The sequence below is a fragment of the Paenalcaligenes sp. Me52 genome (genome assembly GCF_050487965.1).
Classification (GTDB): domain Bacteria; phylum Pseudomonadota; class Gammaproteobacteria; order Burkholderiales; family Burkholderiaceae_B; genus Paenalcaligenes.
Map to the genome: position 1 here is coordinate 115344 of NZ_JBKQFO010000002.1, position 57671 is coordinate 173014.

At 50.3% G+C, this 57671-nt stretch carries 49 protein-coding genes (2 of these 49 cut by a window edge); 20 read left to right on the forward strand and 29 right to left on the reverse strand.

Translation table 11 applies throughout. The annotated features are described in order from the left end of the window. The 3 genes from gltS (ACLO87_RS11740) to ispB all read right to left on the reverse strand — a co-directional run. On the reverse strand, positions 1 to 820 hold the 5' portion of the coding sequence (gltS, locus tag ACLO87_RS11740) for a sodium/glutamate symporter (protein WP_430223800.1). 407 nt of this gene lie to the left of the window's left edge; 820 of the gene's 1227 nt are visible here — the first part of the coding sequence; it begins with the start codon at positions 818 to 820; its stop codon lies beyond the left edge, outside the window. A 71-nt stretch (positions 821 to 891) separates the two neighbouring features. After that, on the reverse strand, positions 892 to 1404 hold the full coding sequence (gene mobB, locus ACLO87_RS11745; RefSeq protein WP_430223801.1) for a molybdopterin-guanine dinucleotide biosynthesis protein B: 513 nt from the start codon (positions 1402 to 1404) through the stop codon (positions 892 to 894). 3 nt (positions 1405 to 1407) lie between these two features. Then, positions 1408 to 2373 carry an octaprenyl diphosphate synthase gene (gene ispB, locus ACLO87_RS11750; RefSeq protein WP_135864634.1) on the reverse strand — a complete coding sequence of 322 codons (966 nt, stop codon included), beginning with the start codon at positions 2371 to 2373 and terminating at the stop codon, positions 1408 to 1410. 264 nt (positions 2374 to 2637) lie between these two features. Between ispB and ACLO87_RS11755 the strand changes: the two genes are divergently transcribed. From ACLO87_RS11755 to ACLO87_RS11765, 3 genes are read left to right on the forward strand one after another with little or no spacing between them, the layout of a single operon-like run. Next, positions 2638 to 3504, forward strand: a complete 867-nt coding sequence (locus ACLO87_RS11755; RefSeq protein WP_430223802.1) for an ATP-binding protein — start codon at positions 2638 to 2640, stop codon at positions 3502 to 3504. Further along, positions 3497 to 4528 (forward strand): Nudix family hydrolase, encoded by a 1032-nt coding sequence (locus tag ACLO87_RS11760; protein ID WP_430223803.1) that lies wholly within the window; start codon positions 3497 to 3499, stop codon positions 4526 to 4528. The genes ACLO87_RS11755 and ACLO87_RS11760 overlap by 8 nt, the downstream gene beginning before the upstream one ends. Continuing rightward, positions 4525 to 5250 carry a spermine/spermidine synthase domain-containing protein gene (locus ACLO87_RS11765; RefSeq protein WP_430223804.1) on the forward strand — a complete coding sequence of 242 codons (726 nt, stop codon included), beginning with the start codon at positions 4525 to 4527 and terminating at the stop codon, positions 5248 to 5250. Before ACLO87_RS11760 ends, ACLO87_RS11765 begins: the two co-directional genes overlap by 4 nt. Here ACLO87_RS11765 and ACLO87_RS11770 read toward each other — a convergent pair. From ACLO87_RS11770 to ACLO87_RS11800, 7 genes are all read right to left on the reverse strand, one after another. After that, a complete protein-coding gene (locus ACLO87_RS11770) occupies positions 5247 to 6755 on the reverse strand; it encodes an efflux transporter outer membrane subunit (protein WP_430223805.1) in 1509 nt (502 codons plus the stop codon). The two genes, ACLO87_RS11765 and ACLO87_RS11770, sit on opposite strands and share 4 nt — an antisense overlap. A gap of 16 nt (positions 6756 to 6771) precedes the next feature. Further along, positions 6772 to 9873 (reverse strand): efflux RND transporter permease subunit, encoded by a 3102-nt coding sequence (locus ACLO87_RS11775; RefSeq protein ID WP_430223806.1) that lies wholly within the window; start codon positions 9871 to 9873, stop codon positions 6772 to 6774. Then, positions 9870 to 13004 (reverse strand): multidrug efflux RND transporter permease subunit, encoded by a 3135-nt coding sequence (locus tag ACLO87_RS11780; RefSeq protein ID WP_430223807.1) that lies wholly within the window; start codon positions 13002 to 13004, stop codon positions 9870 to 9872. Before ACLO87_RS11780 ends, ACLO87_RS11775 begins: the two co-directional genes overlap by 4 nt. Beyond that, the gene (locus ACLO87_RS11785; protein WP_430223808.1) at positions 13001 to 14251 is read right to left on the reverse strand and encodes an efflux RND transporter periplasmic adaptor subunit; all 1251 of its coding nucleotides are present in this window, start codon (positions 14249 to 14251) and stop codon (positions 13001 to 13003) included. Before ACLO87_RS11785 ends, ACLO87_RS11780 begins: the two co-directional genes overlap by 4 nt. Positions 14252 to 14425: 174 nt before the next feature. After that, complete coding sequence (gene zapD / locus ACLO87_RS11790) at positions 14426 to 15181, reverse strand: cell division protein ZapD (protein WP_135865176.1); 756 nt, start codon at positions 15179 to 15181, stop codon at positions 14426 to 14428. Positions 15182 to 15226: 45 nt separating this feature from the next. Next, positions 15227 to 15826: a dephospho-CoA kinase gene (coaE, locus tag ACLO87_RS11795; RefSeq protein WP_430223809.1), complete on the reverse strand. Its 600-nt coding sequence runs from the start codon at positions 15824 to 15826 to the stop codon at positions 15227 to 15229. Positions 15827 to 15839: 13 nt separating this feature from the next. Continuing rightward, positions 15840 to 16604 (reverse strand): prepilin peptidase, encoded by a 765-nt coding sequence (locus ACLO87_RS11800; protein ID WP_430223810.1) that lies wholly within the window; start codon positions 16602 to 16604, stop codon positions 15840 to 15842. A 17-nt stretch (positions 16605 to 16621) separates the two neighbouring features. Between ACLO87_RS11800 and ACLO87_RS11805 the strand changes: the two genes are divergently transcribed. Further along, entirely contained in the window at positions 16622 to 17329 is a 708-nt protein-coding gene (locus tag ACLO87_RS11805) for a hypothetical protein (RefSeq protein WP_135865169.1), read from the forward strand. On the opposite strand, the gene ACLO87_RS11810 is transcribed toward ACLO87_RS11805, so the two are convergent. The 3 genes from ACLO87_RS11810 to amaB all read right to left on the reverse strand — a co-directional run bounded on the left by ACLO87_RS11810 (position 17280) and on the right by amaB (position 20052). Beyond that, complete coding sequence (locus ACLO87_RS11810; RefSeq protein ID WP_135865167.1) at positions 17280 to 17627, reverse strand: LuxR C-terminal-related transcriptional regulator; 348 nt, start codon at positions 17625 to 17627, stop codon at positions 17280 to 17282. The genes ACLO87_RS11805 and ACLO87_RS11810 overlap by 50 nt on opposite strands. A gap of 177 nt (positions 17628 to 17804) precedes the next feature. Beyond that, on the reverse strand, positions 17805 to 18218 hold the full coding sequence (locus ACLO87_RS11815) for a YidB family protein (protein ID WP_135866983.1): 414 nt from the start codon (positions 18216 to 18218) through the stop codon (positions 17805 to 17807). A gap of 334 nt (positions 18219 to 18552) precedes the next feature. Then, the gene (gene amaB, locus ACLO87_RS11820) at positions 18553 to 20052 is read right to left on the reverse strand and encodes an L-piperidine-6-carboxylate dehydrogenase (protein WP_135866981.1); all 1500 of its coding nucleotides are present in this window, start codon (positions 20050 to 20052) and stop codon (positions 18553 to 18555) included. Between the two features lie 196 nt (positions 20053 to 20248). Between amaB and ACLO87_RS11825 the strand changes: the two genes are divergently transcribed. The 9 genes from ACLO87_RS11825 (at position 20249) to ACLO87_RS11865 (ending at position 29054) form a co-directional block, all read left to right on the forward strand. After that, positions 20249 to 21430: an NAD(P)/FAD-dependent oxidoreductase gene (locus tag ACLO87_RS11825; RefSeq protein WP_430223811.1), complete on the forward strand. Its 1182-nt coding sequence runs from the start codon at positions 20249 to 20251 to the stop codon at positions 21428 to 21430. A 62-nt stretch (positions 21431 to 21492) separates the two neighbouring features. Further along, a complete protein-coding gene (locus ACLO87_RS11830; protein ID WP_135865945.1) occupies positions 21493 to 22614 on the forward strand; it encodes a branched-chain amino acid ABC transporter substrate-binding protein in 1122 nt (373 codons plus the stop codon). Between the two features lie 60 nt (positions 22615 to 22674). Next, a complete protein-coding gene (locus tag ACLO87_RS11835; RefSeq protein ID WP_135865947.1) occupies positions 22675 to 23592 on the forward strand; it encodes an ABC transporter permease subunit in 918 nt (305 codons plus the stop codon). Between the two features lie 315 nt (positions 23593 to 23907). Beyond that, the gene (livM, locus tag ACLO87_RS11840) at positions 23908 to 25089 is read left to right on the forward strand and encodes a high-affinity branched-chain amino acid ABC transporter permease LivM (RefSeq protein WP_430224065.1); all 1182 of its coding nucleotides are present in this window, start codon (positions 23908 to 23910) and stop codon (positions 25087 to 25089) included. Beyond that, positions 25082 to 25909, forward strand: a complete 828-nt coding sequence (locus ACLO87_RS11845) for an ABC transporter ATP-binding protein (protein WP_135865951.1) — start codon at positions 25082 to 25084, stop codon at positions 25907 to 25909. The genes livM and ACLO87_RS11845 overlap by 8 nt, the downstream gene beginning before the upstream one ends. Beyond that, a complete protein-coding gene (locus tag ACLO87_RS11850) occupies positions 25906 to 26631 on the forward strand; it encodes an ABC transporter ATP-binding protein (protein ID WP_135865953.1) in 726 nt (241 codons plus the stop codon). The genes ACLO87_RS11845 and ACLO87_RS11850 overlap by 4 nt, the downstream gene beginning before the upstream one ends. 39 nt (positions 26632 to 26670) lie before the next feature. Then, entirely contained in the window at positions 26671 to 27261 is a 591-nt protein-coding gene (locus ACLO87_RS11855; RefSeq protein ID WP_430223812.1) for a helix-turn-helix domain-containing protein, read from the forward strand. Between the two features lie 44 nt (positions 27262 to 27305). Beyond that, positions 27306 to 28208 (forward strand): delta(1)-pyrroline-2-carboxylate reductase family protein, encoded by a 903-nt coding sequence (locus ACLO87_RS11860; RefSeq protein ID WP_430223813.1) that lies wholly within the window; start codon positions 27306 to 27308, stop codon positions 28206 to 28208. A 108-nt stretch (positions 28209 to 28316) separates the two neighbouring features. Next, on the forward strand, positions 28317 to 29054 hold the full coding sequence (locus tag ACLO87_RS11865) for a flagellar brake protein (protein WP_430223814.1): 738 nt from the start codon (positions 28317 to 28319) through the stop codon (positions 29052 to 29054). Here the strand turns inward: ACLO87_RS11865 and ACLO87_RS11870 are convergent. The 4 genes from ACLO87_RS11870 to ACLO87_RS11885 form a co-directional block, all read right to left on the reverse strand. Beyond that, positions 29026 to 29475 (reverse strand): DUF1850 domain-containing protein, encoded by a 450-nt coding sequence (locus ACLO87_RS11870; RefSeq protein ID WP_430223815.1) that lies wholly within the window; start codon positions 29473 to 29475, stop codon positions 29026 to 29028. The two genes, ACLO87_RS11865 and ACLO87_RS11870, sit on opposite strands and share 29 nt — an antisense overlap. Next, a complete protein-coding gene (locus tag ACLO87_RS11875; protein ID WP_430223816.1) occupies positions 29475 to 31487 on the reverse strand; it encodes a TRAP transporter permease in 2013 nt (670 codons plus the stop codon). The genes ACLO87_RS11870 and ACLO87_RS11875 overlap by 1 nt, the downstream gene beginning before the upstream one ends. Positions 31488 to 31587: 100 nt before the next feature. Beyond that, positions 31588 to 32547: a TAXI family TRAP transporter solute-binding subunit gene (locus ACLO87_RS11880; RefSeq protein WP_135862686.1), complete on the reverse strand. Its 960-nt coding sequence runs from the start codon at positions 32545 to 32547 to the stop codon at positions 31588 to 31590. A gap of 212 nt (positions 32548 to 32759) precedes the next feature. Continuing rightward, positions 32760 to 33287, reverse strand: a complete 528-nt coding sequence (locus ACLO87_RS11885; protein WP_135862689.1) for a hypothetical protein — start codon at positions 33285 to 33287, stop codon at positions 32760 to 32762. Positions 33288 to 33713: 426 nt separating this feature from the next. Here ACLO87_RS11885 and ACLO87_RS11890 point away from each other — a divergent pair, with 426 nt between their 5' ends. Continuing rightward, the gene (locus ACLO87_RS11890) at positions 33714 to 34160 is read left to right on the forward strand and encodes a GNAT family N-acetyltransferase (protein WP_135862691.1); all 447 of its coding nucleotides are present in this window, start codon (positions 33714 to 33716) and stop codon (positions 34158 to 34160) included. Between the two features lies 1 nt (position 34161). Here ACLO87_RS11890 and ACLO87_RS11895 read toward each other — a convergent pair whose 3' ends face one another. The 6 genes from ACLO87_RS11895 to ACLO87_RS11920 all read right to left on the reverse strand — a co-directional run bounded on the left by ACLO87_RS11895 (position 34162) and on the right by ACLO87_RS11920 (position 42565). After that, positions 34162 to 36288, reverse strand: coding sequence for a PAS domain-containing protein (locus ACLO87_RS11895; protein WP_430223817.1), 2127 nt, complete (start codon positions 36286 to 36288; stop codon positions 34162 to 34164). A 148-nt stretch (positions 36289 to 36436) separates the two neighbouring features. After that, positions 36437 to 37147: a DNA polymerase III subunit epsilon gene (gene dnaQ / locus ACLO87_RS11900; RefSeq protein ID WP_430223818.1), complete on the reverse strand. Its 711-nt coding sequence runs from the start codon at positions 37145 to 37147 to the stop codon at positions 36437 to 36439. A 52-nt stretch (positions 37148 to 37199) separates the two neighbouring features. Continuing rightward, on the reverse strand, positions 37200 to 40235 hold the full coding sequence (locus ACLO87_RS11905) for an efflux RND transporter permease subunit (RefSeq protein WP_135862696.1): 3036 nt from the start codon (positions 40233 to 40235) through the stop codon (positions 37200 to 37202). Between the two features lie 21 nt (positions 40236 to 40256). After that, positions 40257 to 41348, reverse strand: coding sequence for an efflux RND transporter periplasmic adaptor subunit (locus ACLO87_RS11910; RefSeq protein WP_135862698.1), 1092 nt, complete (start codon positions 41346 to 41348; stop codon positions 40257 to 40259). Then, on the reverse strand, positions 41349 to 41804 hold the full coding sequence (gene rnhA / locus ACLO87_RS11915) for a ribonuclease HI (RefSeq protein WP_135862700.1): 456 nt from the start codon (positions 41802 to 41804) through the stop codon (positions 41349 to 41351). A gap of 11 nt (positions 41805 to 41815) precedes the next feature. Then, positions 41816 to 42565 (reverse strand): class I SAM-dependent methyltransferase, encoded by a 750-nt coding sequence (locus ACLO87_RS11920; RefSeq protein ID WP_430223819.1) that lies wholly within the window; start codon positions 42563 to 42565, stop codon positions 41816 to 41818. Between the two features lie 20 nt (positions 42566 to 42585). Here ACLO87_RS11920 and gloB point away from each other — a divergent pair, with 20 nt between their 5' ends. The 3 genes from gloB to fabI are packed head-to-tail and all read left to right on the forward strand — an operon-like array spanning position 42586 to position 45600. After that, positions 42586 to 43401: a hydroxyacylglutathione hydrolase gene (gene gloB / locus ACLO87_RS11925; protein ID WP_135862704.1), complete on the forward strand. Its 816-nt coding sequence runs from the start codon at positions 42586 to 42588 to the stop codon at positions 43399 to 43401. 8 nt (positions 43402 to 43409) lie between these two features. Then, positions 43410 to 44759, forward strand: a complete 1350-nt coding sequence (locus ACLO87_RS11930) for a transglycosylase SLT domain-containing protein (RefSeq protein WP_135862706.1) — start codon at positions 43410 to 43412, stop codon at positions 44757 to 44759. Positions 44760 to 44814: 55 nt separating this feature from the next. Beyond that, positions 44815 to 45600: an enoyl-ACP reductase FabI gene (gene fabI, locus ACLO87_RS11935; RefSeq protein WP_135862707.1), complete on the forward strand. Its 786-nt coding sequence runs from the start codon at positions 44815 to 44817 to the stop codon at positions 45598 to 45600. Positions 45601 to 46074: 474 nt separating this feature from the next. Here fabI and ACLO87_RS11940 read toward each other — a convergent pair whose 3' ends face one another. After that, positions 46075 to 46743, reverse strand: coding sequence for a glutathione S-transferase (locus ACLO87_RS11940; RefSeq protein WP_430223820.1), 669 nt, complete (start codon positions 46741 to 46743; stop codon positions 46075 to 46077). 162 nt (positions 46744 to 46905) lie between these two features. Continuing rightward, on the reverse strand, positions 46906 to 47925 hold the full coding sequence (gene trhO / locus ACLO87_RS11945) for an oxygen-dependent tRNA uridine(34) hydroxylase TrhO (protein ID WP_430223821.1): 1020 nt from the start codon (positions 47923 to 47925) through the stop codon (positions 46906 to 46908). A gap of 156 nt (positions 47926 to 48081) precedes the next feature. Here trhO and ACLO87_RS11950 point away from each other — a divergent pair, with 156 nt between their 5' ends. Further along, positions 48082 to 49170, forward strand: a complete 1089-nt coding sequence (locus ACLO87_RS11950) for a metal-dependent hydrolase (RefSeq protein WP_430223822.1) — start codon at positions 48082 to 48084, stop codon at positions 49168 to 49170. A 75-nt stretch (positions 49171 to 49245) separates the two neighbouring features. On the opposite strand, the gene ACLO87_RS11955 is transcribed toward ACLO87_RS11950, so the two are convergent. Next, positions 49246 to 50082, reverse strand: coding sequence for a bifunctional allantoicase/(S)-ureidoglycine aminohydrolase (locus ACLO87_RS11955; RefSeq protein ID WP_135862713.1), 837 nt, complete (start codon positions 50080 to 50082; stop codon positions 49246 to 49248). A 356-nt stretch (positions 50083 to 50438) separates the two neighbouring features. Here ACLO87_RS11955 and ACLO87_RS11960 point away from each other — a divergent pair, with 356 nt between their 5' ends. After that, on the forward strand, positions 50439 to 51377 hold the full coding sequence (locus tag ACLO87_RS11960) for a LysR family transcriptional regulator (protein WP_135866792.1): 939 nt from the start codon (positions 50439 to 50441) through the stop codon (positions 51375 to 51377). A 107-nt stretch (positions 51378 to 51484) separates the two neighbouring features. Here the strand turns inward: ACLO87_RS11960 and ACLO87_RS11965 are convergent, their stop codons facing one another. The 3 genes from ACLO87_RS11965 to gltX form a co-directional block, all read right to left on the reverse strand. Continuing rightward, positions 51485 to 53752, reverse strand: a complete 2268-nt coding sequence (locus tag ACLO87_RS11965) for a FepA family TonB-dependent siderophore receptor (RefSeq protein ID WP_430223823.1) — start codon at positions 53750 to 53752, stop codon at positions 51485 to 51487. Positions 53753 to 53886: 134 nt separating this feature from the next. Next, complete coding sequence (gene gltS, locus ACLO87_RS11970; protein WP_135863062.1) at positions 53887 to 55101, reverse strand: sodium/glutamate symporter; 1215 nt, start codon at positions 55099 to 55101, stop codon at positions 53887 to 53889. Between the two features lie 187 nt (positions 55102 to 55288). After that, a complete protein-coding gene (gene gltX / locus ACLO87_RS11975) occupies positions 55289 to 56692 on the reverse strand; it encodes a glutamate--tRNA ligase (protein WP_430223824.1) in 1404 nt (467 codons plus the stop codon). Between the two features lie 311 nt (positions 56693 to 57003). Between gltX and ACLO87_RS11980 the strand changes: the two genes are divergently transcribed. Then, a protein-coding gene (locus tag ACLO87_RS11980; protein ID WP_430223825.1) for an LTA synthase family protein crosses the window boundary here: on the forward strand, positions 57004 to 57671 show its 5' end (the start). 1264 nt of this gene lie beyond the right edge of the window; 668 of the gene's 1932 nt are visible here — the first part of the coding sequence; its start codon is at positions 57004 to 57006; its stop codon lies off the right edge, out of view.

Below are 57671 nucleotides of genomic sequence, written 5' to 3' on the forward strand. Positions count from 1 at the left end.
CGATTATGTTACGCATCACTGCTGCCACTAACATCCCACCCAGATAACCTGGCAACACTATTTCTTTGCTTGCAAGGTAGTCAGTAATAGTGACCCCAATACCCATAGCAATGGCCAACAGCACTACGGTATGCATGATGGTGCCCATCAAGTATTGTTTGCTGTCTTTTTTGCCTTTCTGGGGAGCGGCATCTTGGGTGTCATCCGTTTCGAACTCGGACACCTCTGTGTGTGCACGCCCTTTGATTTTGTAGCGCTGCATCAATCGGCGCCCCAACGGACCGCCAATCAAACACCCGAACACTAGCCCCCATGTAGAAGCTGCCATTGCCGCTGGCAACGCTCCCGTGACACCCAAACCTTCCAAAATAGGGCCGAACGCACCAGATGTGCCGTGCCCACCAGTCATGGAAATAGAGCCTGCCGCTAGGCCTAATAATGGATCTGCACCCATAGCTCCTGCTAAGCCTACGCCTACAATATTCTGCAAGACTACCAATACGACCACTACGGCTAGGAAAATCAGTACTGCTATACCACCTTTTTTCAGTAGTTCTAAACTGGCCGAGAACCCAATGGTGGTAAAGAACACCACCATAAAGAACTCGCGTATGCTTTTAGATAGCGTAATCTCAAAAGCCCCTGTCTGATGTCCTATCAAAATCAAGATAGAAAACAGCAAACCACCAATAATAGGACTGGGGATAAAGTACTTACCTAATACAGCCACACGGCTTTTGATGAGTTCACCCACCACCATGAATACGGCAGCTAAGCCAACGGTTTGGGGAATATTCAACTGAATAGCGGTTAGGTCCATAGGTGTTCCCTACTAGCAAAATCGTGCTTGTTTTGTATGTATAGATGGCTGTAGCACTATGCTACTGCGTGCTACAGCAGGCCTACTGAGCGGGCAATAAATGCAGCTATATATTCAGGCTGATTTAAGTCTAACAAGGGTAACGGACACTGCGTCAACTCTGCCACATCAGTTGCCACTGCGACCACACCTTGATTCTCAGCATAGACAGGGGCAATGCCCCTAGACGGACGGTGTACTTCTAAACGGGGGATATCGGCTTGCCTGTAGCCCTCTACCAACACCAGATCTACTGTTCCCAAACGTTCTACGAGTTGCTGTAACGTTGGCTCGTCTTGCCCATGTAACGAGTGAAACAGCGCGTACTGATAAGGTGATGCGACAATCACCTCTCTGGCGCCAGCCGTGCGAAACCTGGCGCTATCTTTATGGGGAGGTTCAAAACTTAATTGATGATGGCTGTGTTTGATCACAGCCACCTCTATGTTGCGCTCTACGAACCAAGGTAGCATGGCTTCGACTAGGGTAGTTTTACCGCTACCCGAGCGACCGATAATGCCAAATACCCGGCTCAGATCTGTCATAGATTAACGGTCGCGTTTGACCGCGAACGCGCAAAAATCAATTAAGGTTTGTTTAAAGTCAGAGGCTGGGAATGCTTGGATCGCATTCAACGCCAACTGCACTTCTGCATCAGCGGCATCACGTGTGTAAGCCAAAGCATCGGTGTTATGGATAGCACGAGCTACAGCTTCAAAATCACCATCGCCATTTTCAATAGCTTGCTTGATCAGTTGCTGCTCTTCTTCCGTACCCACTTCCATCACACGAATCAATGGCAGCGTAGGCTTACCTTCGCGCAAATCATCGCCCACGTTTTTACCCAATGCAGCCACATCACCGCTGTAATCCAGTACGTCATCAATTAACTGGAATGCGGTACCAATATGGCGGCCATAGGCAGCAGCGGCTTCTTCTAGCTCATCGCTAGCACCGGCCAAAATCGCACCGACTTGAGCAGCGGCTTCAAACAGCTTCGCTGTTTTGTAGCGCACAACTTGCAGGTAACGTTCCCTAGACACATCGGGATCGTGCACGTTCAATAATTGCAGCACTTCGCCTTCGGCAATAATCGTGGTGGCACCAGACAGCACCGACATGGCGCGCATAGAGCCGCATTCCACCATCATTTCAAACGAACGCGAATATAAATAATCGCCTACCAATACACTGGCAGCATTACCGAATACAGCGTTGGCAGTACTACGGCCACGACGCATATCGGACTCATCAACCACATCATCGTGCAACAGCGTAGCCGTGTGGATGAACTCAACCACTGCAGCTAACACATGGTGAAACCTGCCTTCGTAGCCCAACGCTTTAGCTACCAGCAAGAGCATTGCCGGACGCATACGCTTACCACCAGCACCGACGATGTATTCCCCTATAGTACGAATAAGGACAACTTCCGAATTAAGACGCCCGCGAATGACTGCGTCCAGTTCGCGCATATCATCGGCTATAGGGCTCATCAGATCTGGGAGACTCAAGACAAATTTCCGAATGGTAAAAAGTTGATACACATCGCGCAACAGCTTGCGCAAAACACCTAATTATACGGGTTTGTCTATATTTCGCAGCGTCTACTTACTATCTTTCTGACTTCTAACCGTTTTTTACCAACTCTGAACTCTCGCGACAGCACGCCATCGCTACCTGAGCACAGGGTGTGTAGGGAAAGAACAGCACCTTTTAGTCATACTCATTTTTTTAGCGATAATAGATCTTTTACTACGTACTTTTGGAGACTTCTTTTGAGTACGCCCGACCTGAGCAACCTGATCCAACGTGCTGAACGCGTCCTGGCTCAACTTGAAGCCTGGCTGCCTCCAGCTCCCCCCGAAACAGACTGGAATGCCTATGCATTTCGCTGGCGCAAGCAAGGCTCTAGAGGCTGGTTAGATTCTGTACACAATATTGCGGCAATCCAACCCGATAACTTGCACCACATTGAGCGTCAAAAAGAAGCACTTGAGCGCAACACCCTGCATTTCCTAGCAGGTAAACCTGCCAACAACGTGCTGATGACCGGCGCGCGCGGTACCGGTAAAAGCTCACTTGTAAAAGCCATGCTGTGCAGCTTGGCCGACAAAGGTCTGCGCCTGATTGAAGTAGACCGTGACGACATGGGCGACTTGGGCGACATCATTGATCTGATCAGTGGACGTCCTGAACGTTTCATCATTTTCTGCGATGACTTGTCGTTTGAAGATGGCGAACCCGGCTACAAAGTATTGAAATCCGTGTTGGATGGCTCTGTGGCCTCCCCCGGTGACAACGTACTGATTTACGCTACCTCGAATCGCCGTCACCTGATTCCTGAGTACATGAGCGAGAATCTGCAAGCTAAGCCACACTCTGATGGTGAGATCCACCCCGGTGAAGCAGTAGAAGAAAAAATCTCCCTCTCTGAGCGTTTTGGTCTGTGGCTGTCGTTCTACCCGTTTAGCCAAGACAAATATCTGGATATCGTGAACCACTGGCTACAACAAGCTGGCTGCACACCAGAGCAAATCGAAGAATCCCGTACTGAAGCCTTGCAATGGGCATTGCACCGTGGCTCACGCTCCGGTCGTGTTGCACGTCAATTCGCACGTGATTGGGCAGCGCGCTATGTCTAAGCCTCGTATTCACGCAGCAGTAGGCCTTATTTTGCGTGAGGACGGTAAAGTACTGTTTGGCAAACGCCCCGAAGACAAACCGTGGCCCGGTTATTGGGAACTGCCCGGTGGCAAAGTAGAAGCTGGCGAAACCGTGTCACAAGCACTACGCCGTGAGCTCAAAGAAGAGCTGGATATTGATGTAACGCATTCCACACCTTGGATAGAGTACGTACATGAATATCCCAAAAACATCGTCCGTCTCTCTTTTTATAAAGTAGATGCGTGGAACGGCGAAGAAAAAGGCGTGGAAGGCCAAGAACTCGCGTGGCTCACACCAGGCTGGCCATTATCTGTAGACCCTGTACTGCCTGCTGCTGAGCCACCTATGCGCTGGTTGAGCCTGCCTAACCGCTATTTGCTCAGTCACATAGACGACGCTGCACACACCGATGCTTGGCTAGAACGTTTGGAAACCGCTCTGGAAGATGGCATTCAACTGGTGCAATTCCGTGAACCAGCTTGGGAACAACTCGCTGCTGCTGATGCAGAAGAGCGAGACCTGTTGCATCAAGCGTGGTTAGCGACTCGTGAACTGTGCTGGAAATACGGTGCCCGCTGTTTGATCAATAGCGTACACCCTAAAGACTGGTGGTCTGAAGGCGACGGCGTACAACTGCGCGCCAACGATGCTCAGCACTGGGCAGCACAAGCGCAAGCAGGTCTTAAAGCCGATACGGCTCATGCTGATCCTGTACTGGGGCTACCTGAGAAAGCACTGGTAGGCGTTTCAGCGCATAACAAGGCTGATCTGGAAGCCGCCATACAACTCAATGCTAGCTTTATCGTCGTTGGCCATGTGCTACCTACCCCCTCCCACCCTGGTGAAGAAGGCTTAGGCTGGGCAGGCTTCCAAGAGTTGGCATGGCAAGCGGGTAGACCTGTATTTGCTATAGGTGGCCAATCCAACGCAACGTTGGCAGAAGCCACTGAGCATGGGGCGCACGGCATTGCCGGGATACGCCACATCGGGCACAACGCATGACTGATCAGGTAACCATTTCAGAACGTGATGGTCTACGTTACCTGCACCTGGGTAGCCCCTGGGTGCAGGGCGTTATGCGCGTAAAGAACCCCGACCAGCTGGAGCTTACCTATATCCAGCAAATGATGATGTGGACGTTATTTCAAGACAACCCCACACATATTGTGCAGTTAGGGTTAGGCGCAGCCAGTTTGACCCGTTTTTGTCATCAGCATTATTCATCCGCACACGTAACGGCAGTAGAACTCAATGCAGAGGTTATACACACCTGCAGACTGCTGTTCGACCTGCCTGAAGACGGCCCAAACTTGACTGTGCTGCAACGCTGCGCTTACCGCTACGTAGAAGAAACCCCTGACCACAGCATTGATGTGCTGCAAGTAGACTTGTACAGTGCTGACGCGCAAGAGCCTGCCTGCGAAGGTGAAGACTTCTACGCCAACTGCGCGCGCTGCCTGCGTGATGACGGCATACTCACGGTGAATATTTTGGGCAACCCCTCTGTTCATGGCCGCCACATACAGCAACTGCAAGATACCTTTGCCGCCGTAGCATGGCTACCCGAATCGCATGATGGCAACTTGATTGCCATTGCATTCAAAAACGCACCGGAAATAGAGTTTGAACAGCTCTACCAAAAAGCCGCCATACTGGAAGCCCGTTTGGGCCTGCCTGCAGGCGACTGGGTAGATGACTTAGTAGACTGGATGCAAGGCGATTAGTTTTGCACCGGTGACTGCTGCAATACCGGAGGCTGGTTCAGGCTAGTAGCATCCCAGCCTCCACCCAACGCGGCAATTAACTGCACCGCAGCGATGTAATGATCGGCTTGCATAGAAATAGTACTGCGCTCAGTGCTTAATGTACTGGTTTCTACTTGCGCCAAACTCAAGAAATCTACCATGCCCGCCGCATACTGATTACGCATTAAGGTCAGGGATTCTCGGGCTGCATCCAGAGCACGTTGCTGTGTCTGCATTTCTGCCGATAAACCTTGCCATTGCACCAAGCCATCTTCTACCTCTTTGATAGCATCCAGAATCGTTTGTCTGTATGACGCTGCTTGCGCATCGTAAGCAGCACGCGCATCGTCTACCCGTGCAGAACGCGCACCACCATCAAAAATTTGCAAAGCTAATGCAGGACCTAGACTCCAAAATCTCGCCGGTGCAGTAAACCAATCAGACCACTCACTGGCTCGGTAGCCGCCTTGAGCACTTAAGGTTAAGTCTGGCAACCAAGCTGCTTGCGCCACCCCAATTTTGGCATTCGCCGCCATCATTTGCCGTTCAGCTGACGCCACATCAGGCCTACGCTCTAGCAACTGCACTGGCACTGCTGCAGGCATGCTAGGCAAGGTTGGCCAACCCTCCAACGTTAAGGTTTGCATAGCGGCAGGCGTTACCCCCAACAACACAGCCATGGCGTTATGCAATTGCCCTTGCTGCCTATTCAACGATAAGCGCTGAGTACGTGCATTTTCTAATTGTGCTTGTGCCGACGCCACATCACTACGCGATGACATACCCGCTTCGTAGCGGTTTTGAGTGATTTGCAAAACCCGCTCATACGTCGCAATAGTTTGGTCTAACAACTGCTGTGACACCCACACATTTTTGGCTTGGAAATAACTTTGCGCCAACGTAGAAGCCAAGCTTAATTGCGTCGCTGCAATATCTGCCTGACTGGCTTGTAGCGATGCCTCGGCTGCTTCATTAGAGCGACGTACCTTACCCCAGATATCCGGTTCCCACCCTGCAGTGAGGCTCATGGAATAACTGTCGCTCGCACTAGGCGTGCTTGAGCCCGAACCACTAGGCGTGCTTGAGCCCGAACCACTACGCGTGTAACTGCCAGAGCTATTTAACGTGGGGTAGAACTCGGCGCGTGCACTACCTAGTGCTGCCAAAGCCTGCCTATAACGCGCCTCAGATTGCTCTAAGCTTGCGTTATGCGCCAGCATCTTTTCCATCAACTCTGAAAGCAAAGGGTCGTTAAAAGCAGCCCACCACTTCACCACACCAATTTGTGCATCTGCAGGTTGCGCCAATAACCATCCCGGATTATCGCTAGCCTGTGCTGCTTGGGTAGCCTCATTTTTGAAGTTCACACCCACATCCAACTCTGGACGCTGATAGTCAGGTCCTATGGCACACCCTGCAATCAACGCACTACATGCCACGCCCACCGCACGCTTGCTCCATAGCAAGGAGACAGCAGAACTCATGAGAAAACGAGAAAAATTAGGCAGCATGGTTAGACAAGCGCTCACGACGCTTCGCAAGATAACGTTGACGGAAACGATCCAAATACAAGTACACCACCGGCGTAGTATAGAGGGTTAGCACTTGGCTTAATAACAGCCCACCCACGATGGTCAAACCCAGCGGCTGACGCATTTCCACGCCAGCGCCAGTAGCAACGATCAGTGGTACTGCACCCAAAATAGCAGAAATAGTGGTCATCATGATGGGCCTAAAGCGTACCAAGCAAGCCTGATAAATTGCTTCCTCGGGCGGCAGACCATCACGACGCTCGGCAATCAGTGCGTAGTCCACCATCATGATGGCATTTTTCTTCACAATACCAATCAGCAAAAACACCCCAATTAGGGCGATCACCGAGAAGTCTTCTTTCATCACCATCAAGGCCAGCAAGGCCCCAATCCCTGCTGATGGCAAGGTAGAAAGAATAGTAATGGGATGAATATAGCTTTCATACAGCATACCCAACACGATGTACATGGTGGCTAGCGCGGCCAAAATCAGCCAAGGTTGCTGCGCCAGTGAGTCTTGCATCAGCTTAGCTGTACCGCCAAAACCGGTTTGAATTTGGTTGGTGGGTAAACTGATTTCTGCCAACGATTTCTCTATCGCATTCACCCCTTGTTCTAGCGACACGCCTTCGGACAAGGCAAAAGAAATACTCTCAGAAACAAATAAGCCCTCGTGATTCACACTCAACGGTGCTGAACCCGGCACAAAATCAGTGAAAGCAGAAAGTGGTACACGGCTACCGTCTTTGCTGATTACTTCAACTTGTTTAAGAGACTCCACATCTTGTGCAAAACGCTCTTCTACGCCCAGAACAATGTTGTACTGATTCAAGCGCCCATACACCACCGACACTTGCCGTTGGCTAAACGAGTTATTCAAGGTTGCCGCAATTAAGGCCATGTCTACGCCTAAGCTCGTCGCCTTTTCACGGTCAATTTGCATTTCAACGCGCCAGCCTGGTTCTTCGGAGTCGGCTTCCACATCAGTAAGTTCAGGCAATGCTGCCATGGCTCGCCTTACCTTAGGCATCCACTCTTTCAGCAACGCCAAATCACTGCCTAACAAACTGTATTGGTAGGCACCTGCACGCCCTGCTCCGCCCACAAAAATATCTTGCTGCGGCGTCAAAAACATACGAGCACCGGGCTCGGATTGCAACTGTTCACGCAACCGCGCAACGACTGTATTGGCATTGGCATCACGTTCATCCAATGGCTTAAGCTCTATCAGAATCGTAGAGTTGGTGCTGGACCCTTGGCCACCCGCAAATACCGCCACACTTTGTACCGCAGGGTCATTCATTAAAATCGTTCTAAACTTGTTCAGCTTAGGCAACATACCTTGAAATGAAGTGCCCTTGTCTACCCTGAAAAAGCCCATTAACTGACCGGTATCTTGTTGTGGGAACAAACCTTTGGGAATCACCGCAAACAAGTAGCCATTCATCACAATGGCCAAAAACAATGACAATAGCGTTAGGCGCTTATGCCGTAATGCCCATGCCAAACTACGTTGATAGGCCACAGCAAACACATGGCCTATATGCCCCAACAGTCGGCTCACACCTTGGAGCATGGGTTTAGCTTTAGGTGTTTCAGGCAGTAGTCTCGCCGCCATCATAGGCGTCAGCATCAGCGAGATCAGTAACGAGAAAAAGATAGCCACTGACAAGGTAACAGCAAACTCTTTGAATAACTGCCCAACTAATCCACCCACCAGCCATAGTGGAATAAACACCGCTACCAGCGAAATACTCATGGCCAATACGGTAAAACCCACTTCGCGCACCCCACGTATGGCCGCCCTAAACGGTTTAACCCCATTTTCTACGTGACGCATCACGCTTTCTAACACCACGATGGCGTCGTCCACCACAAAGCCAGTGGCAATAATTAATGCCATCAACGAAATGGTGTTGAGCGAAAAGCCAAACAAATACACCAGCGAAAATGCACTCATCAACGACGCTGGTACCGCAATAGCGGGAATTAACGCAGCACGCCAATCCCGTAAAAATGCCAGCACCACCAACACCACCAAAATCATGGCGATAATCAGTGTTTTACGTGCCTCATCTAGCGATGCCCTAATACTAGGCGTACGATCTTGCGCGACTGAAATGTGCACATCAGCCGGCATCATGGCTTCAAAATCAGGTAACCGTTCACGAATTGCATCAACGGTCTCAATAATATTGGCGTCTGCTTGCCTACGTACTATCAACAGCACCGCAGGTTTCTCGTTAGAAAAACCCGCGTTATATAAGGTTTCCGTGCTGTCTTCCACCAACGCAACATCGCTCAGGCGTATGGGATTACCGTTACGCCACGCCACGATTAATGGACGGAACTGATTAGCGCGATTCATCTGCGCCCCTGAATTCACGTACCACTGGTGCTCATTATTTTCTAAATACCCATTAGGGCCTATAGCATTTTCACGCGATAGGGCACTACGTACTTCATCCAGCGACACCCCCATGCTGCTCAGCAAGCGTGGGTTCAAACTAATACGTACTGCAGGTAGCGATGCACCACCTACAGACACTTCGCCCACACCTTTTACCTGTGCCAATTTTTGCGCAACGATAGTGGTGCCCAAGTCATAGAGTTCTGCTGGCGTCGCAATAGGCGATGTCATTGCCAGCACCATTACGGGCATGGAAGACGGGTTAACTTTGAAATACGACGGCGGATCACGCATGCCCGACGGCAACATGGGGCGTGCTTGGTTAATGGCCGCCTGTACTTCGCGTGCCGCATTGTTGATGTCTTGGTCTAGGTCAAACATCAACGTGATGCGTGTAGAGCCTTCTGAGCTGCGTGATGTCATTTCCATCAACCCAGCAATCGAGCCTAAGGATTGCTCTAATGGCATTGCTACACTGGACGACATGGTTTCGGGGCTAGCACCAGACAACCGTGCTTCTACCATGATCATGGGGAAATCCATCTCGGGCAGCGGGGCAACGGGCAGCATAAACAGCGATAACCCCCCAGCCCCCACCATGGCCAAACACACCAAGGTTGTAGCCACGGGACGCATAATAAAGAGGGTTAGCCACCTCATGCGCTAACCTCGCTCCCTGTAGCGCGCGCCGCTTTCCAACGTGTGGATAGTCTATCGAAGAATAGATAAATCACGGGCGTGGTGAACAGCGTAAGCACCTGACTACACAGCAACCCACCCACCATCACCAACCCTAAAGGTTGACGCAACTCAGCCCCCGAACCGGATGCAAACATCAGGGGCAACGCCCCAAACAATGCCGCTAAAGTGGTCATCAAGATAGGACGAAAACGCAGCAATGCCGCTTGGTGAATAGCCTCTTGTGCCGACAAGCCCTCTTCGCGCTGTGCGACTAAGGCAAAGTCGATCATCATGATGGCGTTTTTCTTCACGATACCGATCAGCAAGATAATGCCTATCACCCCAATCATGTCCAGATCACGCCCTGCCAATAACAAGGCCGCCAATGCGCCAATCGTGGCAGACGGCAAGGTGGACAAGATGGTGATGGGGTGTATATAGCTTTCGTACAGAATACCTAGCACGATGTACATGGTGACTACGGCAGCTAGCATCAACCACAAGGTACTGGACAAGGATGCTTCAAAGGCTCTGGCAGCCCCTAAGAAACGCAGTTCTACGGAGTCAGGCAAGCCTATGTCTACACGAGTCGCTTGAATCTCGGCTACAGCCTCAGACAGCGATGCACCAGCAGCCAAACTGAATGACACGTTAGCGGAAGGAAACTGATCCAGCCTTTCTATGCTCAGCATCATAGGCGCAATACGCCAACTGGCTACGGTGCTTAGCGGTACTGTCGTGCCACTGCTGGTAGGGATATGCAAATTGGCGACGTTTTCAGGATACTCTCTGTAGCCTTCGGCCACTTCCAGCACAACTCTATACTGAGCAGACTGGGTATAAATGGTAGAAATCTGCCGCTGCCCAAACGCGTCGTACAGCACATCGTCTAACGTGGATTTCGTCACCCCCAATCGGGCGGCTGTGTCGCGATCTACGTCCAGCACTAATTGCTGGCCACCTGGCTGCTGATCGGTGGCTACCGACGCAATAGATGGTAACGCTGCCAGCGCATCCTCCCACAATGGCAACCATGTTTCCAATACCCGTTTATCAGGGTCAGATAAGGCCATCTGATACGGATTACGGGCGACTTGGTCATCTACCGTCAATTCCTGAACGGTTTGTATGTACACCTGCAAACCAGGGAGTTGAGCAACCGCTTCCTCCAGTTGTTTGCCTATGGTGACGGCATCTTGCGAGCGCTCACTTTGTGGCAGCAAACTAATCTGCATGCGTCCGGTGTTCAATGTCGCGTTGTTACCATCCACCCCAATGAACGTGGTCACACTTTCCACGTCAGGGTGGCGCAAAATTTCTTCGGCTGCCTGTGTTTGCAGGCTAGACATCGCTTGGAATGAAGCGCGCTGCGGCCCTTCTGTAATCGCCTGCAACATGCCTGTATCTTGTGCTGGGAAGAAGCCTTTAGGCACCACCATATACAGTAAGGCAGTTAAAACCATCGTGCCCACGGCCACCCATAATGTGAGCACTTGGTGACGCAACACCCATTTCAAGCCATCGTCATAGCGCTGAATCATCACATCTGTTTTATGACCCAACCACGCTACGATACGCTGATAAAAACGCTGAGGTTTCTCTGCATCCGACTGGTTTGCAGGCTCATCACTATGCCCACGCAATAAGCGAGCACACATCATGGGGGTCAGCGTCAGCGAAATTACTAGTGACAATAAAATCGCAACCGCTAAGGTAAGTGCAAACTCTCTGAACAGACGTCCGATCACATCACTCATGAACAGTAATGGAATCAGCACTGCAATCAACGAGAACGTCAGCGACAACAACGTGAAACCAATCTGCTTAGCACCCTTTAATGCAGCCGCTAACGGTTTTTCACCCTGCTCTATGTAGCGGGCGATGTTTTCGATCATAACGATGGCATCGTCCACCACAAAACCTGTGGCAATGGTTAGCGCCATCAGGGTCAGGTTATTCACACTGAAGCCCATCAAGAACATGATGCCAAACGTACCGGCTAACGATAGTGGCACTACCACACCGGGAATAAAGGTAGCAGTCCATGTGCGCAGGAACACAAAGGTCACCAACACCACCAGCACAATCGCCAGCAGCATTTCTTGCTGTACGTGCGACACAGAATCACGAATGGTGCGTGTACGATCAGCCGCCACCACCACATCTACCCCGGCAGGCATTGCCTGCTGCAAGGAAGGAAGCAGCTCGGTAATTTTGTCTACTACCTCAATGACGTTTGCGCCCGGCTGACGCTGCACATTTAGCAAAATAGCGGGTGTACTACCAAACCATGCAGATTGGCGCGCATCTTCCGCAGCATGCACAACGGTAGCCACATCCCCCAAGCGTAGGGCAGAGCCATTTTCATAGCGAAGAATGAGGTTTTCGTAATCAGCGACGGATTGCAGTTGTTCGTTAGCGCTAATGGAGGTGGAACGCACCGGCCCATTTAACGTACCTTTAGGCTGATTCACGTTAGCCGCTACCACCGTCTGGCGCACGTTACTTAGCGTTAACTGTTGTGCTGCCAACGCTTCGGGATTGACTTGTATGCGCACTGCCGGACGTTGACCACCCGCAATACTCACCAACCCCACGCCCGTAATTTGCGATAGTTTTTGCGCCACACGCAGATCAATCAGGTCACGCACCTCTGTTAACGGCAGCGTGGGCGACATAATAGCCAAACTGATCACTGGCGTATCTGCCGGGTTCACCTTGTTATAAATAGGCGGCGAAGGCAGGTCAGACGGCAAGGTAGTAGAGGCTGCATTAATAGCCGCCTGCACCTCTTGCTCGGCCACATCCAACGACAAACCCAAATCAAACTGTAAGGTAATACGCGATGCACCGCCCGAGCTGGATGAGGTCATTTGCGCCAAGCCCGACATTTGTCCGAACTGCCGCTCCAGTGGTGATGTCACCAACGCCGTCATCACATCGGGGCTAGCACCAGGGTATAAGGTCACTACCTGAATGGTGGGGTAATCTACCTGAGGCAGTGCCGCCACCGGCAACCACCGGTAACCCAACAACCCAGCCCCCAGCAAGGCCAACATAGCCAAGGTGGTGGCCACAGGCCTTAAGATGAACTGGCGTGAGAAGTTCACTGTGTCTTGCCCTCTGGCGCAATCAATTCCACTTCAGAGCCTTCACGCAAACGATCCATCCCTTCAGTGACCACTTGCTCACCTATTTCCAAACCATTAAGAATGACAGAATCCACGTCGTCACTAACGCCGGTTTGCACTGCTCGAACATTCACTTTGTTCTCAGCATTAATGACGTACACGTAGTCGCCAATAGAACCGCTTTGTATGGCTCGTGCAGGAACAATCACGCCTTCTTGCTGGCCTAGCAAGACATTCACGTTCACGAACTGATTGGGGAAAAGTTTGTGGTCTTCGTTATCAAATCTGGCTTTGATACGCACCGTGCCGGTATTTACATCTATCTGGTTATCAATAGCCATCAACTCACCGGTAGCTAGCAATTCGCCATTACGGTTACTGACCGTGACCGACACCATGCTGGGATACGACGCGCGGGTGGTAGTAGCCACTTTCTCTCCGCTGTCTAACACTGTATTGGCGAGTAGCTCATGCTCGTGCACAGCTTCTTGGACTCGCTGTAATTCCTGTTGCGGCAATGAAAAATGTGTAGCAATGGGTTGGGTTTGGGTAATCACTACCAAACCCTCGGTGCTACCTGCCGACACCAAGTTACCTTCATCTACTGTGCGCAAACCTAAACGACCACTTAACGGCGCGGTAATACGGGTGTAATCCAATTGCAATTGAGCTTCATCCACCCCAGCTTTTGCGGCTTGTACAGCGCCTTGTAATTGCTGTACAGAGGCTTCTTGATTCTGCAGTTGCTGTAATGAAATAGAGTCTTGTTTGGATAAACGCTTATAGCGCTCCAAATCCAATCTCGCTAAACGCAATTGGGCTTCATTTTGCACCAGTTGTGCCTTGGCTTGATCCAAACGTATTTGATAGGCACGCGGGTCTATTTGTGCCAGTAGCTCACCTTCTTTGATCCACTGACCATCCTCAAAGGCGATGTCTATCAGTTCGCCCTCTACACGGCTACGTACCGTCACCACGTTAAAGGCTTGTACTGTGCCTATAGCTGGAACTAACACCGGAAGCTGCCCAAAATGGGCTTGTGCAGCACGTACCGGTACTTTTGCTCCCATCATGCCCATCATGCCTGGACGGCCTTTAGGGGCATTCTGCCCGCCTGCTGTTCGACTAGACTGCCACCAATAAGCGGCCCCTATCACAATCAGAATCAGCAAGCACCACCATATCACCCGTGCACGGGATTTTGAGCGGGATGCAGAATTGGTCATTCACTGCTCTCCAACAAGCAAAGCTATTTTTATTTAAGTAAGGGGCTATGCGCCCCAAGTTATTGTGTAGCGTGTGTCAGGGACCTGATACCACTACCGCAGCAAGCCCTAGCCCACCTTGTGACTCTCTGTAACGAAATAAGTTCCATTCTCAGTAGAGAAATTGCCTGCTTGTTAACCTATATTGCAGCGTGCCAGTTTGAAATGTATGTCGCGCGTTAATGGCACTGGTTTATTGGTGGTGTCTTGTAAGGCAAAACGCACCCATAACACATACTTGTTTGCGCTCATTTCAGGAAATACACCAGCTGCTTCGTCTACCCAGACACGTAATAGCTGGAACGATTTTCCACCCAGCATCTCTTGGTAGTTTCCTTCGTGGGCCGTATGCTCTAGCGCATCGCCAGCATCACGCAATAAGCGCAGCACCAACATCAAAGCGGCATGCATAGGTTGGAAGGCTTCCGACCACGATTGCAGATCGGCGCGGCGTTGCGCCACGGGCCTAGACTGCCACGCATAATACGACGGAATATCTACCTGAGAACAACCACCAGGCACCGTCAATCGGCCACGCAAACTGCCCAGCCAATCGTTATCTTTAAGGTTTTGCCCCAAGCGCCCTTGAGCTGCCAGCGGGCTAGTGACTTCTTGCAATTCATTCAGCATGTTGTCCAGCAGTTTGCTGGACACTCCAGGATGCTCACGCAGTGCAGATAAGGCCAGACGCTGGCGCTCAATATCCTGCAGAATCATTCCACGTAAATCTGAACGTTCACAAACATCCAGTATCTCGAACAATGTCGTGACGGCTATCTGATGCAAATGGGGATCGTCGCCCGCCATGAAGTAATGGAGACGATCAAACAGATATTCGACCCGCAGGAAGGCCCGTACACGTTCATTACAGGGATACTCGTAAAGAATCACGTGAAAAAAACCCTTAAATAGCTAAATAAAACGTACTTTTATGTCTCAACGCTGCTGCAACCATTGTTGGTGCAACTGCTCGGCCTGCTGACGAAGTGCACTGAGAGTGGTCTTGCCATCGTTCACAATTACATCGTCGGCTACAGCCAAACGCTGCTCTCTGGTTGCCTGCGCACCCATGATACGCTCAATGACCTCATCCGTCAGCCCACTACGCTCACGTACCCGCTGTTTCTGGGTGTGCTCATCGCAGTCCACGACACAAATTCGGTCTACATGATTACGCCAACGACCTCGCTCTATTAACAGCGGAACTACCACTACTACGTACAAACCGCCTGCAGACATGACCTGTCTACGTGCTTCGTCCCAAATTAATGGGTGCAGTAACGCCTCTAATCGTTGACGCTCTGCCGGGTTGGCAAATACATGCTCGCGCATGCGTTGTCTGTCCATACCTTGCTCTGCCGTGATAAATGCAGAGCCAAATTGTTCAGCAATTGCTGCGATGGCGAAGCCACCTGGCTGACACAGCTGATGGGCAACCAAGTCAGTATCCACAATGGTGGCACCCCACTCTTCCAGCAGTGTTGCCACTTGGCTTTTACCTGACCCAATTCCACCTGTTAACCCAATTTTTAGCATAGGCTTTGCATCCTTAAAACCCGTACGGGGCAAAACCCACATGCAGGCCGGACTCCCATACATTGATCACACTATACGCTAGGCATAAGTATGGCCCAAATGCACATGCTCCGCGAGGTAAACAGCGTTGCTGCCAGCAGGCCTGTATGAACCAACACGCCACCGCAGCAATCAAAATCAGTAAAAAACCAGCATGTAGTTGCGGGCTTATGGCCCATAACCCCAAATACAGCTTGATATCGCCTGCCCCTATGGGCGGTTTCTGTATAAAAGGCATACAACAGCGATAACCCACATACAACGCCACAGCTAACCACCATGCTGTATTTGATGTCGTTAACGTTACCGTAAACCACACTTGTATCAACCACGGTAACACGATGAGTGGGATCGTTACAGCATCCGGCAATAAACGCGTATACAGATCACACCACACCAAAAACAATAGCACTGCAGTCAAACCGCCATACCAGAAACCCACACCCCAAGAAATGTGATCGTACATAACGCGCTGTACGGCAATAGCGAGATAAAACGTAGAGAAAAAGACCGTTACCCCTACCAAAAACACCGCACAACCTCTGTGCCAGTAAGAATGCGGCCAATGCGGTATACGCCACCAATCGCGTGGATTAGTGAGTGCTTTTTGAGCAGCCCTGTATAAACTGCGGCAGTTTGGTGTTGCACCCTGTTGCAAGATTAGGGCATACGATTTTGCCCAACTCTGTGCAAAAGCCGTAAAAACAACCGCCGCAATAGGGCACAGCAAATACAGCATTGTTGGAATCCTTAATCGTGAACCGCCTTATAATGGTGTTTTACTCCGCTCACTTACCTGCACAGGATGGCATCATGCGTGCTTCTACTACATCTGCTTTCCCAAGCCGTTCCCTACTTACAGGCCTAGCGCTGTGCGCGTTATTGGCAGGCTGTGCCAGCCAGTCCACGCCCGCCTCGTATCAAAGCGGCCGCTCTGATACTGAAAATGATGCGCAAAACTCTGCCCGAGCCCAACATACCCATGCGGCTTCTCAGTTGCAGTTCGGTTTTGGTAAAGATGCAGTGGCAGAGCAACCTCGTACTGCTGACCAACAATTAATAGAAAGCCGTCAGGTACGCGAGTTAGTTGAGCCACGTACATTCTTGGGTACCATTTCGTGCTCACCTACCGATGCTCTGTGCGTGCCGTTACGTACTACGTTAACGACAGCCCCTTCCGGTGTATGGCGTATGCGCATTGAAGCGGCTGACCGCTCTGCCCCTACACATGCCACCAGTGGTTGCTGGTATCAGGTAGGCAGCCAGCCTAATCGCATTATTTTGCAGTTAAGTAATGAGGCGATATTGGCTGAGCTCAGTTTCTTAAACAATAACCAGATGAAAGTTCAGACGTTTAACCAACAACGTCCTACTCTGGAAACGTTACTGAGCCGCCAAGCGGATATTGATCCTATTAGCGAACTGGATGATCGTCCGGCTCCACAGTGTCATCGCGCTCAGTAAGTGCACCATTTTGTGTTTGGCTTGAACCGTTGAACGCGTCAGCGTCCGGTTCAGCCAAGCTGTAACGACTACGCATCCCCCGCGTAAAGACCAAATGTGACAGCTCCATTGCACCGCGCACATTTAATTTGCTGTACATGCTACCTCGATGAGCATCGACGGTACGCTGCGAAATTCCTAGTTTTGCTGCAATAGACTTGCTCGGCAATCCCTGTATGACCAATTTCATGACTTGAAGCTCGCGCGCCGTTAAGCGCTGATTAAGCCATGTAGCGGTTTCTTGTAGTGGTGTCTGCATCACAAAGCCTCCAATAAATGACAGCAATAAAACCTGCTGCCTAAAGCTTCCCTGCCTCAATGTAACAAATATTATCTATATTTATGTTTAGTTACAATATGACAGAATGATCCACCTAGCAAACCCTACTCTTTCAACCCTACTGAGTACGCAGGGTTGAAAGCACTACATTTCGTCTTAACGATCTTTCATTAGCATCGCGATAACACTTTGCACATCCAGCGCGCCCGAAGGTTCAGAAGCATTGTCTGAGCTGGAAAATGCACCGATCAAAGCAGGCAACAACTCGGTCAAATGTGAGAGTACTTTGCTTTCGCTTAAGCCACTGTCATTCGCCATCGTCGCTACTGCTTTATTCCCTAATACTTGCTCTAGCTGTCCCATGCTTACCGGCAACTTTTCACCGCTGCTCATCCATGATGTCACCACCTTGGCTAATCCACCCTGTTTGAAGGTTTGAATCAAACCATTCAAGCCTCCTGGAAACTTATTTACCAACGACACCAACGCTGGAATTAGGCTGGCACGTTCTTGTTGTGCAGGATTTAATGCTGCAGACGCAACGGACATCAAAGAGTTTAGAAAGCTCACGGTTTACACCTCGTTATTTACTTCTTTTAAGTAAGGATGCTACATTGTGCCGCGCTTTCAGGCGCTAGAGAAAAAACAAATGCAAACAAAAAATACCCCCACGCTGCCTTGCTAGCAAGGCGCTGCCCCCCCGAGGGGGCTTTACGGTCTTGGGGCGGCCCTGCGACCTCTAATACCCCCACGCTGCCTTACTAGCAAAAGCACTGTCCCCCAAGAGGGCCTTACGGTCTTGGACAGCTCTGCGAACACCGCACTAAACAAAGTTCTAGCCCATAAAAAAATGCGCTGCCTAAGCAGCGCATTTTTCGGTCAATTTCCTAAGCAAACGCTAGGATTAATCCCCGAACTGAATGCCTTGTGCCAGCGGCAATTCACGAGAGTAGTTGATGGTGTTTGTGGCACGACGCATATAGACTTTCCATGCATCGGAACCCGACTCTCTACCACCACCAGTTTCTTTTTCACCACCGAATGCGCCACCAATCTCTGCGCCCGATGTACCAATATTCACGTTGGCAATACCGCAGTCTGAACCATTGGCGGATAAGAAGTATTCTGCCTCGCGCAGGTCGTTACTGAAGATAGCCGATGACAGACCTTGTGGCACATCGTTTTGCATGTCTACCGCTGTTTGGAAATCGGTATAACGCATGAAATACAGAATAGGAGCGAAGGTTTCGTGTTTCACCACGCTGCTTTGCTCTGGCATTTCCACAATGGCAGGTTTCACATAGTAGCCATTAGGGTATTTATCTTGCAGCACGCGCTCACCACCGTGTACGGTGCCGCCCTGCTCACGCGCATTTTTCAAGGCTGTTTGCATAGCGTCAAACGAGTCTTTATCGATCAACGGGCCTACCAATGTGCCTGTTTCCAATGGGCTACCAATAACCGCACTGTCATACGCTTTGCGCAAACGTTTCAATAGATCATCTGCCACACTTTCGTGCACAATCACTCGACGAGTGGTGGTGCAACGCTGACCAGCCGTACCAATAGCACCAAACAAAATGCCGCGCATGGCTAAATTCAGATCTGCGGATTCACTCACAATAATGGCGTTATTGCCACCCAGCTCTAGCAAAGAACGACCAAAACGAGCCGCTACGCGTGGACCTACTTCACGGCCCATACGTGTAGAACCTGTTGCTGATACCAGCGCCACATCGTGGTTATCTACCAAGGCTTCGCCTACATCGCGTTCGCCGATCAGCACTTGGCTCAAACCTTCTGGTGCATCGCCAAAACGTTTTAACGCACGTTCAAACAAGGCTTGGCACGCCAACGCTGTTAGCGGTGTTTTCTCGGATGGTTTCCAGATCACAGCATTACCGCACACCAATGCCAAGGTGGTATTCCATGACCACACGGCAACGGGGAAGTTAAAGGCGGAAATTACGCCTACTACACCCAGTGGATGCCAGGTTTCCATCATGCGGTGACCAGGACGCTCGGACGCGATAGTCAGACCGTACAACTGACGAGACAACCCTACGGCGAAGTCGCAGATATCAATCATTTCCTGCACTTCACCAGCGCCTTCCGCCAGAATTTTCCCAGCTTCGATGGACACTAGCTTGCCCAAGGTTTCTTTTTCCTCGCGCAGCACTTCACCGAACAAACGCACCAACTCTCCTCGACGCGGTGCGGGCACAGCTCGCCATGCGGTGTACGCCTGCTTGGCTTTGCGTACTGCTACAGCAACGTCGGCAACGCTTTGCTGCGCGACGCGAGCAATTTCTTGCCCATCCACAGGTGAAGAAACCGACAGCGATCCACCACGGATACTCGCTGCGTCCACACCCAGCTTTTCTAATAATTCTGCAGTTTGCATAGCAATTTCCATCCAATGAACAGGGGACAAAGTTCCGGCAACTAGCAGGTCACCGTATTTCTAATCAGAATATCATTTTTCGTATAGGAAAATTTATACTCAAAGGGAAAACACCAATAAAATATTTTCACAATTATGAAAATAATAGCATCACATAGCACAACCACTCGTATCCGATACCGGAGAATTATTCATCATGGAAACCCAGCTGTTTGATGTCGTGATCGTAGGAGGCGCTGCTACCGGCAGTTCAGCCGCCTATTTCCTGCTCTCCAACCCCGATTTTCAGGGTAAGGTGCTGGTGCTGGAGCAAGACCCTAGCTATCAACACTGCGCTACCACCCTGTCCGCAGCCTCTATACGACATCAGTTCTCCACCCCGGAAAACATCCGTATGTCCATGTTTGGTACGGAGTTTTTACGCCAGTTCAAACGCAATATGGATGTGGATGGCGATGCTGCTGACCCCGCATTCGTTGAAGGCGGTTACCTGTTTCTGGCCACTAATGATGGTGTGGAAACACTGCGTTCCAACCTAGAAGTTCAGCAAGCTGAAGGCGCCAACATTCACATGTATGACGCACCTGATCTGGCTGCCAAATACCCGTGGATGAATACCAGCGACTTGGCGGCTGGCTCATTGGGTCTAAGTGGTGAAGGTTGGCTAGACGCCTACGGCATGATGCAAGGCATGCGCCGCAAAGCCATCTCGCTAGGTGCTACCTATCGCTCGGCACGTGTACAAAAACTGCTGCACCAAAATGGTCATATCACGGGCGTAGAACTGGATAACGGCGAGCAAATCCATGCCAAATTTGTGATTAATGCCGCCGGCACAGACGCTACCCGCTTGGCTCTAACTGCTGGCATCGATTTACCCGTGCAATCCCATAAACGCAGTGTGTTTTACTTCACTTCCCCCGCTGCTGTACCGGGCTGCCCAATGGTGATTGATCCTACTGGCGCGTACTTCCGCCCTGAAGGCGAAGGCTTTATTGCTGGTATTGCTCCCTCGGCAGACCAAGACCCGCCTTGCACCGACTTCGATGTGCAGCACGAATTATTTGATGAATTGTTATGGCCACTGCTGGCTGAACGCGTGCCCGGCTTTGAGGCGCTGCGTTTGGTACGTAGCTGGGCTGGTCATTACGACATGAACTTGTTGGATCAAAACTTGATTCTTGGTCCACACCCCCACATGCAGCACCTGCTTTTTGCCAATGGCTTAAGCGGGCACGGCATGCAGCAAGCCCCTGCTGTAGGTAGAGCGCTTAGTGAATTGATTATTTATGGCCAATTCCGCTCTTTAGATCTCACTCGCTTAGGCTGGCAGCGCATTTTAGAAAATCAGCCATTGATTGAGAAAAACGTCGTCTAACACTCCTTTTTGCCACCAGGCACAACGCAGCACAACTATTCCAATAATCAGGAGACAATGAAATGAAAAGGAAGTTTGCTTTTTCCATGATGGCCGCCACGCTTTGCTTGGCGCTTCCCTTCGCCGCATCTGCCGCCGAAACCGTAAAAATCGCCATTGCAGGTCCCTTCACCGGAGCGAACGCTGCATTTGGTGATCAGCTTTGGATTGGTGCTGTGGCTGCTGTTGAGCAAATCAATGCCAACGGCGGGGTTAACGGTAAACAGTTAGAGCTGATCAAAGGTGACGATGCTTGCGAACCCAAGCAAGCAGTAGCCGTTGCCAACCGTTTGGTTGACCAAGAAAAAGTGGCAGGTGTAGTGGGCCACTTCTGCTCGTCTAGCCATATTCCTGCCACTGAAATCTACGACGAAGCCGACGTGCTTTCCATGGCATGCGGTGCCACCAACCCCATCATTACCGAACGCGATATGCCTACCGTCACCCGCATTGTGGGTAGGGATGATCAGCAAGCACTGGTAATTGGTGATTTCATTGTGAACGACCTCAAAGCCAAACGTATTGCGGTGATTCACGATAAAGACACCTATGGTCGCGGCTTAGCTGATGCCACTCGTAAAGCGGTAGAAGCGGCTGGCGTAGAAGTTGCCGTGTTTGACGGTGTGAACCGTGGTGAGCGCGACTACAACGCACTGGTTACTCGTATGCGCAGTGCTGATGTAGACGCCGTATTCTTCGGTGGTTTGCACGGTGAAGCCGGTACGCTGGTACGCCAAATGCGTGAGCAGGGCATGAAACAACCCTTCATTTCCGATGACGGTATTGTGGACCCCGCTTTTGTGACTGCAGCAGGTGGCCCTCAGTACGCCAGCGGTGTCTACATGACCTTCCCTCAAGACCCTCGCAACATGGACAGCAGCAAAGATGTGGTCGCCAAACTGACCGCAGAGGGTAAAAAATCCGATGGCTTCACGCTGTATGCCTACGCTGGCGTACAAGCCTTGGCCGCCGCGCTGGCCGGAACCAACTCCACCAGCGGTACAGAATTGGCTGACTGGATGAAAGCCAATCAGGTGCAAACCGTGTTAGGCCCTAAAGCATGGGATAGCAAAGGTGACTTACAAGTTGCCAACTATGTCATGTACCAGTGGGATGACAACGGTGGATATGCCGAACTGAAGTAAACCGCTTTCGCTTATCCCGGCGGGTAGCAACCGCTACCCGCCAACCTGGAGTTTGTGTCCATGGACATCTATATCTTTGGTCAACAGATCATCAACGGCCTGACCTTGGGCTCGGTGTATGGTCTTATCGCAGTCGGCTACACCATGGTGTACGGCATCATCGGCATGATTAACTTTGCCCATGGTGACATCTACATGGTGAGCGCTTACATTTCCGCCATTACCTTAGCCGTCATTTCTTTTTTCGGTATTCAATCTGTACCGTTCGCCCTACTCACTACCTTGATTGTGACCATGGCCATCACGGGGTTGTACGGCTGGTCTATTGAACGCACCGTTTATCGTCCTCTGACTGGCACCACCAGACTGGCCCCCTTGATTACCGCCATTGGTGTGTCATTGGTACTGCAAAATTACGTGCAGCTCGCTCAAGGCCCTAATGTACAAGGCGTGCCTATTTTGATTTCTGGCAGCTTCCGTTTGGGCGACGATGAAAACTTCATTCAAATTCGCTTAATGAACCTGATCATCATTGGTGTAAGCGTAGCCGCTATGGCTATTCTGACATGGATGATTCATGGCACCAGCCTAGGTCGCCAATGCCGTGCGGTGCAACAAGACCGCAAAATGGCCACGATTTTGGGCATTAACAGTGCGCGCATTGTCTCCATGGTGTTTGTCATAGGCTCCGTCATGGCCGCAATTGCGGGTGTGCTGGTGACGTTGAGTTATGGCTCTTTCGATTTCTATGTAGGCTTCATTATTGGTTTGAAAGCATTTAGTGCGGCAGTATTGGGCGGTATTGGCTCATTACCTGGCGCCATGCTGGGCGGGTTATTGCTGGGCGTGCTGGAGTCTATTTTTGCTGGCTTCGTCAACAGTGACTACAAAGATGTATTTGCGTTTAGCGTGTTGGTACTGGTGTTGATTTTCAAACCCAGTGGCCTGCTTGGACGCCCTGCTGTGGAAAAGGTGTAACCCATGCATACGACTTCCCATGCTCCCATTTCTTGGGGTCACTCCATTAAGGATGCGTTAATTGCAGGCGTGGTTACCTTGATTCTGCTGGGCCCCATTACCAACTTGGTATTGAATCAGTACGACTTCAAGTTCCTGCCCGAACGCACACCGCTACTACTAAACGGTATTTACTTGGCGCTGTTAGTAACTGTGGTGCGCTTTGGCGTGTCGGTATTAGCACAGTTGCCTGCGGGTAATCGCTTGCTGCAGCGTTTACAGCAAAAAAATGCCTCAGATGAAATCACGGTAGAGTCTACCTCCGCCCCCTCGGCCATTAAAAATTTGCGCGTGTTTGGCAGTTGCCTGCTGTTTGCTCTGTTTGCTTGCTTCTTAGGTTGGCAAAAAGTGATCGCTGTGGGCGCGAGCTCCGCATTGGTATTGATTAGCTTGTTTGTACTGTTCGTGTTTGGTGTCAGCCTGCCTAAACCACGTGGCCAGAAAAACGCCTGGAAAATCTACGTACCTCTGCTGTTTCTTGCGGGTTTGAGCCTACCTATTCTGTTGAACCTCACTGGCCTGCTGCCTAAGGTCTGGATCAGTAACCTAACGCTAGCTCTGATTTACGTACTGCTAGGGCTGGGCCTGAATATCGTCGTGGGGATGGCTGGGTTGCTGGACTTAGGGTTTGTGGGCTTCTACGCTGTGGGCGCTTACCTACTGGCATTAGGGGCGCAGTACTTTGATTTTGGCTTTTGGACTGCCCTGTTACTGGTACCTATAGTCGCCGGTACCTGCGGCGCATTGCTGGGCTTCCCCGTCTTGCGCATGCACGGTGACTATCTGGCGATTGTGACCCTTGGCTTTGGCGAAATCATCCGTTTGGTATTAACCAACTGGGCAGATGTGACCGGTGGCCCTAACGGTGCCGCTGCGCCATCCCCCACCTTTTTTGGCATGGAGTTTGCCCGTCGTAGTAGTAACGGCAATACGCCTTTCCACGAGTTCTTTGGGCTGTCCTACAGCGGCGATTACAAGTTCCTCTTTATTTATGTAGTCCTGTTTATTGTCGTTGCCATCACTCTGCGATTTTTTAACCGCTTACGCTACATGCCGTTGGGCAGGTCGTGGGAAGCACTGCGCGAAGATGAAATTGCCTGCCGTTCATTGGGTATTAACCACGTCACCATCAAACTGTCAGCCTTTACTATTGGCGCCATTGCCGGTGGTATTGCAGGCGTGTTCTTTGCCACCTACCAAGGCTTTATCAACCCCACTTCCTTTAACTTCTTTGAGTCAGTGCTGATTTTGTCCATTGTGGTGTTGGGTGGCATGGGTTCTATGTTGGGTGTGGTGATTGCTGCGCTGGCTTTGACCTTATTGCCTGAGCTGCTACGAGACCTTGCTGACTACCGTATTTTGATGTTTGGTGTACTGATGATTCTGATGATGATCTGGCGTCCACATGGATTAATACGTGCCAAACGCCCCGCTTTCGTTGGAGGCAAACATGACTAATGCCAACGACGCCATCCTGACAGTACGTCAACTAACCCAACGTTTTGGCGGCATTATTGCTAACAACAACGTGAACTTTGATGTGCAACGCCATTCTATTACGGCTCTTATAGGCCCCAATGGCGCAGGTAAAACTACGGTTTTTAACTGCGTCACCGGCTTTTACCGTGCCAGCGAAGGCACCATTACTCTGCACAGAGAAGATGGCCGCAGCGCGCAAGTGGCCAAACTGCTGACTCGCCCCCTAGTAGGCGGATCACACCAAGTGACTCGTGCTGGTATCGCCCGTACCTTTCAGAACATCCGCTTATTCCAAGACATGACCGTTTTGGAAAACTTGCTGGTTGCTCAACACCGTCATTTAGACGGCAACTTGTGGCGCGGCATGTGGGCATCTAATCGTTTTGAAGAGCGTGAACGCAAAGGTGTAGAAACTGCCATGCAGTGGTTAGAGCGCTTGAACATGGCGAACCAAGCCAACCGCTTAGCAGGTGAGCTTCCCTATGGTTCACAACGTATTTTAGAAATCGCTAGAGCCATGTGCACCGAGCCTTTGCTGATCTGCTTGGATGAACCTGCTGCTGGCTTGAACCCTTCCGAAACGGATCACCTTGCCTCGTTGATACACCAGCTTCGTGATGAGTTCGGCGTTACCGTATTGCTGATTGAGCACGACATGGGGTTGGTCATGGATATTTCCAATCATATTGTGGTGCTGGATCACGGCGAAGTGATCGCCCAAGGTTGCCCAGACGACATACGTAACAACCCAAAAGTTATTGCCGCTTACCTAGGCACGGCTACAGAGGAGCAGGTATGAGCTCAGCCTTATTGGATATTAGAAACGTATGTAATGGCTACGGCGCTATTCAGGTACTGCACGATGTATCCCTGCATGTGAACCGTGGCGAAATTGTGTGTTTGATTGGCGCCAACGGTGCTGGCAAAAGCACACTACTGATGAGCATTTTCGGGCTACCCAAAATACGCAAAGGCGAGATCCTTTTCAATGGCACTAATCTGGCTGCGCTACCGCCACACCATATTGCGCGCCAAGGTCTATCGCAAGTACCCGAAGGACGTCGAATTTTCCCTTCTATGACCGTAGAAGAAAACCTGCTGATAGGCACACTGCCTATCGGTATGGAACATGCCGATGCCGACAAAACCGAGATGTTTGCCTTATTCCCCCGCCTAAAAGAGCGTCGTAACCAACGAGCAGGCACACTTTCTGGCGGTGAACAGCAAATGCTAGCAATGGCGCGTTCCTTAATGGGGCGGCCCGACATGATTTTGCTGGATGAACCCAGCCTAGGGTTGGCCCCACTGATCGTGGCACAAATTTTTGACATACTGAAAGACATTACCTCGCTGGGAAAAACCATTTTCCTGGTCGAGCAAAATGCCTACCATGCGCTCAAGCTCTCTAGCCGTGGTTACGTGATGACCAATGGGCAAATCACGCTGACCGGTTCCGGCGATGAGCTGCTGGCCAATCCTCAAGTGCGTGATGCGTACTTGGGAGGCGGTAAAAAACATTAATGTTTTTTACCTGATTGGCACCCTATAAGGAAAACTATCGTGACGTATCCCGATGTCCAAGCTTCGGTATCTGCGTTAGCCGAACGCATACGCTCTTTGCGCCAGCATCATGGCTGGACATTGGAGCAAGCTAGCCGTGCTACCGGTGTTGCCTCGTCCAGTTTGTCGAAGATAGAAAACGGCCTAAGCTCCCCTACCTACGATGTATTACTACGTCTGGCTAGAGGGTTTCAGGTTGATATAGCGGAGCTATTCGCCCCACCCCAAGAACATATGGGCGCAGGGCGACGCACCATAGAGCGAGCAGGTAATGGCGAACGGCATGACACACCTATGTATGAACACCGCGTGCTCTGTTCGCAGCTAGCGAATAAACACATCATGCCGTTTATCTCTCGCATCAAAGCACACAATATTGATCCACAAGATGGGTGGAGCCGACACGAAGGAGAGGAATTCGTGTACGTGCTGAGCGGCAGCATAGAGCTGCACACCGAGTTTTACCAACCTGTGATTCTGCATCAGGGCGACTGTTTTTATATAGACAGTCGCATGCTACATCGCGTCATCAACCATGGTGATGACGGTGATGCAGAGGTAATGTGGATCAGCACTAAAGCAGAACTATAACGTTTGTCTACGAGACAATCCCCACCCCCTACATGGAGGAGACTATGCATCACCCTATTGCTGTTCTGGATGCAGAGGCCACTGCCGCCGCATTGCCCTACCATGCACTGACTGATGCTCTGGCACACGCTGCTCAGGACTATCACCTGGGCCGTATTCATGCCCCCACCCGTCAAAGCGTGGACTACCCCAATGGGGCCACCTTACTGTCCATGCCAGCAACTGCACACGACATAGGCATACATAAACTGGTCAATATCATGCCCCAGAACACGGACATCAACTTGGCCGTCATTCAAGGGCTGGTATGTGCATACGATGGCGTGAATGGCCTGCCATTGTTTGTCTTGGATGGCCCAACTGTTACGGCTAGACGTACTGCTGCAGTATCCATGTTGGGGATACGACTACTGTGGCAAAACCAATGCCGTCACGTCGCCATTTTAGGTGCAGGCGTGCAAGCACAAGGCCATGCTCAAGCCCTGCATACACTCTATCCACACTGCCGTATCAGCATCGTTGCTCGCAACACTCAAAAAGCACGCGCACTGGAGCAAGCTCTACCGCACATTCCCCTGCATGTTGCTAGCCATGTACCCGATGATGCCGATGTGGTTATTGGCACCACCAGCAGTTCAACCCCGGTGTACGACCACCCTGCCAGGGCCGATCGCTTATTAATAGGCATGGGCGCTTATCGCCACGATATGGCCGAGTTCGCCGCCGACACAGTGCGTGCCAGTTTGCACTATATAGACGACAAAATTTCTGGCCCGCATGAAGCTGGTGACTTGATACAAGCACAAGTAGATTGGGAGCAAGTACAGCCTATCGCTCTTGCTCAACAACAGCCCCCACGCCACTCACGCCCTTTGTTTTATAAAAGCATAGGTTGTGCTGCATGGGATTTAGCTGCCGCACGTTGCGCTCGTCAGCACCTAAACTAGGCTATTACCCTGCAAGTAGCGGCTTGTTCAAGCCTTAAAGCCCCCTGGTTAGTGTTAAGCTCCCCCACTTAGCTCTTTTATTTACTTTTTGCTGAATACTAACCAGCTATGTCTACTTCCCCTGCTACTGAGCACGATCCACACCGTATCGGCTCCCGTTATGAAATGTTGCGCCTGCTACGACGCATGCTAGATGATGGTTTGCTCATTCAAATGCAGGGGCCGCATCCCCAGATCTCTGTGGTGACCACCATGCTGGATATTGATCTGGATGCCGAACACTTAATTGTGGACTGCGCCTCACATGACGCTATCAACCAGCAGTTTCTAGATGCCGGTACGGCAGACTTTGAAACCAGCATTGATCACGTCAAAGTACAGTTTTCCACGGATCAAATCACCTCCACCTACTTTGAGGGGAAACCAGCGTTGTGCTTGGCACTACCTGAGTTCATGCGCCGTATTCAACGCCGTGAATTCTTCCGTGTGCCTGTACCAGTGACTAACCCAGCCACCTGTGCGCTGATGCTTACTCAACCACCCGTGGTATTCGATTTGTACGATATCAGCGTGGGCGGCGTGGCCTTACTGGATAAAAGCCGACGCATTAACTTCCGCGTAGGCATGATGCTGCATGACTGTACGCTGCATCTACCCGATGTAGGCACAATCACGGCTACCTTGCAGGTAACACGTGAACGTGAACTGCTGCTGCCTAGCGGCACACCTATACGCCATATAGGCGCTGCTTTTGTGAATTTACAAGGCGCTGCTGAAAACCTAGTGCAAACCTACACCACCCGTTTAGAACGCCAGCTTATTGCGAAGGAACGCGGTCTACAGTAGCAGGGGGCATACACGCCCGTAGCAGCGTGATGCCGCCATCTGTTTCCAAGTAATGTTCTAAGCGTTGGCACTGTTGATCTATGCACAGATCATAGTCAGCGGTATAGCCCGAACGTGTCAGCCGTAGCGCCTGCACGGGTAATGAGGCGGGCGTGTAGTGATACCACCCATCTTTCAAATACGCATCTTCAGGCGGCTCCATGCCTGCCGCTGAACCTTTGACTCTAGCCTCTACTAACGTGATATCAGCACTATCTTCAGTAGAACTCGCCGGTACCAGCAGGTAGTCTTCTTCCCAGCGTACTTTTTCAATGGAATGCTCCCACGCCAACGTAAAGCGTTGGGTAGGCACGTAGCGGGGCACCGCTTCCGGTGCCCCTGCTAATTGCAAACAAATGCCTACTACTGCACTTAAGGGCATTAGGCTGCCTTGTGCTCTACACCACGACTACGCAGGTAGTGCCATACAAAGAACAGTGCAGTCATACCCCAGCCGATTTGGTCAGAAATAGGATCTGCCCATACCAACATGGCAGCGGCTACGAATACATAGATACGCTCCCAAACTTGCACTTTGGTTTTCATGAAACCTGTAGTCGCTACCCCCCACAATACGATGGCAAAAATGGCTTTAGCCACCACATAAATCACCTCGACGGGGCTGGTGTAATCTTGCAGCATCAAGGCTGGGCTATACACGGCCATGTACGGCACGATAAAGCCCGCAATCGCCACACGCAACGCTTGCACACTGATTTTCAAACCTGTAGTTTTGGCTATAGGTGCGGCCGCAAAAGCTGCCAATGCCACTGGCGGCGTTAAATCAGCCATGATCCCAAAATAGAACACAAACATGTGCGAGACGATCAGCGGTACACCCAACTGCAACAGGATAGGTGCTGCCAACGAGCTAGTGATAATGTAGTTTGGAATGGTGGGAATACCCATACCTAATACCAAGCACGTAATCATGGTCAAGAACAACGCTAATAGCAGGTTGTCTTTACCAATCGCAATCACTTGGCCACCAAACTCCGCTGCCACACCTGTCAGGTTGATAATACCGATAATCACGCCTACCAGTGCACACGCAATCGCTACTGGCAATGCATGACGGGCACCGTCTGCTAACGACTCAATGGAGTCACGTAATACATCTTTGCTATGACGTTGAATCAGCAAAAAAGCCGCCAACAAGGCAATGATGACAAAGAAAGTAATTACGCCAAACTTCACAAAACCGGTACACGCCAACCCTAGTAGTAGCCAGAATAAATACCGCAAGGTATTACGGCTGCACCCACTAATTGCTGCGGCACCAAAGATCAGAATCACCGTTAAGCCCAAGCCTACTGTTCCAGAGAACAAGGGCGTATAGCCTGAAAAGAGTAGCGACACCAATCCAATCAATGGAATCAGTAAATACCAATGGGTACGGATGGCTGTCCATGGGTTTGGACACTCTTCTTTAGGCAGACCAAATAGCCCTTCCCTACCGGCCACTAAGTGCACGGTCCAGAATGCGGTGAAGAAGTACAAAATGGCTGGAATAATAGCCGCTTTGACGATATCCACATAAGGCACGTTAATGGTTTCGGCCATAATGAAGGCCACCGCCCCCATCACCGGAGGCATGATCTGCCCGCCCATACTAGACGTGGCTTCCACACCGCCCGCAAACGCCGAGGAATAACCAAAACGTTTCATCAACGGAATCGTGAACTGCCCTGTGGTCACCACGTTAGCCACACCGGACCCGTTAATAGTACCCATCAAGCCAGAGCTCACTACGGATACTTTCGCCGGACCACCACGCGTATGCCCTACAGTACCCATCGCTAGGTCACTAAACAGCGTAATCATCCCTGCACGTTCCAAGAACGAACCAAACAAGATGAATAAGAAGATATAGGTAGAAGACACATAGGTTGGTGTGCCGTAAATACCTTCCGTACCAAAGCCTAAAGTGCTAATAATTTGGTCAAAGCCGTAACCACGGTGCGCAAAACTACCCGGTAAAAACTCACCATACAAACCGTATAACAAGAACAAGCCACAAATGATGGGCAAGGCAATCCCCATCATTCGACGCGTTGCCTCAAACACCAATGCAATGATCACAATACCTACCACCATGTCTTCGGTGGTCATTTCGCCGGCCCTAGCCGTCAGATCAGACTCGAATACCCAGTGATAGAAACTGAATACAAAACCCGTTAAGCCCAGAATCCACCCCAATACTGGAATTTTTCTGCCAAAAAACGTAGGCATCAAGGTGAAGATCATCAACAGCACGAAGCCTACGTGTATGGCACGTACCACTTGGCTGGAAATGGGACTAAATGCAGCGGTGTAAATCTGAAAAACAGAAAATAGCACCGCCACCCAAAAGATAGACCGTGGGAGCGCCCCCACGGATTGATCGTGATCCATGCTCATATTGCCCATTACTCACATCAAAAAAAGCAGTGTTCCTGATGATGATCAGAATCACTGCTTACACACTAATCAACATATACCGTTCATTAGCAAGTTACTGAATTACACCTTTTTCGCGGTAGTAGCGCTCAGCGCCAGGGTGTATAGGCACAGGCATGCCTTTAACCGCGTTTTCCAGTTTCATGTTTTTCACTGCATTGTGTGCGGCGTACAGTGAGTCGATGTTTTCGTATAACTGCTTGGTCATTTCGTAGGCCAAGTCGTCAGACACACCAGAGTGTGTGACCAAGAAGTTAGGAATAGCAGCAGTTGCTACATCTACTTCTTGACCTGCATAGGTACCAGCAGGAATCACGGCTGGCTGGTAAGCTTCACTGCCTACAGCCTCTACTACTTCCACTGGCACCGGTACGACGACGATGTCTACCGACGTTGCCAAGTCACGAATGGATGATACGCCTAGCCCAGCGGATTGCAGGGTGGCATCCAACTGACGGTTTTTCATCAGCTCTACAGACTCACCAAACGGCAGATACTCTACCTTGCTGAAATCGTCATAGCTCATGCCTGCTGCTTTAAAGATAGCGCGCGCATTGAGTTCTGTGCCTGAGCGTGCAGCCCCCACAGAAATACGCTTACCGCGTAAATCTTCTAGGCTATTAATACCAGAGCCAGCGTTCGCCACAATCTGGATGTAGTTGTTATACGTGCCGGATAGACCGCGCAATTTATCTAATTTACGGGTAAAGCCTGCTTCTTCGTTGCCTTCCCATGCGTCCGATACCGAGTCAGCCAAAGCCATCGCCAGTTCACCACGCCCAGCTTGCAGCAAGTTCATGTTCTCTGCTGAAGCCTTGGTAACTTGCGCCGTTGCTTTGACGTTAGGAATGGTTTGCGCATAAATCTGTGAAAGTGCTACCCCAATTGGGTAATACACCCCACTTTGTCCACCGGTGAGGATATTGATGAACTCTGCTTTCTGTGCTGTTGCTGCCCCGCCTACTAGTGATGTTGCCACTAAGGCTGTCCCCATTAGCGCTTTGATAAAACGCATACGCCCACCTCCTGAATGTATTGTTGATATGACGCGGTCAGGTGTTGTACACCCAGAACCATAACCGTATAACAATGCCCATTTCAGGCTAGCGCGACAAGGGGGATTTCCCGATACTGACCTGCTTTTTTGTGAGTATTTGATGCACATCAGTAGTAGGCATGGCTGCCATAGTGGCGATGCCATGCCTGTTTTCTTAGCAATTCGTAACGTTAGAAGTGTTCGTCTACGATTTGGTTAAAGGCATCTTCTGCACTCAGACCTGTACGCATCAGGCGGGTGATGTCGGCTGAGTATTGCTGTATGCCATCAGGCAGGAACTCACGGTGAACGCGGAAATAATTATATTTCTCCACTTCCACTGGATCCGGCTCAGCACGCGATGCTACACGAGCACGAGACGTACCGGAGCTGCTACGTGTGCCGCCGCTGCTACTGCGGCGTACTGGTGCGGCAGGAGCCACCAATGCTTGTTTAACCTGTTCCAAGCTGAATACATCGGACAGGTTATCACTCACTTCGCCGTTCTCGTTCAATTGCATCAACAGGTTTTTGCTGTCAAATGCCATCTTGAAACCACGACTGTTGATGACCTGATAATTGGGGCGCTTTGCATGCCCAGGGAATTCTAACTGTACGCGATCGCCGTAAGACTCCATACGCTCAATCACGTCTTTCAAAAACTCTGGGGAAAGCGATTCCAGCTCGCCGTTCCAACGCGCTGTCCGTCGAGTAGCCAAAATAATTCTTCCTAATAAAATCTGCGTAACGCAGACTGTGGTGCACAAAAATACGGAAGCGTATTTTACGCCGTCAGCTTTATCAGGTCATGACTCGCAGACAAAAAAACCACGCGTAGATACATTTTCTACTTTCTAACCATACTGTTACACCACTTTTCAACTGCTAAAGCAAAAAAAATGCCGCACTCTGCATACACAGAGTTGCGGCAAATACTCCGTCAGATGTTTTGCACAGGGACAGCTGAGCATGACTGGAGTACAGCAAAAAAATTGCTACAAGCACCGCTATAGTATCATGTATATAACGATATTCAAGAGCACAACCAAAAAATTCTTAGCAAGCTGATATATACTGGTTAGAAGCCAACGCTACGGGCCTTTGCGCCTTAGCTTCTCTCCTATTACTTTGCCTGATTCCTCACCTTGCTGGCCAATCCTGAACATCTGAAGTTTGTAGACCGCGATCTCCAGTTGCGACTTGATATTATCTGCCATCACAACCCTGTGAAAGGCTGGGCACCGTTTTATCAATTCAGTATGCAAACCGGGCAAGAAATCGCGGGTGTGATTCATCTACGCATCGGTACCCATGCTGATCTTCTGCATCACTTGGGCCACATAGGCTATGAAGTGTTCCCGCGCTTTCGCGGTAGAGCATACGCGCGCCGAGCCTGCCAGTTGCTGTTGCCGCTGGCTAAGCTAAACGGATTAGAAGAAATCTGGATCACCTGCAACCCTGACAACACACCGTCACGTCGCACCTGTGAAAATCTGGGCGCCACCTACGTAGATACAGTAGATGTGCCCCCTAACAGTCCCATGTATGCCATGGGCGAGCGACACAAACGTCGCTACCACCTGCCGCTATAACCTAGATCGTTATTGTTTTAAAGCTTTTATCAAAGGTGAAGCGGCATAGCGACCCTTCGTCGTCATGCCCCCAATACACATCGCCGCCATGCATACGGGCAACTTGGCGTGCCAGGTAAATCCCCATCCCCATAACATCCGGGCTGGTATCTTGCAATTTATCCATTCCTAGATCTAGCAAGGCTTCGACCTGCTCATTAGGCATCAATGGACGCAACACGATGCCAATCTGAAACGCATGCTCTTCTACTTGCAACGAAATCGCATGCTGTCTACCCAAACTGTCTGCATATTGCAGCAATAATCCCAATAGCGCTTTTTGTATCAGGCGCTCATCACCCTCAATCATCAAGCCGCTATACACCTCGGTATTCATATTGATCCATAAATCAGGTGCTAGTTTTTTAGACTGCACCAACACCTGATCCAACATATCGAACAACGCATAAGGCGCAGGAATCGCGCGCACCTCACCACTCATAAAGCGTAAGGTTTCAAGTGCCGTATTGATTTGGTAATTTACCCACTGCACATTGCGCTGCATATCCATCACGTTCTCACGCTGCGTTTGCAGCATAGAGCTAGTTTTATCATCACCACGTATGGATTCGCTGCTAGACAGCAAGCTTCCCAATTGCTCCGCAAACTTCGTACTCAATGTGCTGAGGTGTTGCGTGTGTAAACCTAACTGCTGCTGCAACCACAAGGTTTGTTTATAGGCACTAATGTCTGTTTGACAGAATAGGTGCACGCCGCCCTCTAGCATGTCGTAGCTCACACGCTGCCAAGAACCATCGGGCATATGCACATCGGCATCGGCGCGTTTGCCTTCCTCAAACCAAGGGCCTTGCCCCGGCTGCAACTGACCTTGCTGTTCTAGCAGATAGTTCAGGCGATCTAACGCTCCTTGCAAACCTACGGCCACATGCTGTTGCTGACCACCCAGTTCTTCTATCAACCGTTTTTGGCTAGTAACGTTGGAATACAAGCATTCACCTGTCGAGGAAAATACACACAACCCCACTGGAGCCGCATCAAACACACGCACCAATTGTCGCTGTACAGTTTCCAGCTCTTGGCTACGTCGCCATGCACGCGTCGCTTTTTCATCCCACTGACGCTCCATCGCCAACGTAGAGGAATAGCGCGCTGTGTTATCTCGCACGAACACCACCACACCGTCTGGACCATTTTTCAGGTGCAAGGGGAAGACAGCGAAGTCTAGGTAGCGAATTTCGCCTGAGGCATCAATCAGTTCTATGTTGTTCAGTTCTGCTTTATGGCCATTCAACGCCTCGATCACAGCTGGCTCTAACTGCGGGAACAGGCGAATGGACAACACACTTTTTCCCACTACCCGCTCAGGGTTCAGATTCAGCATGCTTTGCGCTGCGCGGTTACAGGATAAGCACACAAAACGCTCATCCAAAACCAGCACGCCTTCGTCGGAAGCCCCCAGCAGAAGCTCTGAAAACTCTTTGGCTCGTATGGTCATGCGCTCAGCATTCTGCGCGCGCTGCACTTCCATTAGCTGACAGAAGAACAGATATCCGCCGCTGACCAATAAACCCAGCACCCCTATCACTAATTGCCAAACAGCTTTAATCTGCACATCGCGTGTGCGGCTAGTGTTTTCACGTTCATACAGCAAGACTCTATTGCTAGATACCTGAAGCTGAGACAGCAGGGGTTTTAAACTATTTTCCAAGTGTGAAAGCTCTTCTGCAGATAGCTTTCTGCCATCGCTCCAGATCACACTGCCCTCAAACTCGCCCACCACATTTAGCAAGGAATTCAGCTCGCCGGAATGCATCAAATTACGCTTCTGTGGCCCAGTCAGCAGTAGCGTCAAACGGCTAAGGAATATCTCGTATTGGTTGAATAGGCTGTCATACGACTCACCATTGTCAGCACGCACCATGGCAATCTGAGTCATCAGGCGTAAGCCCTCTTGCTGAGCCTGCGTACTGGCCCACAACATATGCCCAGCCATATCTGTGCGCATATTCTTTTGCTGGTTGACCAACTGCACCACGGCATAAGACACCAACGCCAGAAAAATCACCATCACTAACAATGTATATCCATACACTGTTTTTTTGGGGCTCTGAGTTTGACGACTAAACATTGAAGCGTGCTTCTCCACGGTGTAGCAGTGCGTATAACACGTATGAACTCGCCCTTGTCGCAGCCCCTACAGCAAACGACCTAATACAAAAATAACGGGGTATTCGACTACGGCTGCACTACGGCCACTGCAACACATGAAATCATTATTAATCGGTAAGCCTGCTCCATAGAGCCGGCTCACCATTCGCCTTTGCCAACGCTTCCAGGTACTGCTGATGTTCTTGCAGTTCCTGTTCCGTGGCTCGCACAATAGGCAATACTGAAAAGTCCACTGAGCCAAAACGAACAGCTTGATTATCATCACCAGCACCGTCGTCATAAGCATTCATCATCAGGCTTTCTTGCCCTCGAGTCATCGCTAGCCACACATCTGCCAGCAACTCCGAGTCCAGCAACGCACCGTGCAATGTACGGTGCGCATTAGAAATACCATAACGCTCACACAATGCATCCAGATTGTTGCGCTTACCTGGGTGCAGTTCGCGTGCAAACACCAAGGAGTCGGTCACTTTTTCACAATAGCTCGTGAAATTCTGTAACCCACAACGCGCGAACTCTGCATCCATGAACTTCAAGTCAAACGGGGCATTGTGAATAATGACCTCTGCCCCTTTGATGAACTCCAATACTTGGGGTGCCACCTGCTCAAATGCCGGATAATCCGATAAAAACTCAGTAGTCAGTCCGTGTACTGCCAAGGCTTCCGGGTCACTGTCTCGACCTGGATTCACATACAGATGCAAATGTCGACCAGTCAGCGTACGGTTAATGACCTCTACCCCAGCCAGCTCCACCAGTCTATGGCCCTCTGCGGGGTCCAAACCTGTGGTTTCCGTATCAAAAACTATTTGTCGCATTATCCAGATGATCCTTTGTTTCGCCCTGACTACCTAGTATTCGATCTAGGCCTTAATTCTTCAACATTTTTTTTGCTACAAACGTATACGCAACTGGCACCACGAAAAGTGTCAGTAACGTACCGAATGTTAACCCGCCTACCAGCACCCAACCAATCTGATGCCTACTTTCTGCCCCCGCGCCTGTCGCAAATGCCAGCGGCAGCACACCTAGCACCATCGCGCCGGTGGTCATCAAAATAGGACGCAAACGTAGCTCAGAGGCTCTTACCACGGCTGCGTATAGCCCTACTCCTTGTACCCGTAACTGGGTAGCAAACTCTACTATCAAAATACCATGTTTGGTAATCAATCCCACTAGGGTAATCAGGCCAATCTGGCTATAGATGGACAAGGTTCCACCACTTAGCCACAGCGCCAATAACGCCCCTGTCATGGACAATGGTACCGACAACATGATGACGAACGGGTTACGCCAGCTCTCGAACTGCGCGGCCATCACCAAATAGATGAACATCAACGCCATCGCAAAAATAAAGTACATGCTGCCAGAGGAGTCCCTGAACTCGCGCGACTGCCCATCCAAATCGGTTTGTACGCTATCTGGTAGTACTTCGGCCGCAACTTGATGCATGTGCGCCAACACCTCGCCCAATGCATAGCCTGGCGCCACACCGGCTTCCACAATCACCGCACGCAGACGATTAAAGTGGTTCAGCGATTGCGGCGATACGCTTTCTCGTATGCTTAAGAAGCTGTCTAGCGGTGCCATACTGCCATCTTCGGCACGCACGTAAATATCTAAAATATCATTAGGACGTGTGCGATCTGGCTTATCTACCTGCACGATCACATCGTATTGTTCACCATCAGTTTCATAGCGCGTCACCTGACGCCCACCAATCAAGCTTTCTAGCGTGCGACCTACTACATCTACCTTCACACCGCTGTCGGACAATTTATCGCGATCCAACTCTACGCGTAGTTCAGGCGTATTCAAGCGCAAATCTATATCCAAGTTCTGCAAACCAGGATAGCTTTCTAGCGCTTTCATAAAGTCTTTGGCAATCGCATCTAGCTCTACATACGGTGCTTGCCCCATGATCACAAATTGCACCGGCTTGGATGTGGCTCGTTGCCCTAATGACGCCGGATTACTTGGGAAAGCACGCGCACCGCTTAGCGCTTTGAACTTAGGTTGCAATTGGTTGGCAATTTGCTGCTGGCTACGATCACGTTCTTCCCATGGGGCCAAACGCAAAATCGCAAAAGAGTCCGTTACCGTGGGGAAACCAATAATGGTTTGAATGCCCTGCATTTCTGGCAATTCACGGTACATGCCTTCCACTTCTAGCACGTTACGCAGCGTGTAATCCAGCGTTGCACCGTCTGGGGAGGTCACCATACCAAAGATAACGCCACGGTCTTCAATAGGCGCTAACTCACTTTTAATGATGGTAAACAGCCAACCACTAGAGAGCGCCACAACCAGCCCCATCACAATCACACCCATGCGGTAACGCAGCGCCTTGAGCAGCAATTTGCGGTAGCGACGCGTTAAGCCATTTAACCAATCTTCAATCAGCTGATATAAACGGCCAGGATTACCTGTAGGCGCTTTCAGTAACCGGGAGCACATCATAGGGGTTAAAGTCAGCGCCACAAAGCCCGACACACCCACTGCCCCCGCTAGGGTTAACGCAAACTCGATAAACAATCGCCCAGTACGACCTGTGGCAAACGCCAAGGGCGCAAACACAGCCACCAGCGTTAAGGTCATGGCAATCACTGCTCCACCAATTTCCTTAATACCGATAAACGAGGCCTCTATGCTGGATTTGCCTTCTTCTATATGCCTATAGACGTTTTCCAGCACCACAATCGCGTCATCCACCACCAGACCGATCGCCAGCACCATCGCCAGCAAGGTTAATGTATTGATGGAGAAGCCAAAGGCGTACATCAGGCCCAGCGCACCAATTAGCGACACCGGGATGGTCACAATAGGGATCAAACTCGCCCGCACGTTACGCAGGAAGAAGAAAATCACCAACACCACCAGCGCTATTGCTTCCAAAATGGTGCTGTACACCGATGCAATAGAACGCTCAATAAAAATGGAGCTGTCGTACGACACGAGTAACTGCATGTCGCCGGGCAAGTTGGTATTGATGACTTCCAGCTCAGACTGTACCGCACGCGATAAATCCAAGGGGTTAGCCGTAGATTGTTTGGTCACACCAATGGTCAAACTGTTCTGACCATTAAAACGTGCCAACACTCGTTCTTCTGCTGGCGCAATACGCACCTCAGCCATGTCACCTAGGCGAATAGGAAAACCTTGAGCGCGTGACACAATAATCTGCTTAAACTCGTCAACGGTTTGCAAGTCGGTAGACGACACCACCGTAAACTCACGATCGTTAGACTCGATACGCCCCGCCGGAATCAATACGTTTTGGCTACGCAGTGCATCTTCTACGTCCTGCACCGTCAGGCCATAACCGGCCAATCTCGCTCTATCCACAAAAATACGCATGGATGGCAAACGCTCACCAAATACGCGTACCTCAGCAGCGCCAGGCAACACCGACAGACGTGGTTTGATAAAACGGTTGATGTAGTCTGAAACCTCAATGGGTGACAACGTACCCATGTCCACACCCACATATACAATAGGAGTGGAGTCGGCTTCTACCTTATTGATGATGGGCTCATCGGCCTCATCAGGTAAGAATCGACGGGCGCGTGACACTTTATCTCGTACGTCGGCCGCCGCCGCATCAGGGTCGCGGTTCAAATCAAACTTGATGTTGATGTGACTACGTTCAGAGCGACTACGTGAGGTCATCACGTCTACGCCCTCAATACCAGATAACTGATCCTCAAGCGGTTTAGTAATCTGAGACTCTATAACTTCGGGCGACGCCCCTTTATAGGTGGTGGATACAGACACCACAGGCTCATCAATCGCTGGGTACTCACGTACGGTCAACCTATCGTAGGAAATTAAGCCTACTAAAATGATAAGCAGCGATAAAACCGTAGCGAAGACTGGTCTGCGTATACAAACATCAGAAAGCAACATGGTAGTGGTTTCCTGAAAGCGTCACTTAGGCTGTTGAATCAGAACGGACGTGCCATCAACGAGCTTCTGCACGCCAGACACCACCACGACCTCACCAGGCGCAACGCCTTGTACCTCTACCCAACCTGCTTCACGCGATCCCACTTTCACTTCGGTGCGCTGGGCAATACCATCTACCACCAAAAACACATACTGTGCTTCACCGGCTGGCTGAATAGCGCTTTCCGGCACCATCACTACAGAATCTGTGCCTAGTTGCAACGTCACACGAGCAAATAACCCAGGGCGCAACAACAACGACTCATTAGGCAAACGGGCTCGCAGCCACAGAGAACGCCCAGCGGCATCTACCACGGGGTTAATCGCCGTGACCTGGCCGTCATATTCTTCTTTAGGAAAAGCATCCACACGCGCTGTCACCAATGTGCCGGGAGACACACGCGACAAATATTGTTCAGGAATGCGGAAATCAATTTCCAGCATGTCTACCGCCTCTAACAACAGCAATTCGCTGCCGGGACTCACGTAGTCACCTACCGAAATGTTTTTTAATCCAGCCAAGCCAGAAAACGGTGCCAAGATTACCGTCTTATCCAACTGAGCTTGTGCCAACGCCACTGCAGCCTGAGCAACCTGCAACTGACTGGCCGACTCATCACGCGCTTGTGAGCTAATAAATCCTTGTTCGCTAAGTCGTCTAGAACGCTGATGCTGACTACTGGCCAAGCTCAGTTTGGCTTTGGCTTCCAATAACTGTGCTTGCGCAATGCTGTCATCCAAACGCACTAAGATTTGACCGCGCTCTATGGGCTGGCCTTCCTCAAAAGCGATGTCTTTAATCGTACCGGTGATTTCGGCTCGCAACGCAACGGAGTCACGTGCTTTCAAAGAGCCTACAGCGCTAAGCGAACGCTGTAATTCGTGGAACTGGGCATCTGCCACTTGTACGCCTACCCGTTCTGTAGCCACCATTTCGGTAGCTTCCACCAGTTTGGCATTACTTGGTTGTCGAGTGCCTGCATCTTTAACCAATAATTTGGCACCGCCGTACACCAATCCAACCCCAACTATCAGGATGGCAAGAATTCCCCAGATCACCCACTTTTTTTTCATTTACGCCTCATTTTGCTGTCGCACGCTGTCTACCCCCATGTTTGCCAACACGTCGGCTCGCTCGTTACCTGCATCGCCAGCGTGCCCACGCACCCACTGCCATTGCAAGGTATGTTGCTGCGACAAGCTATCTAATTCCTGCCACAAGTCTGCATTTTTAACAGGTTTTTTATCCGCTGTACGCCACCCGCGAGCTTTCCATCCGGACATCCACTCCAGCATGCCTTTTTGTACATACTGCGAATCAGTATGCACTGTCACATTACAGGGGCGCTTCAACAACTCTAAGGCCCGGATCACGGCCAGAAGTTCCATGCGGTTGTTGGTGGTATCTTCTTCACCACCAAAAATCTCTTTTTGGTGAGGGCCATAACGTAGCAACGCACCCCAACCGCCTAGCCCGGGGTTTCCTTTGCATGCACCGTCTGTCCAGATATTTACCACTTTTCGTTCCATGAGCTACTACTTTACATATTGGCATCCCGGCGTGCCGCAGCAACTGCTCGGGATTTAAATTTAGGGGGCACTTGCTTCCACTCCAGCCCCACCAACTTGGCGGCACTTACACGCTTAATGGCCTCTACTACATAGACAGCGCCACTAAGCGGCCAACCACGCAATGCTAATTTGTCCATAAATGCCCAACGGTGTAACCACCGACGGCTTTGGCAATACGGCATATATACGCCCTGATTTGCCTGCGTCACATCAAAAGACAGTAATTCTAGCCAGTCCTCTAAACGCGCCTGCGAAACATACTGTGCTGGCGCTACTGGCAAATGCGACTCCAAACCCGGAATACGGTCACGCAGTCCCCACAAGCTATAGGGATTCAACCCTGCAAAAACTGCTTTACCCTCTGGACGCAAGACCCGTTCCACCTCTCGCAAAATCTGATGCGGATGATGTGAACACTCCAATACATGGGGCAGCACCATCAGATCCACACTCTCTGATTCAAAGGGTAACTGTTCTGGCACACAGATCACTAAACCTTTGCGTACAATGTCCACGTTCTGAGAGTCCACCGTACAAAATTTGTTAGCGATACGATTCGCTCGTAGTAAGTCCCAATGAGGCAAACCAATTTGTATGGCATGATACCCGAATGTGTTGCCTACCAGTGCATTGACTTGCCTATGCATCCAGGCTCGAGCATGACGTCCTGGTACCGTATGCTGCCACTGCATCAGTTGTTCGGTTCGGGCCTGTTCCATTGTTTTGATCGTCCTAGACTATGATGAATGTGCTAGCTTCCTTTGCTACTACCGGCTATTCGCTCACGCCACTTCCTGCCTTCAATGATAACTATATATGGTTACTTGAATATGCCGGACATGCTCTAGTTGTAGATCCGGGTGAGGCTGAGCCAGTGTTGCTCGCCTTGCAACAACGCAATCTAGTGCTTAGCGCTATTTTGATCACGCATCATCATGGTGATCACACGGGCGGCGTCAACGACTTATTACGCTATGCTCCCGATGCAGTGGTCTATGGCCCCGCCAGTGAGCGCATTCCTTCCCGCAACGTAGCCGTCAAACAAGACGACCAACTACACATCCCCGATCTAAAGCTTACCTGTACTGTGGTAGATATACCCGGTCATACGGCAGGCCATGTGGCGTATTACAGCATACCCGAAGGCTGTCCCCCTCTGCTTTTTTGCGGAGATACAATTTTTTCCATGGGTTGTGGACGATTGTTTGAGGGAACCCCTGCCCAAATGGTGTCATCTCTGGGTAAACTTACGTCTTTACCGCCCGATACGTTAATTTGCTGTGCACATGAGTACACCTTATCTAACGCTAGATGGGCCTTAACCGTTGAACCTGATAATCCGGCTTTATTGGCACGGTACGAAGAGGCTCTGCAGCAACGCGCAGACAACTTGCCTACCGTTCCCACCTCGTTGCAAACAGAACTAGCCACTAATCCGTTTCTGCGCATTCGCGAACCAGACGTTGTACATGCTGCCACCGCTCGCGCTCAAACCCCACTGGCTACATCTGTAGATGTTTTTGCCTGTTTACGCGAATGGAAAAATCAAGCCTGACTCTGCCCATGAGAATAATTCGTCTATTTACCGTATGTATGCTGATGGTGCTTGCTGGTTGCGCAAGCCAACAGCAACGACACGTGCAAACAAATGATGGTCCAATCATTGCCGCTGATACATCGCGCACCATTGACCTCACCCACCCACCACGCGACATGTGGGATCGCATTCGTAGGGGCTACTCCATCCCCAACCTAAACAGTGATCTAGTGGATTACTGGACTGACTACTACGCATCTCGTCCACAATCGTTATTGGTGATGAGCCAACGTGCGAGCAAATACCTCTTCCACATCGTGGATGAAATTGAAGCACGCGGCCTACCTACAGAACTAGCGCTACTGCCTTTTGTGGAAAGTGCCTACAACCCAGATGCGTATTCACGCGCACATGCTTCTGGTCTGTGGCAGTTCATTCCTAGCACTGGCAAGTACTACAACCTAGAGCAAAACTGGTGGATGGACCAACGCCGTGATCCTATAGCTTCTACTGACGCCGCGCTTACGTACCTTAGCTATTTGTACGAATTCCAGGGCGACTGGTATTTAGCATTAGCGTCCTATAACTGGGGTGAAGGCTCTGTAAAACGTGCGATCGCTCGTAACGAAAGCCAGAATCTACCGGGCGACTATCAGTCGCTCACCATGCCAGAAGAAACACGCAACTACCTACCCAAGTTGCAAGCGCTTAAAAACATCATTACTGACCCCAAGCGCTACGGCATCACGCTTCCCCCCATTAGCAATGAGCCCTATTTCACCTCCGTTCCCCGTAACGGTGATATAGACATGACAGTTGCTGCACAGTTGGCTGAAATGAGTGTGGATGAACTGCGTATGCTGAATCCAGCACACAATCGCCCTGTGATCCCAGCGACCAACACCACATTGCTGCTACCCACTGAGAAAGTGGAAACATTCAAACGCAACCTCGCGGCGTATACCGGCAAGCTCAGTAATTGGAAGGTGTACCAGCCTCAACGTGGTGAGTCTTTCGCTTCTATCGCCAAAAACCATGGTATTTCAGTAGCTGAACTACGTTCTTTGAATGGCCTGAACGCTAAACAAACCGTTGCTAGCAGTCAGTTATTGCTGCCTATTGACGCTGCTGATGCGCGTATCACCATGACAGCTCAAGGCGCTCCTGTTACAGCACAAGCTACCTTGGCTGCACAAGCACAACAACCACGTGCTGCAGCCAGTCGTGCTGTTGCTCGTAACTACCGCGTACGAAAAGGCGATACACTCTTCGCCATTGCTCGTAAATACAACACTTCTGTTTCAGAGCTGAAAAAACTGAATAAACTACGCAACAACAATATACAGCCAGGTAGTCAGCTACGCGTACCGTCTTGAGTCGCGTTCTGGTAAATTGGCACGTTATTTTTTAGAGAAGAAAGGACTATTCAGCATGGGTTTCCTCACCGGCAAACGCATTCTTATCACCGGCGTAATTTCCAATCGCTCCATTGCTTATGGCATCGCCCAAGCCTGTCATCAGCAAGGTGCAGAAATTGCTCTTACTTATGTGGGCGAGCGTTTTAAAGAGCGTGTGGAAGAATTCGCCAGCGAATTAGGCAGCAACATCGTTATCCCTCTAGATGTAGCTGAAGATCAGCAAATCGACGATGCGATCGCCACTCTGGGTACCCACTGGGACGGTTTGGATGGTCTGGTGCACTCTATTGGCTTTGCGCCGCGCGAAGCGATTGCGGGTGACTTCTTGGAAGGCTTGTCTCGTGAAGCATTTAAAATTGCTCACGACATTTCCTCCTACAGTTTTCCAGCATTGGCCAAAGCTGCTTTGCCACTGATGGAAGGCAGACAAGGTTCAGTACTGACACTGACCTACTTGGGCGCTGAGCGTGCTGTACCTAACTACAACACCATGGGTCTGGCTAAAGCCTCTTTGGAAGCTAGCGTGCGTTACTTGGCTGCGGCATTAGGCCCACGTGGTATTCGTGCTAACGGTATTTCTGCTGGTCCAATCAAAACATTGGCAGCAAGCGGTATCAAAGACTTCTCTATGTTGTTGAAGTACGTTGAAAGCGTGACACCAATCCGCCGTAACGTGACCATCGAAGACGTTGGTAACGTGGCTGCGTTTATGCTGTCCGACTTAGCTGCTGGTATTACTGGCGAGATCACTCACGTTGATGGTGGTTTCTCGTGCGTAGCTGCAGGTATGGTGGAGTAAGGTTAATAGCCTATTCCTTGCCTACTGCCTGATGCAGGCTTAGTAGGTGAAGACCGCGATCAAACCCCTGGCTTTTGCTGGGGGTTTGTTGTTTGTGGCTAGTTATTGTTCGCGTATAGGGTTAGCTGCTGACGGCTGCATTCATCGCACGCGCTGGGGAACTGCAGGAATACTTTTTGTGATTTGAGACACCAAATCAAAAAAGTTTCCTCTCCGTCCCCCAGAATGTTCTGAGTGCCGGTAGGTTTACTGCCCTTTCTTTAGCAGCCAATTTTGCTAATTGTCGGTCTGTGACTGCTACCGATATTGCATAGGAGGGGCGACGGCAGAAGAACCATACACCCTCAACTGCTACCAAACCAAAAACCGTGGCAAGCGACGGAGGGAAAACGGAGGAAAGTGTTTTTTTATTTGGTGGTCAAATTAAAAAATACTTTTCGCAGTGCTAGCTACTGCAGCCAGCGGTGAGTGTGTTTATGCCGGTGGAAATATCACCGGTTCTTGGCCTTCTTGCCACTGTTCATACTTATTCATCACCCGCTCTAACCTAGGCGATGCAATAAATGCAGCCAACCAACGCTGCACTGCAGGTACGGGCTGCGCAGCAAACCACTCTTCATCGGTGTGTGCGAATTGACGCACAAAGGGCGCTAATGCTAGATCGGCTAGGCTGATGTTTTCACCCAATAAGTAGCTATGCGACTGCAGACGCGCTTCTAAATTGGCAATGTGCTGCATGGCGAGCTCACGTTGCTCTTGTGCATAACTTTCTGCACTACGCTCACCGTGTTCAGCTTCGTGACGCTGTGGATATTTATAGCGGTCTAGCGCTTTTTTAAAGGGCCCATCGTTAGCACGTACTAGTTCTTTGATGGCATTTTCGTGCTCTGGCTGCAATAAATCTTCAGGATCTTGCTGCCCCAATGCCCAATACATCACATCAATGCTTTCATCGATGATTTCCCCTGTGGGTAACACCAGCACAGGTACGGTCGCTTTGGGAGACGCATCACGCAATGCCTGCGGTTTGTCGCGCAGTACTACTTCGCGTAGCTCACACTGCAATCCACTGGCAGCCCACGCCAAACGTGCTCGCATGGCATAGGGACAACGTCGGAAAGAATACAAAATCGGCAAACTCACAATTACTCCAAAAACAGCTAGTGCGGCATAGTAGGTCAGCACTTCTAAGTACCACTGTCATGATGGCTTAGCCGCAAAAGAAAAACCGGATGGCATAGATATGCTCATCCGGTTTTACCATAGCGCCTGCGCAGCGCCTATAGCTGTAGGTGAATACGTATTTTAGTTATTACGCTCTGCCTCAGCTTTTTCTTGAGCCAAACGCGAACGCTCGGCCAGTTCTTGTCTCCACGCATGCTTTTTCTCGCGCAGCTCACTTAATGGAGCGCCGATGTGACGGGAACGACGTTCTTGCGCCAATTGCGCTTGTTTCTGACGTTCGCGTAAACGTTCCACTTTTTCTGGATCTAAGCTGTCATGGCAATGACTGCAGCTTACGCCTTCTTCGTACTTTTCGTCGTGACGATCCGCTTCGCTCAGTGGCATACGGCACGCACGGCAGAACGAGTAATCGCCTTGGCGTAAGCCGTGTCCTACCGACACGCGCTCGTCGAACACAAAGCACTCGCCGTCCCACAAGCTTTTGTCTTCGGTAATCTCTTCTAGGTATTTTAGAATACCGCCTTGCAAGTGATAGACGTCTTCAAAGCCTTGTGAACGCATAAAGGCCGTGGATTTTTCGCAGCGAATACCGCCTGTGCAGAACATGGCCACGCGAGGGTTACCAGCCAACACACCGCCTTCTTTACGTTGCTCAGCTACCCATTCAGGAAACTCTGAGAAACTATCGGTCTTGGGGTTGATTGCGTGTTTGAAGGTACCAATACCCACTTCGTAATCGTTACGAGTGTCGATTAACACGACGTCTGGGGATTCGATCAGCGCATTCCAATCTTCAGGTGCTACGTACTGCCCCACCATTTCAGCGGTTTTCAGGTCAGGTACACCTAGGGTCACGATTTCTTTTTTCAGTTTTACCTTCAAACGGTAAAACGGCATGCTGTCAGCCCACGACTCTTTGTGCACCAATTTGGCCAAGCGTGGATCAGAGCGCAAATACGCCAGTACTTCCTTGATACCTTGCTCAGGGCCAGCAATAGTACCGTTGATCCCTTCTCGGGCTAGCAACAGCGTACCAATGATCTGACGCTCAGCACAGAAATCATAGAGCGGCTGACGCAAACTGACGTAGTCGTCTAGTTCAGCAAAATGGTAGAGGGCAGCAACAAGATATTTGGCCATGGTACTCGGCAGGAAGAAGAAATTAGAATCATAACGTTATCCACCCTGCCAATGTCAGTAAAACTGCAGGCTCTTTGCGTTAGCGCAAGAAAAGGTCCGTACAATAGACCAAGGTGGATACTCACTCATTGTTGTCTATTATACCCCGCGTTGTTTATGGATTCTCTTACCCAAGCCGTTCTGGGTGCCAGCATTTGCGGCAGTACCATTGGTCGTTATCACGGTCGTAAAGCTGCTATTGCTGGTGCCGTGCTGGCCACACTGCCTGATCTGGACGTAGTCATGCGTTATCAGGACCCCATTTTGGCGATGACCAGCCATCGCGGGTTCTCACACTCTCTGTTCGTACTCACAGGGCTAGCACTGCTACTGACCTGCTTGTGGCGCCTTATGCGTCCAGACCCACGATATGGCGCTAGCCGACTGTTCTTAGCGCTGTGGCTCACGTTAATCACACACCCCTTACTGGATGCCTTCACCAGTTATGGGACGCAATTACTGTGGCCACTAGAGCCTATACCGCAATCGTGGGCCAGTATTTTTATTATTGATCCGGTCTATACCCTGCCACTATTGGTAGCCACGCTGCTGCTATTAGGCTGGGGTGGGCGTAGTGGCGTCATCAAGACCTGTCATTGGGCCCTGGGATTAAGTACAGCCTACTTGGCTTTAACGGTGACCATACAGCACCATGTGGATACCCAAGCCCAAGCTAGAGTCCAACAATTAGGCTACACCCCTACTGCCAGCTTCACGACGCCAGAGTTATTCACCACCTTGTTGTGGCGCTCCATCGTACGCACAGATGCCGGCGTAGACTGCGAAGTCATCACTGGTTTGCTGGACACTACTGAATCAGAATATTTTTGTGCGGCCAATAATCATCACTTAGCCGACAACCTTCCTACGGCCACTTCGCTGCAACGCTTGCGCTGGTTCAGTGGTGACTGGGTGCGTTTTGATGTGCAAGACGATCTGCTTATAGTTAGCGACCTACGTATGGGCGCAGGCTCTGGCAACTATTCATTCCGCTTTGTAGTGGGTGAACAAGATGATCAGCAAAATTGGCGTGAAGTCACCCCGTACAAATTTGGGGGTTGGCATAATTTTGGGCTGATCAAAGCAGGCATGAATCGCGTACTGCGTTCAACTACTCCGTTACCGCTTGCTGACTGGGCTAAAACCATAGGCATGCAGGTAGAACCGTATCACGCACAACTGTCTGAAAACACCCTACCTCACTAAAATGCTACGCCGCAAAAAAGCCTGAGTCTGCATACACAGAACTCAGGCTTTTTTGACACGGAGAATCAGTACTACTTAACGTGTGCCGCCAATGGTCAGGTTGGCATGACGGTTCACATCTTTGTACAGCAAGTAGCGGAAGCGACCAGGGCCGCCGGCATAACATGCTTGTGGGCAGAATGCGCGCAACCACATAAAGTCGCCTGCTTCTACTTCTACCCAGTCTTGGTTCAGACGGTACACCGCTTTACCTTCCAACACATACAAACCGTGTTCCATCACGTGCGTTTCCGCAAAAGGAATCACACCACCGGGTTCAAAGTTCACGATGTTCACGTGCATGTCATGACTCATGTCGGACATGTCAGCAAAACGTGTGGTGCTCCAACGGCCTTCTGTGTCAGGCATCACGATAGGAGTGATGTCTTTTTCGTTGGTCACAAAAGCTTTTGGATGTGGCACGCCTTCTACCTCTTGGTAGCGCTTGCGAATCCAGTGGAAGCTTGCCAATGCATTGGTACGGTTGTGCAGTTTCCATTTGCTGGCAGGAGGAATAAAGGCATAACCACCCTCTTCCATCGTGTGTTTCTCGCCGTTCAGTTCCAGTTCCAACTGGCCCGCAACCACAAACACCACGCCTTCAGCTTCTGGGTTGGACTCAGGATCGTTACTGCCGCCACCTGGGCTAACTTCCACAATGTATTGCGAGAAAGTCTCGGCAAAGCCTGACAGTGGGCGAGCCAGTACCCACAAGCGGGTTTTTTCCCACGAAGGCAAATAGCTAGTCACGATGTCTTGCAACACACCTTTAGGCAAGATGGCATAAGCCTCGGTGAACATGGCACGGTCAGTCAGCAGTTGTGTCTGCGGCGGATGACCACCTGCGGGGGCATAGTAATTGACTTTGGACATAACGATTCCGATAGAGATTCAGTAGAAACGCCTGTCGCGTTGTGTAGGACGAGGAAAGCCTGCCGTAGCGGCATTTTTCACGCCGTCGCTGCAATGCGCGGGGACTCATATACCTTACTGGTAGGCTTATTCATTAGCAAATTAAATGTTTTAATTTAGTACATTCATTTATTAAATGAATGATAGTGAGCTACTATTTGCACAGATTAGATATGCATGCCGCACTTTAGCATCTAGCTATCCTACTGTTATTGCATAGTTTTCTTTACCATCAGCACGGCGGCCTCTTTACGTAATTACCGTAATACGCATGCATGTAAGCCGCACAGCTATCAATTTAGAATTCCACTACAACGATGATGAGCAGTGATAAAACAAATAGACTGTTGTACGACCTAGATTTATTGCGTGCCCTACTGGCCGTCGTAGAATGTGGCAGCTTTACCAGTGCCGCTACCCGCCTGCACTCCACCCAGTCCACAGTCAGCCAAAAAATTAGGCGCTTAGAAGAACAAGCCGGACACCGCCTACTAGAACGCAATAACCAAGGCATAGCCACAACCGAGATGGGGCAAACCTTGCTAGGCTATGCCCGACAAATGCTGATGCTTAATGACCAAATGTCAGAGGCACTGTCGGGCGCACAAATTACGGTGACAGCACGTTTAGGTGTGCCCGAAGATTTTGCCAGTGGCCGCACCATGCAAGCGTTGGCCTCGTTTAACCGACGCTATCCACAAGTACGCTTGGAAGTCACCAGTGGGCTAAGCCGTGACCTGCTCTTGGATTACGACCAAGGCGATCTGGATCTTATTCTGATTAAGCAGCGCCACCATAACCGCGCTGCAGTAGCCCTGCTACCTGAGCATACGGCGTGGGTAGACAGTGCCACTCACCCTGTATTCCACCTAGACCCAATTCCACTCGTTACCTTCCCACATCGAGGGGTATACCGAGAGGAAATCATCAGCGCGGTGGAATCCTTAGGCCGTCGTTGGCGCATCAGTTTTACCAGTTCTAGTTTGAGCGGCATTCAAGGCGCTGTTGCACACGGTATGGGCATCAGTTTATTGCCGCGCCGCGCTGTCACCAGTCAGCACATAGAGCTGGGCGCCGCACAAGGGCTACCCAGTATTGATGCTTTTGAGTTGGCGATTTTGCATCGGCCTAATACCGACCCCATGATTAAAGCATTGGCACAAGTATTGATTGCCGTACTCAGCCCTGAGGAAATCAATGCCAACGCAGAAATGTTGTCCCCCGAGACTGTGCATAAGTTTGAGGACAACGCGTGAATGCCTAGCGCTAAGCCTGTTAGCACCTGGCTTTCAACATGGCTGATCAAAAAATGCCCAGACGACAGTAGTGTCGTCTGGGCATTTCTGATTTGTATGCTACTTATTTAGAACGAAGCACGTACATCGATAAACAAGGAACGTCCATGCTCGTTATAAGTACGGGCACCCGCACTATTAGTCACCGATGCTTGGTTACCATTGCTTAAGCCGTAACGGTACAGTTTCTTATCAAAGAAGTTATTCACACCGGCTTTCACGTACACGTTTTTGCTGATTTCGTAACCGGCGCTAAAACCTACCAATGCATAAGGATTCAGCGATGGGCCAGACACGTCTGTACCTTTACGAATATCAAAGTCGGCAGCTTCTTGTTTGCCATACCATGTCACATTAGCTTGTAAGGTGAGTTTTTCAGTAGGCATCCAACGCACATAGCTGTTCACGGTGTACTTAGGAATAATGCTTAACGGCTGATTGTAGGTTTTATCTTTGGACTCCAACATATAGGTAAAGTTGGTGTTCCAATCTACAGTATCGCTTAGCGGCATGAACAGATTACCTTCCAAGCCAGACACTACCGCTTTAGGCGTATTTTCCCATTTCAAGATATCTGCAGGGCCACGACCATTGGTTACCGAGCCGTACGACTCTACCCCAGCCATGATTTTGTTTTTGTAATCATTGCGGAAGTACGTCAAGCTAGTGCTTAACTCACCATCATCGTAGGCAATACCAATTTCTTTGTTGATGCTGGTTTCGCTTTTCAGATCGTCATTACCCTGCAAGTAGCAACCGCCGGTAGAGTAGCCAGGCCGGCAGCCAATGCCTTGGCTGTACAACAAGTAATTAGGATTAGATTGGTACATGCTAGGTGCTTTATAGGCGCGAGCAATACCCCCTTTTACCGACCAGAAATCACCCAATGCGTAGGACGCTGTTAAACCAGGGCTTACGTTGAAACCAAACTCTTCGTGTTGATTAAAACGTATGGTGGGAATCAGCGTGAAATCAGGGCTGATACGCATATTATTTTCCACATACAGCGCACCACTGGTATACGAAGTTTTGGTTTTTCCATTACGCCCAGCAAGGCCCGATGGCTCCCAGCTATTTCCGCCCACCATCAACGAACGCAAGCTACCCGGATCATTCAACGACTCATGCAAAAGCTCGCCACCCACTGTTAGCATTTGATCCATGCCACCAGCCATGAACGGGACATTCACCTCGCCATCTAATCGTGACTCTTTGAGTACGCTGTTGTAGCGCAAGTCTTGGCCAGATGTACCTTGCCCTGACAAGAATGCACCTTCAGGCCCACCAAACAAGCCTTCAGTGCCTCGATTATTACGCGTGTAGCTATAGCTGGCCTCTAAACGCGAGGTACCCCATGACCAATCACCGTGATGGCTTAAGCCCACCGTATTACGATAGACAATAGTAGTTTCGGAATTAAACAGCTCTGAAGCAGGGATAAAGTTGCCACCATTTTCGGTACTGCTACCGATGGTATTTTGCGTATCGCCCGAATACAGGTCACTTTTTCTACTGCTACCAAAACTCAGCTCTAGACGCTGCTCTGGTGTAAGGTCTAACGCCAATAAACCATTAATGTATTTATCACGCACGCCTGTTTTGCCGGAAGCATCCACGAAACCGTTCTTCCCAGGTGCATGCCCTTTATTAATGTCTATGGCGTCAGGTTGAGTCTTGCTGTAGCCCCCATATACCCTAAACCCAAGGCGGTCGCTGATAGGGCCTGACAAATTGAAGTTGGTACGCCAGTTATCGCCCTCTTTACCGTCTTCTTGTATCTGCCTAAACGCTGTCACCGAACCATGAAACTCATCCGTAGGGCGTTTAGTAATGATGTTCACCACACCACCCATGGCACCAGAGCCATAACGGGCCGCCGCTGGGCCGCGCAGTACTTCCACACGCTCAATCGCTTCAGGTGGTACCCAGCCAGTATCGCCGTCGGTATCTCGCTCGCCTGTCCAACCTTGGCGTGATGCATTACGTGATGTAGCGGGTTTACCGTCGATCAACACCATCGTGTTATCGGGGCCCATGCCACGTATATCAATTTGTCGACGATTACCGCGCATGCCTGAGTTAGCACTGCCGGTTAAATTCACGCCAGGTTCTTTACGCAAGATATCAGTCAAATCCGTCACGGATGGATTTTTCTCTATATCTTCGGAGGTAATGATGGAAACGCCTAGAGACTCTTTTAGTTCTTCTTCGGCGGTGCTTAGCACCTTAATGCTTTCCAACTGCTGCACAGGCTGAGCCAACACAGGGGCTGCCACGCTTAAGCAAGATAAAGCTGCTATTACCTCGCCTAACGTCTGATTTGATTTGAACGTCACGATATTTTCCGTAATAAGAACTACAGCACATCAAAATAATGATAATGATAGTAATTCTTATTACGGAGATTGTAGAGGGTATAACTACCTAATTCTCGTCATTTGGCGGATAAACGCAACAGTTCTCATTTAGATTATGGTGTCATGTTTACCATCACACCAATCACCAATGCATTGGCTAAGTCGATGAAAAACCCACACACTAATGGCACCACAATGAAAGCTTTGTGGGCTGCACCATACTGCTGTGTCACCGCAGTCATGTTCGCAATGGCCGTTGCAGTAGAGCCTAAGGTTATGCCGCCAAAGCCCGCGCACATCACCGCAGACTCGTAGTCTTTGCCCATAACACGGAAAACCACCACGAAAACAAACAGCACAACTAAGGTCACTTGAATCAGCATACATACCAGCATAAAGCCCAGCACCGGCTGTAGTGTCCACAGTTGGAGACCCATCAATGCCATTGTGATGAAACCACCCAAGCAAATGTCAGAAATCAGCGCTAAACCGGGTTGCATAATGGGCCACTGCCACATTCTGCCTTGACGTTGTAACGTACTTAAGGTGCCGATGGCGCGAATCACAATCCCGGCCACCAAACACCCTACAAACTCTGGCAACACCACAGGGCTTTGCGCCAAACCTTGGTTAATGAAGCCACCCAAAATCAACGCCATATTCAGCCAAAACAAGGCCATCAACACACCGTAATAGTCGATACGGGCGACTTTTTCTTCTTTGTGCATGCTGCCCACTTCCAACTCTATTTTTTCGGAAGGAGTGAGCTTATATTTGCCAATCAAGGCCGCAGCAATAGGGCCGCCAATCACACATGCGGCAATCAAACCTATAGTATTCGCCGCCAAGCCCAGCTCTTTAGCATTGGCAATGCCTAGCGTATCGGTAAAGTACTCCGTCCACGATAAGGTGGTGCCTACCCCACCAGTCAGAGAAATAGAACCCAACATCAACCCTGCTCGCGGGTCCAAACCAAAGACTTGCGCTAAGCCCATTCCAGTCATGTTCTGCAGCACCATGAAGCAGACCGATAGTCCTGTCAGTATCACTAACGGCCTGCCACCACTGGCCAACGACCGTATATCGGTGTTAAGGCCAATGCCTGCAAAAAAATACAGCAACAACACATCGCGCAGACGCAAATCAAAATCTATGGTGAGCCCCAAACCATAAAAAATGACACACGTCGCTATGGCACACAACAACCCACCTACCAACGACTCAGGAATACTATAAGCACGCAAAAAATTGATACGGGCTACCAATCCCTTACCAATAAACAGCAACAAAATTGTCAGCGTAAAGCTGTGAAAAGAATCGACCTGCATGGCACGAAGCTCCTTGGTGATAACAGGCAGTTAGTAAGGTCGCGCTATGCTACCACCAAGTTCTGCTTTTCAATCTGCAGATTATTTGCTGCTGGCAATCTTTGTTGCTCCCACAAACAAAAACCCCATCTTCACTACCAAAGATGGGGTTTTGTGTTTTGCCCTCAAGGGCAAAAAAGCGACGTTCTTATACCGCTTGCGCCAAACGTGCCAGAACTTGTTCGCGCCCTAACAAGGCCAATACAGCATCAATCGCTGGGGTTTGTTTGCGACCTGTTACGGCCACGCGCAGCGGAATACCCAGCTTAGGCATTTTAATGCCGTGGGCTTCCAGTGTGTCTTTGATGACCTGCGCCAAGGCTTCGGTATTCCACTCGGACAACGCCGCTGCTTTTTCAGCAAAGGTTGCCAGCACAGCACGGGACTCTTCGGTCAGCGCTTCGGCTTGCAACTCGGCTGGTGCTGGCGTAAATGCGCTGCAGAACAACAAAGCACCTTCGGCCAAATCATTCAAAGTTTCAGCACGGTCTTTAATCAGGGCCAATACGTCTGGCAACTGGCTAACATTAGCTGCTGGATCTAACTTCAACACACGTGGAGCCACTACAGCAGCCAATGCGTCGTTATCCGTTTGCTTAATGTAATGCGCGTTCACCCAGTTCAGTTTCTTAGGATCCCACTGTGATGCGGAACGGCTCAGGCTGCGTGTATCAAACCACTCAATCAATTGCTCACGGCTGAACAGTTCGTTATCACCATGACTCCAACCCAAACGTGCCAAGTAGTTCACCATGGCGTCAGGTAAGTAACCTTGAGTGTCGTAATCCATGATGTTCACAGCACCGTGGCGTTTGGACAGTTTCTCGCCGTCTGGGCCCAAAATCATAGGCACGTGACCATACTCAGGCACAGTGGCGCCTAAGGCTTGCAAGATAGTGATCTGACGTGGAGTGTTATTCACGTGATCGTCACCGCGAATCACATGGGTAATGTTCATATCCCAGTCATCAACCACCACGCAGAAGTTGTATGTAGGGGTGCCATCTGGACGTGCAATGATCAGATCATCTAGCTCAGAGTTGCTGAAGCTGATACGGCCTTTCACCATATCGTCCCACGTCGTTACGCCTTCTTGTGGGCACTTGAAGCGCACCACAGGTTTGCGATCAGCAGGAACAGTAGGCAATGTTTTGCCTGTTTCGGGACGCCATGTACCGTCGTAGCGGGGTTTCATGCCCAACGCACGCGCTTTCTCGCGCATGGCTTCTACTTCTTCTGGTGTGCTGTAGCAGTAGTAAGCCGTGCCATTTTCCAGCATCTGCGCGATGATTTCTTGGTAACGCTCGATACGCTGCATTTGGTAGAACGGGCCTTCATCGGCATGCATGCCCAACCAGCTCATACCATCAATAATGGCTTGCACTGCCTCCGGTGTAGAACGCTCCAGATCCGTATCTTCAATACGCAGCACAAAAGTACCTTTGTGATGGCGTGCAAATGCCCAGGAAAACAAAGCAGTTCTCGCCCCGCCCAAGTGCAAAAAGCCGGTTGGTGAAGGAGCAAAACGTGTTCTAACAGTGGAGGTGGTCATAGCGATTTCAACGTAATTCCAAATAAATACAGACGCTGCAGCGTCTGACTACAGCGTATTTTAAGCCAGTATTCATATTCTCGTTAGGCACTGTGTTTTTTTGTTGTGGTATGCCACACATCGCTCTATTACCACCTCAAACAGAACCACTTATTTTCATATTTTGTTACTCAAGAATGCTAGTTCAAGCTTCAACTTGATGAAATCTTGATATTTGCTTGATACATCCCTACCAAGCACCTTCCTACAATTTGCCTACATTCTCCTTACTACGCTGACACCTTCAGCACACAAGACGAGTCGCTCACACTATGTATTGGCAAATTCTCTTTTTCAGCCTCAGTACCTACGTATGCTTAAGCCTATCCAGACTGCTGCTGAGTCTTTGGCAATACAAACGTGTTCAGAGCGCGGGTGGCCTACTGCCTATTATGTTTGGCGGCCTACGCGTCGATACTACGACAGTAGGGTTCGTCGTAGCGTTACCCCTGCTGTTTGCCCCTTGGTTAAACGATGCACTGTGGGCTCAACAAATCAACGCCGTGTACTTAAGCGTGATGTGGTTGTTGATTCTTTTGCCTGAGTTATCCAGCGTGCAATTCATCATGGAATACGATGTACGCCCTAACCGTCTGTACACCGACTACCTGAAGCACCCCAAAGAGGTGGCCGGCATGTTGTGGCAAGGCTATAAGTTGCCCGTGATCGGTGCTTTAGTCTTCTTAGTAGCGCTGTGCTACGCCGGTAGTGTCGTATTTGGTCGCACCTTTCCTTTAGCGCAATCGTTTAGCTGGTTAGCTGCCTTGGGCTTGAGCTTGGCGGGTGCTGCGGTGTCATTTTTGGCCATTCGAGGCACACTGCGTCACCGCCCCCTGAACCCTTCTACCGTTGCATATTGTGGTGACTGCCTGCTGAACAGCTTGGCATTGAACTCCATCTATAACGTGGCCTATGCCTTATACAGCCTGAAAAACGAGCG

Excerpts from the sequence above, each read along its gene's own strand:
- mobB (WP_430223801.1), bottom strand. The coding sequence starts at position 1,404 with ATGACAGATCTGAGCCGGGTATTTGGCATTATCGGTCGCTCGGGTAGC.
- ACLO87_RS11760 (WP_430223803.1), top strand. The coding sequence starts at position 3,497 with ATGTCTAAGCCTCGTATTCACGCAGCAGTAGGCCTTATTTTGCGTGAG.
- ACLO87_RS11765 (WP_430223804.1), top strand. The coding sequence starts at position 4,525 with ATGACTGATCAGGTAACCATTTCAGAACGTGATGGTCTACGTTACCTG.
- ACLO87_RS11770 (WP_430223805.1), bottom strand. The coding sequence starts at position 6,755 with ATGAGTTCTGCTGTCTCCTTGCTATGGAGCAAGCGTGCGGTGGGCGTG.
- ACLO87_RS11775 (WP_430223806.1), bottom strand. The coding sequence starts at position 9,873 with ATGAGGTGGCTAACCCTCTTTATTATGCGTCCCGTGGCTACAACCTTG.
- ACLO87_RS11785 (WP_430223808.1), bottom strand. The coding sequence starts at position 14,251 with ATGACCAATTCTGCATCCCGCTCAAAATCCCGTGCACGGGTGATATGG.
- coaE (WP_430223809.1), bottom strand. The coding sequence starts at position 15,826 with ATGCTAAAAATTGGGTTAACAGGTGGAATTGGGTCAGGTAAAAGCCAA.
- ACLO87_RS11800 (WP_430223810.1), bottom strand. The coding sequence starts at position 16,604 with ATGCTGTATTTGCTGTGCCCTATTGCGGCGGTTGTTTTTACGGCTTTT.
- ACLO87_RS11810 (WP_135865167.1), bottom strand. The coding sequence starts at position 17,627 with ATGCAGACACCACTACAAGAAACCGCTACATGGCTTAATCAGCGCTTA.
- amaB (WP_135866981.1), bottom strand. The coding sequence starts at position 20,052 with ATGCAAACTGCAGAATTATTAGAAAAGCTGGGTGTGGACGCAGCGAGT.
- ACLO87_RS11825 (WP_430223811.1), top strand. The coding sequence starts at position 20,249 with ATGGAAACCCAGCTGTTTGATGTCGTGATCGTAGGAGGCGCTGCTACC.
- ACLO87_RS11830 (WP_135865945.1), top strand. The coding sequence starts at position 21,493 with ATGAAAAGGAAGTTTGCTTTTTCCATGATGGCCGCCACGCTTTGCTTG.
- ACLO87_RS11835 (WP_135865947.1), top strand. The coding sequence starts at position 22,675 with ATGGACATCTATATCTTTGGTCAACAGATCATCAACGGCCTGACCTTG.
- ACLO87_RS11845 (WP_135865951.1), top strand. The coding sequence starts at position 25,082 with ATGACTAATGCCAACGACGCCATCCTGACAGTACGTCAACTAACCCAA.
- ACLO87_RS11850 (WP_135865953.1), top strand. The coding sequence starts at position 25,906 with ATGAGCTCAGCCTTATTGGATATTAGAAACGTATGTAATGGCTACGGC.
- ACLO87_RS11860 (WP_430223813.1), top strand. The coding sequence starts at position 27,306 with ATGCATCACCCTATTGCTGTTCTGGATGCAGAGGCCACTGCCGCCGCA.
- ACLO87_RS11865 (WP_430223814.1), top strand. The coding sequence starts at position 28,317 with ATGTCTACTTCCCCTGCTACTGAGCACGATCCACACCGTATCGGCTCC.
- ACLO87_RS11870 (WP_430223815.1), bottom strand. The coding sequence starts at position 29,475 with ATGCCCTTAAGTGCAGTAGTAGGCATTTGTTTGCAATTAGCAGGGGCA.
- ACLO87_RS11875 (WP_430223816.1), bottom strand. The coding sequence starts at position 31,487 with ATGGATCACGATCAATCCGTGGGGGCGCTCCCACGGTCTATCTTTTGG.
- ACLO87_RS11880 (WP_135862686.1), bottom strand. The coding sequence starts at position 32,547 with ATGCGTTTTATCAAAGCGCTAATGGGGACAGCCTTAGTGGCAACATCA.
- ACLO87_RS11895 (WP_430223817.1), bottom strand. The coding sequence starts at position 36,288 with ATGTTTAGTCGTCAAACTCAGAGCCCCAAAAAAACAGTGTATGGATAT.
- dnaQ (WP_430223818.1), bottom strand. The coding sequence starts at position 37,147 with ATGCGACAAATAGTTTTTGATACGGAAACCACAGGTTTGGACCCCGCA.
- ACLO87_RS11905 (WP_135862696.1), bottom strand. The coding sequence starts at position 40,235 with ATGTTGCTTTCTGATGTTTGTATACGCAGACCAGTCTTCGCTACGGTT.
- ACLO87_RS11910 (WP_135862698.1), bottom strand. The coding sequence starts at position 41,348 with ATGAAAAAAAAGTGGGTGATCTGGGGAATTCTTGCCATCCTGATAGTT.
- rnhA (WP_135862700.1), bottom strand. The coding sequence starts at position 41,804 with ATGGAACGAAAAGTGGTAAATATCTGGACAGACGGTGCATGCAAAGGA.
- ACLO87_RS11920 (WP_430223819.1), bottom strand. The coding sequence starts at position 42,565 with ATGGAACAGGCCCGAACCGAACAACTGATGCAGTGGCAGCATACGGTA.
- gloB (WP_135862704.1), top strand. The coding sequence starts at position 42,586 with ATGATGAATGTGCTAGCTTCCTTTGCTACTACCGGCTATTCGCTCACG.
- ACLO87_RS11930 (WP_135862706.1), top strand. The coding sequence starts at position 43,410 with ATGAGAATAATTCGTCTATTTACCGTATGTATGCTGATGGTGCTTGCT.
- fabI (WP_135862707.1), top strand. The coding sequence starts at position 44,815 with ATGGGTTTCCTCACCGGCAAACGCATTCTTATCACCGGCGTAATTTCC.
- trhO (WP_430223821.1), bottom strand. The coding sequence starts at position 47,925 with ATGGCCAAATATCTTGTTGCTGCCCTCTACCATTTTGCTGAACTAGAC.
- ACLO87_RS11950 (WP_430223822.1), top strand. The coding sequence starts at position 48,082 with ATGGATTCTCTTACCCAAGCCGTTCTGGGTGCCAGCATTTGCGGCAGT.
- ACLO87_RS11955 (WP_135862713.1), bottom strand. The coding sequence starts at position 50,082 with ATGTCCAAAGTCAATTACTATGCCCCCGCAGGTGGTCATCCGCCGCAG.
- ACLO87_RS11960 (WP_135866792.1), top strand. The coding sequence starts at position 50,439 with ATGATGAGCAGTGATAAAACAAATAGACTGTTGTACGACCTAGATTTA.
- gltS (WP_135863062.1), bottom strand. The coding sequence starts at position 55,101 with ATGCAGGTCGATTCTTTTCACAGCTTTACGCTGACAATTTTGTTGCTG.
- gltX (WP_430223824.1), bottom strand. The coding sequence starts at position 56,692 with ATGACCACCTCCACTGTTAGAACACGTTTTGCTCCTTCACCAACCGGC.